This window comes from Hydrogenovibrio sp. 3SP14C1, assembly GCF_029625905.1.
Lineage (GTDB): Bacteria > Pseudomonadota > Gammaproteobacteria > Thiomicrospirales > Thiomicrospiraceae > Hydrogenovibrio.
Genome location: NZ_JARTLM010000003.1, coordinates 57,672 through 115,342, shown reverse-complemented (window position 1 = coordinate 115,342; position 57,671 = coordinate 57,672). Strand labels below are relative to the sequence as shown.

54 protein-coding genes and 2 tRNA genes (2 of these 56 cut by a window edge) are annotated in these 57,671 nt (G+C 41.9%); 34 read left to right on the top strand and 22 right to left on the bottom strand.

Translation table 11 applies throughout. The annotated features are described in order from the left end of the window. Both prfA and hemA read right to left on the bottom strand, forming a co-directional pair. Positions 1–245: the 5' portion of a peptide chain release factor 1 gene (gene prfA / locus P8629_RS03385; RefSeq protein WP_278164457.1), read on the bottom strand. Its footprint begins 847 nt before the window's first position; 245 of the gene's 1,092 nt are visible here — the first part of the coding sequence; it begins with the start codon at positions 243–245; the stop codon falls past the left edge of the window. 29 nt (positions 246–274) lie between these two features. Further along, positions 275–1,579, bottom strand: a complete 1,305-nt coding sequence (hemA, locus tag P8629_RS03380) for a glutamyl-tRNA reductase (protein ID WP_278164455.1) — start codon at positions 1,577–1,579, stop codon at positions 275–277. 127 nt (positions 1,580–1,706) lie between these two features. Here hemA and P8629_RS03375 point away from each other — a divergent pair, with 127 nt between their 5' ends. The 8 genes from P8629_RS03375 (at position 1,707) to P8629_RS03340 (ending at position 9,023) form a co-directional block, all read left to right on the top strand. Then, positions 1,707–3,515, top strand: a complete 1,809-nt coding sequence (locus P8629_RS03375) for a tetratricopeptide repeat protein (RefSeq protein WP_278164453.1) — start codon at positions 1,707–1,709, stop codon at positions 3,513–3,515. Positions 3,516–3,646: 131 nt separating this feature from the next. Continuing rightward, positions 3,647–3,721: transfer RNA gene (locus P8629_RS03370), tRNA-Gln, on the top strand. A gap of 62 nt (positions 3,722–3,783) precedes the next feature. Continuing rightward, positions 3,784–4,749 (top strand): ribose-phosphate pyrophosphokinase, encoded by a 966-nt coding sequence (locus P8629_RS03365; protein WP_278164451.1) that lies wholly within the window; start codon positions 3,784–3,786, stop codon positions 4,747–4,749. 253 nt (positions 4,750–5,002) lie between these two features. Next, positions 5,003–5,584 carry a 50S ribosomal protein L25/general stress protein Ctc gene (locus P8629_RS03360; protein WP_278164449.1) on the top strand — a complete coding sequence of 194 codons (582 nt, stop codon included), beginning with the start codon at positions 5,003–5,005 and terminating at the stop codon, positions 5,582–5,584. Between the two features lie 33 nt (positions 5,585–5,617). After that, on the top strand, positions 5,618–6,196 hold the full coding sequence (pth, locus tag P8629_RS03355; RefSeq protein ID WP_278164447.1) for an aminoacyl-tRNA hydrolase: 579 nt from the start codon (positions 5,618–5,620) through the stop codon (positions 6,194–6,196). A gap of 83 nt (positions 6,197–6,279) precedes the next feature. Then, complete coding sequence (gene ychF / locus P8629_RS03350; RefSeq protein WP_278164445.1) at positions 6,280–7,371, top strand: redox-regulated ATPase YchF; 1,092 nt, start codon at positions 6,280–6,282, stop codon at positions 7,369–7,371. 118 nt (positions 7,372–7,489) lie between these two features. After that, a tRNA-Met gene (locus tag P8629_RS03345) sits at positions 7,490–7,566 on the top strand. Positions 7,567–7,787: 221 nt separating this feature from the next. Continuing rightward, a complete protein-coding gene (locus P8629_RS03340) occupies positions 7,788–9,023 on the top strand; it encodes a tyrosine-type recombinase/integrase (RefSeq protein WP_278164443.1) in 1,236 nt (411 codons plus the stop codon). 81 nt (positions 9,024–9,104) lie between these two features. On the opposite strand, the gene P8629_RS03335 is transcribed toward P8629_RS03340, so the two are convergent. From P8629_RS03335 to P8629_RS03315, 5 genes are all read right to left on the bottom strand, one after another. Beyond that, positions 9,105–9,368, bottom strand: a complete 264-nt coding sequence (locus P8629_RS03335; RefSeq protein WP_278164441.1) for a helix-turn-helix transcriptional regulator — start codon at positions 9,366–9,368, stop codon at positions 9,105–9,107. 84 nt (positions 9,369–9,452) lie between these two features. Then, positions 9,453–10,256, bottom strand: a complete 804-nt coding sequence (locus P8629_RS03330; protein WP_278164439.1) for a DUF932 domain-containing protein — start codon at positions 10,254–10,256, stop codon at positions 9,453–9,455. 16 nt (positions 10,257–10,272) lie between these two features. Continuing rightward, positions 10,273–11,184, bottom strand: coding sequence for a recombination directionality factor (locus tag P8629_RS03325; protein ID WP_278164437.1), 912 nt, complete (start codon positions 11,182–11,184; stop codon positions 10,273–10,275). A 106-nt stretch (positions 11,185–11,290) separates the two neighbouring features. Next, positions 11,291–12,289: a YqaJ viral recombinase family nuclease gene (locus P8629_RS03320; protein ID WP_278164435.1), complete on the bottom strand. Its 999-nt coding sequence runs from the start codon at positions 12,287–12,289 to the stop codon at positions 11,291–11,293. A 1-nt stretch (position 12,290) separates the two neighbouring features. Further along, the gene (locus P8629_RS03315) at positions 12,291–12,641 is read right to left on the bottom strand and encodes a hypothetical protein (protein WP_278164434.1); all 351 of its coding nucleotides are present in this window, start codon (positions 12,639–12,641) and stop codon (positions 12,291–12,293) included. Between the two features lie 343 nt (positions 12,642–12,984). Between P8629_RS03315 and P8629_RS03310 the strand changes: the two genes are divergently transcribed. Then, positions 12,985–13,725: an inovirus Gp2 family protein gene (locus P8629_RS03310; protein WP_278164432.1), complete on the top strand. Its 741-nt coding sequence runs from the start codon at positions 12,985–12,987 to the stop codon at positions 13,723–13,725. Between the two features lie 296 nt (positions 13,726–14,021). Here the strand turns inward: P8629_RS03310 and P8629_RS03305 are convergent, their stop codons facing one another. The 6 genes from P8629_RS03305 to P8629_RS03280 all read right to left on the bottom strand — a co-directional run bounded on the left by P8629_RS03305 (position 14,022) and on the right by P8629_RS03280 (position 26,219). Further along, on the bottom strand, positions 14,022–16,064 hold the full coding sequence (locus P8629_RS03305) for a hypothetical protein (RefSeq protein WP_278164430.1): 2,043 nt from the start codon (positions 16,062–16,064) through the stop codon (positions 14,022–14,024). Positions 16,065–16,100: 36 nt separating this feature from the next. Next, positions 16,101–19,109, bottom strand: coding sequence for a type III restriction-modification system endonuclease (locus P8629_RS03300; RefSeq protein WP_278164428.1), 3,009 nt, complete (start codon positions 19,107–19,109; stop codon positions 16,101–16,103). A gap of 10 nt (positions 19,110–19,119) precedes the next feature. After that, on the bottom strand, positions 19,120–20,121 hold the full coding sequence (locus P8629_RS03295) for a virulence RhuM family protein (RefSeq protein ID WP_278164426.1): 1,002 nt from the start codon (positions 20,119–20,121) through the stop codon (positions 19,120–19,122). Positions 20,122–20,132: 11 nt separating this feature from the next. Then, positions 20,133–22,070: a site-specific DNA-methyltransferase gene (locus P8629_RS03290; RefSeq protein ID WP_278164424.1), complete on the bottom strand. Its 1,938-nt coding sequence runs from the start codon at positions 22,068–22,070 to the stop codon at positions 20,133–20,135. A gap of 169 nt (positions 22,071–22,239) precedes the next feature. Next, a complete protein-coding gene (locus P8629_RS03285; protein ID WP_278164423.1) occupies positions 22,240–23,028 on the bottom strand; it encodes a DUF4391 domain-containing protein in 789 nt (262 codons plus the stop codon). Continuing rightward, positions 23,028–26,219, bottom strand: a complete 3,192-nt coding sequence (locus P8629_RS03280) for a helicase-related protein (protein ID WP_278164421.1) — start codon at positions 26,217–26,219, stop codon at positions 23,028–23,030. Before P8629_RS03280 ends, P8629_RS03285 begins: the two co-directional genes overlap by 1 nt. Before the next feature lie 318 nt (positions 26,220–26,537). On the opposite strand from P8629_RS03280, the gene P8629_RS03275 reads away from it, so the two are divergent. From P8629_RS03275 to P8629_RS03260, 4 genes are all read left to right on the top strand, one after another. Then, positions 26,538–26,786, top strand: coding sequence for a DUF2188 domain-containing protein (locus tag P8629_RS03275; protein ID WP_278164419.1), 249 nt, complete (start codon positions 26,538–26,540; stop codon positions 26,784–26,786). A gap of 196 nt (positions 26,787–26,982) precedes the next feature. Continuing rightward, on the top strand, positions 26,983–27,162 hold the full coding sequence (locus P8629_RS03270) for a hypothetical protein (RefSeq protein WP_278164417.1): 180 nt from the start codon (positions 26,983–26,985) through the stop codon (positions 27,160–27,162). Between the two features lie 154 nt (positions 27,163–27,316). Next, positions 27,317–28,051, top strand: coding sequence for a HipA family kinase (locus P8629_RS03265; RefSeq protein ID WP_278164415.1), 735 nt, complete (start codon positions 27,317–27,319; stop codon positions 28,049–28,051). After that, positions 28,048–28,857 (top strand): DUF3037 domain-containing protein, encoded by an 810-nt coding sequence (locus P8629_RS03260; protein WP_278164413.1) that lies wholly within the window; start codon positions 28,048–28,050, stop codon positions 28,855–28,857. The genes P8629_RS03265 and P8629_RS03260 overlap by 4 nt, the downstream gene beginning before the upstream one ends. Positions 28,858–29,261: 404 nt before the next feature. Here the strand turns inward: P8629_RS03260 and P8629_RS03255 are convergent, their stop codons facing one another. Beyond that, positions 29,262–29,948 carry an endonuclease/exonuclease/phosphatase family protein gene (locus tag P8629_RS03255; RefSeq protein WP_278164411.1) on the bottom strand — a complete coding sequence of 229 codons (687 nt, stop codon included), beginning with the start codon at positions 29,946–29,948 and terminating at the stop codon, positions 29,262–29,264. Next, entirely contained in the window at positions 29,945–32,107 is a 2,163-nt protein-coding gene (locus P8629_RS03250) for a VTT domain-containing protein (protein WP_278164409.1), read from the bottom strand. The genes P8629_RS03255 and P8629_RS03250 overlap by 4 nt, the downstream gene beginning before the upstream one ends. 569 nt (positions 32,108–32,676) lie before the next feature. Between P8629_RS03250 and P8629_RS03245 the strand changes: the two genes are divergently transcribed. The 18 genes from P8629_RS03245 to P8629_RS03160 all read left to right on the top strand — a co-directional run bounded on the left by P8629_RS03245 (position 32,677) and on the right by P8629_RS03160 (position 48,568). Beyond that, the gene (locus P8629_RS03245; protein ID WP_278164407.1) at positions 32,677–34,092 is read left to right on the top strand and encodes a form I ribulose bisphosphate carboxylase large subunit; all 1,416 of its coding nucleotides are present in this window, start codon (positions 32,677–32,679) and stop codon (positions 34,090–34,092) included. Between the two features lie 45 nt (positions 34,093–34,137). Further along, positions 34,138–34,482 carry a ribulose bisphosphate carboxylase small subunit gene (locus tag P8629_RS03240; RefSeq protein WP_278164405.1) on the top strand — a complete coding sequence of 115 codons (345 nt, stop codon included), beginning with the start codon at positions 34,138–34,140 and terminating at the stop codon, positions 34,480–34,482. Between the two features lie 59 nt (positions 34,483–34,541). Further along, entirely contained in the window at positions 34,542–36,518 is a 1,977-nt protein-coding gene (csoS2, locus tag P8629_RS03235) for a carboxysome assembly protein CsoS2 (RefSeq protein WP_278164403.1), read from the top strand. Between the two features lie 26 nt (positions 36,519–36,544). Continuing rightward, complete coding sequence (locus tag P8629_RS03230; protein WP_278164401.1) at positions 36,545–38,134, top strand: carboxysome shell carbonic anhydrase; 1,590 nt, start codon at positions 36,545–36,547, stop codon at positions 38,132–38,134. A gap of 14 nt (positions 38,135–38,148) precedes the next feature. After that, a complete protein-coding gene (locus P8629_RS03225) occupies positions 38,149–38,421 on the top strand; it encodes a carboxysome peptide A (protein ID WP_135795532.1) in 273 nt (90 codons plus the stop codon). Next, complete coding sequence (locus P8629_RS03220) at positions 38,402–38,656, top strand: carboxysome peptide B (RefSeq protein ID WP_278164397.1); 255 nt, start codon at positions 38,402–38,404, stop codon at positions 38,654–38,656. The genes P8629_RS03225 and P8629_RS03220 overlap by 20 nt, the downstream gene beginning before the upstream one ends. A gap of 37 nt (positions 38,657–38,693) precedes the next feature. After that, entirely contained in the window at positions 38,694–38,984 is a 291-nt protein-coding gene (locus tag P8629_RS03215) for a BMC domain-containing protein (protein ID WP_011370267.1), read from the top strand. 25 nt (positions 38,985–39,009) lie between these two features. Beyond that, on the top strand, positions 39,010–39,303 hold the full coding sequence (locus P8629_RS03210; RefSeq protein ID WP_011370268.1) for a BMC domain-containing protein: 294 nt from the start codon (positions 39,010–39,012) through the stop codon (positions 39,301–39,303). A gap of 25 nt (positions 39,304–39,328) precedes the next feature. Beyond that, positions 39,329–39,637 (top strand): BMC domain-containing protein, encoded by a 309-nt coding sequence (locus tag P8629_RS03205; protein WP_011370269.1) that lies wholly within the window; start codon positions 39,329–39,331, stop codon positions 39,635–39,637. Positions 39,638–39,695: 58 nt separating this feature from the next. Then, on the top strand, positions 39,696–40,244 hold the full coding sequence (locus P8629_RS03200) for a ferritin-like domain-containing protein (protein ID WP_278164393.1): 549 nt from the start codon (positions 39,696–39,698) through the stop codon (positions 40,242–40,244). Next, on the top strand, positions 40,241–40,516 hold the full coding sequence (locus tag P8629_RS03195) for a 4a-hydroxytetrahydrobiopterin dehydratase (RefSeq protein WP_278164391.1): 276 nt from the start codon (positions 40,241–40,243) through the stop codon (positions 40,514–40,516). The genes P8629_RS03200 and P8629_RS03195 overlap by 4 nt, the downstream gene beginning before the upstream one ends. Continuing rightward, a complete protein-coding gene (locus P8629_RS03190; protein WP_278164389.1) occupies positions 40,513–40,779 on the top strand; it encodes a hypothetical protein in 267 nt (88 codons plus the stop codon). The genes P8629_RS03195 and P8629_RS03190 overlap by 4 nt, the downstream gene beginning before the upstream one ends. 445 nt (positions 40,780–41,224) lie before the next feature. Further along, positions 41,225–41,626: a hypothetical protein gene (locus P8629_RS03185; RefSeq protein WP_278164387.1), complete on the top strand. Its 402-nt coding sequence runs from the start codon at positions 41,225–41,227 to the stop codon at positions 41,624–41,626. 6 nt (positions 41,627–41,632) lie between these two features. After that, positions 41,633–42,244, top strand: coding sequence for an RdgB/HAM1 family non-canonical purine NTP pyrophosphatase (gene rdgB / locus P8629_RS03180; RefSeq protein ID WP_278164385.1), 612 nt, complete (start codon positions 41,633–41,635; stop codon positions 42,242–42,244). Then, complete coding sequence (locus tag P8629_RS03175) at positions 42,241–42,861, top strand: BMC domain-containing protein (protein WP_278164383.1); 621 nt, start codon at positions 42,241–42,243, stop codon at positions 42,859–42,861. Before rdgB ends, P8629_RS03175 begins: the two co-directional genes overlap by 4 nt. A gap of 123 nt (positions 42,862–42,984) precedes the next feature. Further along, entirely contained in the window at positions 42,985–43,929 is a 945-nt protein-coding gene (locus P8629_RS03170) for a LysR family transcriptional regulator (protein WP_278164381.1), read from the top strand. 619 nt (positions 43,930–44,548) lie between these two features. Next, positions 44,549–46,102, top strand: a complete 1,554-nt coding sequence (locus tag P8629_RS03165) for an NADH-quinone oxidoreductase subunit L (protein WP_278164379.1) — start codon at positions 44,549–44,551, stop codon at positions 46,100–46,102. A 12-nt stretch (positions 46,103–46,114) separates the two neighbouring features. After that, positions 46,115–48,568 carry a YbcC family protein gene (locus tag P8629_RS03160; protein ID WP_278164376.1) on the top strand — a complete coding sequence of 818 codons (2,454 nt, stop codon included), beginning with the start codon at positions 46,115–46,117 and terminating at the stop codon, positions 48,566–48,568. Between the two features lie 82 nt (positions 48,569–48,650). On the opposite strand, the gene P8629_RS03155 is transcribed toward P8629_RS03160, so the two are convergent. Next, the gene (locus P8629_RS03155; RefSeq protein WP_278164374.1) at positions 48,651–49,040 is read right to left on the bottom strand and encodes a Gfo/Idh/MocA family oxidoreductase; all 390 of its coding nucleotides are present in this window, start codon (positions 49,038–49,040) and stop codon (positions 48,651–48,653) included. A gap of 303 nt (positions 49,041–49,343) precedes the next feature. Between P8629_RS03155 and P8629_RS03150 the strand changes: the two genes are divergently transcribed. Then, positions 49,344–49,901 (top strand): hypothetical protein, encoded by a 558-nt coding sequence (locus tag P8629_RS03150; protein WP_278164372.1) that lies wholly within the window; start codon positions 49,344–49,346, stop codon positions 49,899–49,901. A 74-nt stretch (positions 49,902–49,975) separates the two neighbouring features. Here P8629_RS03150 and P8629_RS03145 read toward each other — a convergent pair whose 3' ends face one another. Genes P8629_RS03145 through hslU form a run of 6 tightly spaced genes read right to left on the bottom strand, consistent with a single transcriptional unit; the run spans position 49,976 to position 56,109 of the window. Beyond that, the gene (locus P8629_RS03145) at positions 49,976–51,262 is read right to left on the bottom strand and encodes an NCS2 family permease (RefSeq protein ID WP_278164370.1); all 1,287 of its coding nucleotides are present in this window, start codon (positions 51,260–51,262) and stop codon (positions 49,976–49,978) included. Positions 51,263–51,285: 23 nt separating this feature from the next. After that, the gene (gene ubiB, locus P8629_RS03140; RefSeq protein WP_278164368.1) at positions 51,286–52,926 is read right to left on the bottom strand and encodes a ubiquinone biosynthesis regulatory protein kinase UbiB; all 1,641 of its coding nucleotides are present in this window, start codon (positions 52,924–52,926) and stop codon (positions 51,286–51,288) included. 13 nt (positions 52,927–52,939) lie between these two features. Next, on the bottom strand, positions 52,940–53,560 hold the full coding sequence (locus P8629_RS03135) for a ubiquinone biosynthesis accessory factor UbiJ (RefSeq protein WP_278164366.1): 621 nt from the start codon (positions 53,558–53,560) through the stop codon (positions 52,940–52,942). An 11-nt stretch (positions 53,561–53,571) separates the two neighbouring features. Continuing rightward, entirely contained in the window at positions 53,572–54,336 is a 765-nt protein-coding gene (gene ubiE, locus P8629_RS03130) for a bifunctional demethylmenaquinone methyltransferase/2-methoxy-6-polyprenyl-1,4-benzoquinol methylase UbiE (protein ID WP_278164364.1), read from the bottom strand. A 45-nt stretch (positions 54,337–54,381) separates the two neighbouring features. Beyond that, complete coding sequence (locus P8629_RS03125) at positions 54,382–54,774, bottom strand: DUF971 domain-containing protein (RefSeq protein ID WP_278164362.1); 393 nt, start codon at positions 54,772–54,774, stop codon at positions 54,382–54,384. A 15-nt stretch (positions 54,775–54,789) separates the two neighbouring features. Then, positions 54,790–56,109, bottom strand: a complete 1,320-nt coding sequence (gene hslU / locus P8629_RS03120) for an ATP-dependent protease ATPase subunit HslU (protein ID WP_278164360.1) — start codon at positions 56,107–56,109, stop codon at positions 54,790–54,792. Positions 56,110–56,210: 101 nt separating this feature from the next. Between hslU and dapF the strand changes: the two genes are divergently transcribed. Together dapF and P8629_RS03110 are read left to right on the top strand one after the other, a co-directional pair. Next, the gene (gene dapF, locus P8629_RS03115; protein ID WP_278164359.1) at positions 56,211–57,062 is read left to right on the top strand and encodes a diaminopimelate epimerase; all 852 of its coding nucleotides are present in this window, start codon (positions 56,211–56,213) and stop codon (positions 57,060–57,062) included. Continuing rightward, positions 57,062–57,671, top strand: partial view of a DUF484 family protein gene (locus tag P8629_RS03110; protein ID WP_278164357.1) — the 5' portion only. Its footprint extends 62 nt past the window's final position; only the first 610 of its 672 coding nucleotides appear in the window; it begins with the start codon at positions 57,062–57,064; the stop codon falls past the right edge of the window. Before dapF ends, P8629_RS03110 begins: the two co-directional genes overlap by 1 nt.

The following is a 57,671-nucleotide window of genomic DNA, read 5'->3' as shown; positions in this document are numbered from 1 at the left end:
TCTTGTCCCATTTCTTTCAGGTCGGGGTCGCCAGATTTAATCATCTCTTTCGCTTCTTGCAAGTCAGCCTGGTTTTGAATGAATTGATTGAATGCTTCCACAACCGGTGTCAGTTGAGCATGCTCTTTGGTTAAGCTGCGAAATTTGTTTTGATTGTTGATGATTTCAGGGTCAGAAATAAGATGGTTTATTTCATCTAGGCGTTCGACCAGGTTTTCAAGTTTGCTGCGAATGGATTCTTTCATAGAAATTCTTTTTTGGAAATCGGTTAAAGTTAAGACGTTGAGTGTGTGTTTTCGTTCTCTGAAGAATCACCGGCGTCTGACTGTTGGGTCAATAAAATTTTCTCTGCCGCTTGAACCACTTCTTTTTGTCCGCTTAAACCCGCATGATGCAGATTTGTGGTCGGCGTATGTAGAATTTTATTGGTCAGTTGGTTAGCGAGCTTGGTCAAAAGTTCTTTAGGATTGCCGCCATTGTCTAAGTGGTGCAAAGCATCTTGTAATGCATGGTCTTTCAGCGCGTAAGCCTGTTGGCGATACTGTTGAATGATTGGGCCGATTTGTTGTGTGGCTTGATATTGCGCCATAAAACTTTCTGCTTGAAGGTCTACAATTTCTTCAGCTTCTAAGGCGGCATCCTTGCGTGAACGTTTATTCTCTTCAATGATTTCTTGTAGATCATCAACGGTATATAAATACGTGTCGCTAAACTCGCCTATAGCCGGCTCAATATCACGCGGAACCGCAATATCAATCATAAACATCGGTTTGTTACGACGTTTTTTCAATGCGTTTGCGACCATATCGGTTTTCAATATTGGCGTTGGACTAGCGGTTGAAGCGATAATGATGTCTGCTTCATGCAGATGGTCATCAATCTCATGTAAGCTGATGGCGTATCCACCTAAACTCTCAGTTAGCTGGTGTGCCTTGGATAAGGTTCGGTTGGCAATGATCAATTTACCGATATGGCTTTCTTTGAGGTGACGGGCCACTAGTTCAACGGTTTCACCTGCACCGAGCAGTAAAGCAGTTTGATTTTCAAGCTTACCAAAGAATTGTTTTGAAAGCGCAACTGCAGAAAAAGCGACGGATACAGGACTGGAACCAATCGCCGTATCCGTACGTACTTGTTTAGCCGTTTTAAAGATGTACTGAAATAATGAGTCTAGCGTTTGATGAACGTTGTCTGATTTGTGCGCTAAGTTATAAGCGTCTTTAATTTGTCCAAGGATTTGCGGCTCACCTAAAACCAACGAGTTAAGGCCGCTGGAGACACGCATCATGTGCTTGATTGCTTCGATATCGCCATACTCATACAAAAAGTCATTGATGCTGCTTTCTTCTAGCTCAAAGTAATTATGCAGCCATGTACGGATCTTTTCAGGCGATTGAGATTTTAATGTGGCGTAAATTTCAGTACGATTGCACGTTGAAAGAATAACGCTTTCATTGGCAAGTCCTTGCGATTTAAGCTCAGACAGTGCTTCTTGCACTTGTGTTGGTGAAAAAGAAACTTTTTCACGGATATCAACAGGTGCTGTTTCATGGTTAACACCCAGAACTAATAGTTTCATAAGGAATCGATTTTGCCAAAAAAGGGAAAAATAATGCAATCAAAGAGGCGTAATTTTGCTAAATTATGTGTCTAATTGCAAGTTTTGAAAGACTTTTTCATCACTTTAATCAGGAATGGGGAAAAATTTGATACAGAAAAAAAGACAATGGCCCGCTGTTTTTGTCATCTGTTTGGGGGTGTTTTTAAACTTAACAGCCTGTAGTCAGTTAACAGAAAAACCAGAAGAACCAGCCTTGTCGCCGGATTCCGAGGCGGCTGAACGTTCACCAGAAACGATCAAAGAAAATCAAGCAGACATGCCGACCGCAAAAATGTCGCCGCAAACAATGTATCAAATATTATTAGCGGAAATGTTAGTGCAAAAAGGTGAAAACAGTGCGGCTTTTGGTGTGTTGTATCCCGTTGCAGCTGAAACACGAGACCCTAAGCTGGTAGAGCGCGTATTTCAACTGTCGATGTCGACCTATGATTTAAGCGCGATAAAAGAATCGGCCAAGCTCTGGCGAGATGTTTCTCCTGACGAAGCCGTTGCTTGGAAAGCGTCATATTTAATGTCAGTAAGAGAAGGGAATGTTCAGCAAGGCATTACCTTCTGGAAGCGTTATCAGGCGCTTTCAACGAATACTTTAGCGCAAGATTTAATCGCTTCCTCCATTCGTGTGCCACAAACGGCTCCGGCAGAATACGGATTGTCTTTTTTAACCGCTTTGCAAAAACTCTATCCAAATGAACCTGCCGGTATTTATGGTTTGGGAGCTGCAGCAGAAACCTATGGTGATTATCCAACTGCTATTCAATATTTAGAACAGGCGGCCTCTTTATATAAAAAAGAAGTGGAAAAAGATGAGGAAGCTTTTGTGGCGGCTAAAGTTTACCGTGAAACCAATCGACTGCTTGCCAATGCTTATTTGAAATCGAATCAAGCGACTTTAGGTATGAAACGCTTGGAAGACTATGTTGATGATCATGGCGATGATTGGTTGATGCAAGAACGGTATGCGCGCTTAGAAGTAAAGGCGGGCTTTTATCAAAAAGCTGAAAAACGCTATCTTCGAATTATTAAGAATGAACCCAAAGCATATACCTCAAAGCTTTCTGTGGCGTTATTGCGGTTAGAGCGAGATGAATTTGCCAGTGCGGAAAAGCTCTTAAAAGAGTTGAAAGGGGTTCCGCAGTATCGTTCTAGCGCACTTTACTATTTAGGGGTGTCTGCACAAGAACAAAATCACCTGAAACAATCTAAAGAATATTATGAGATGATCAAGTCGAATGATTATTTGGTCGATGCCAAGCTGCATATTGCTGAAATTGAATTTTCTTCGATTGGGCTGAAAAAAACGATTGAAAACTTGAATGCCGTGAAGGCGATTTCTCCTGAAGATCAGATAAAACTGTACCGCGGAAAGGCTATCTTTTATAACTTGTCTGGTGAAAAAGAAAAAGCGATTGAAGAGTACGACCAAGCGTTGAAGATCGACAAGAATCAGGTTGAATTGTATTTGATGCAGGCGATGTTGTTCTATGACTTGGAGCTGTTTGATCGTTATGAGGCGAACTTAAAGCAAGCCTTGACGATTGATCCGAATGATGTCGATGTCTTAAACGCACTAGGTTATTTCTATGCTGAACAAAAGCGTGAGTTGGAATTGGCGACCAAGTTGTTGGATAGAGCTTTGTCTTTAGCGCCTAATCGTTTTTATGTGTTAGACAGCCGAGGTTGGTTGGCTTATCAGAAAGGACAGTATCAAGAAGCAGAATCTTATTTAAAACGTGCCTTGAAAATACAACTGGATGATGAGGTTTTGATTCATTTAATTCATACCCAGTGGCGCTTGAATAAAAAAGAAGCTGCAACGCGTTTATGGAAAAAATATCATTCAAAGTTTCCAGATAACCAACGTCTGCAAAGAATTTTGTTAGACTTGTCTTCGTGAAAGCTCTATTAAGATCTTTTAAATTTCAGAAATGTTTTTAACTTTTTATAAAACTTTTTCCGAAAAAGGCTTGATTTGAAGCGTGGAACATGGATAATACGCACCTGTCTTAAATGACAGCGATAAAAAGTTGGGCTATAGCCAAGCGGTAAGGCAACTGGTTTTGATCCAGTCATGCGCAGGTTCGAATCCTGCTAGCCCAGCCATTATCCTACCCTAATTCTTCAAATCATTTTTTCCCTGGTATTCGCCATAGGAGTTGCCTTAAATGGCTTACAAAAATGTCCGATTATTTGCCGGAAACGCAAATGTCAGCCTGGCTGAAAGTATCTCCTCCTCAATTGAAATCCCTCTTGGTAAAGCAGATGTAGGTCGCTTTAGTGATGGCGAGATTATGGTTCAAATTAATGAATCCGTCCGAGGAAAAGATGTTTACGTTTTGCAACCGACATGTACCCCTGAACCTGCCGTTAATTTAATGGAATTATTGGTGATGATTGACGCATTAAAGCGTGCATCCGCCAAACGTATTACGGCAGTTGTCCCTTATTATGGCTTTGCACGACAAGATCGTCGTCCGCATTCAGCCCGTGTACCCATTACAGCGCGTTTAGCTGCTGATATGATTACGGTTGCAGGTGCTGACCGTGTGATTACGGTTGATTTGCATGCTGATCAAATCCAAGGCTTCTTTGATATTCCGGTTGACAATATTTATGGGTCGCCAACGTTGGTTGAGGATATGCGTGCCTCAGGCCATATCGCCGAAGATAACATGATGGTGGTGTCACCTGATATGGGTGGTGTTGTGCGAGCTCGAGCGGTTGCGAAAGCCTTAGGCTGCGAAATGGCGATTATTGATAAGCGTCGTCCAAAAGCCAACGTGGCTCAGATTATGAATATCATCGGTGACGTTTCAGGGCGAGACTGTATTTTGGTCGATGATATGGTCGATACAGCTGGGACATTGTGTAAAGCGGCAGAAGCTTTAAAAGAACATGGCGCTAATAGTGTCACTGCTTATGTCGTGCATGCTGTTTTATCGGGTCCAGCGGTCGATAATATTAATAAATCTTGTTTAACCGAGTTGGTTGTAACCGACACGATTCCATTATCTGAAGCCGGTTTGGCATCGGATAAAATCCGTCGTGTTTCAGTTGCTTCTGTCTTGGGTGAAACCATCCGACGTGTTCACCAAGAAGAGTCGGTTTCTGAGTTAATGCCGATTCGTTAATCACGATTTGTCTTTTAAAAAACCACCATGCCTGGTGGTTTTTGCGTTTTAGGGGGCGCTTTTTGGTTTCTCACGCTCTCCGTATCACGATAAAACCTTGTTTTTTCTAACAATCCCTCTTTAAGTTTGGTCAAAATTCAGTATAATACCGCTCTTTGTTTCCGTGCTTGGTCGCGAGCATGGAGTAGTTGGGGCTAAAATCCCGTTAATTATGGCAGACAACGAACACGTCTGGCTTTATGGAGTAAGAAAAATGAGTCAAGAATGGACTGCAGAACTTCGTACTGAAGAAGGGAAAGGTGCGAGCCGCCGCCTTCGTCATGCGGGGAAAGTACCTGCGATCATCTATGGTGGTGACGTAGAGGCAAAATCAATCGCATTAAAAAGTAATGAAATCGAGCGTGCACTTAAATTAGACGCTGATTTGTATAACACTGTTTTGACACTGAAAGGTGCAGGCGATGCAGAAAATTGCATCATCAAAGATCTACAGCGTCATCCAGCGAGTGGTTTTATCACGCACATCGATTTCCAACGTGCTTCTGATAAAGCAATCGTTGTTAAGCGTGTACCACTTAAGTTCAAAGGTAAGGAAGCTTCACCTGGTGTTAAAATTGGTGGCTTGATGTCATTCATGCAAACAACAGTTGAAGTAAGCTGTTTAGCGAAAGATTTACCAACAGCAATCGAAGTAGACGTTTCTGGATTAGAAGCGGGTACAAACCTACGTTTGTCACAGTTAACATTGCCTAAAGGTGTTCAGCTAACTGCTCTAACACACGGTAATACTGACTATGACCAAGCGGTTGTTGGTATCAATAAAGTTAAACGTTAATTATTAACGTTTACAGCATAAGAAAGCCCGCATATGTCATCTGTTAAACTCATTGTTGGTCTTGGTAACCCAGGCGGACAATATGAACAGACCCGACATAATGCGGGTTTTTGGTTTGTGGAGGAAGTTGCGCGCCAGTTCAATGTTCAATTTCGTCCAGAAACCAAATTCTTAGGGGAAGCGGCTCGAGTTCAATCTAACGGTCTGGATGTCTGGTTGCTTAAACCGATGACCTTTATGAATCGGAGTGGGCAATCCATTCAAGCGATCGCTAAATTTTATAAAATCGCCCCAGAAGAAATTTTGGTGGTGCATGATGAATTGGATTTAGACCCTGGCGTCGCCAAGCTCAAAACGGGCGGCGGTCATGGTGGGCATAATGGGTTAAGAGACACTATTGCCGCTTTAGGCACGAAAGAGTTTAAACGACTCCGGTTAGGGATCGGTCATCCAGGTGACCGCAATCAAGTAGTGGATTATGTTCTTAAAGCGTCATCAAAAACGGATAGAACCTTAATTGATGATGCAATTTATGACGCCACTCGCGTATTGCCTGACCTGCTCAATGATGATATGGCTCGTGCCATGAACCAGTTGCACACCAAGGCGTAATCATTTGCGCATTGGTCGTGTCAGGTTTCCACAAAACAAACAACGAAATATCAAATTAATTTTCACTGATTTAGGAGTTCAAAATGGCAATTAAGTGCGGCATCGTTGGCTTACCAAATGTCGGTAAGTCGACCTTATTTAATGCATTAACCAATGCAGGGATCGAATCTGCCAACTATCCATTTTGTACCATTGAGCCGAATGTCGGTGTTGTTCCTGTTCCCGATCCTCGTGAGCAAGCGCTCGCAGAAATTGTTAAGCCAGAGCGCATCCTATCGGCTACGGTCGATTTTATGGATATCGCAGGTTTGGTTGAAGGGGCTTCCAAAGGAGAAGGGCTTGGTAATAAGTTCTTAGCGAACATCCGTGAAACCGATGCCATTGTTCAAGTGGTACGTTGTTTTGAAAATGATGATATCGTTCACGTTGCCGGTAAGGTCGATCCGCTATCCGATATTGAAATTATCAATATGGAACTGATTTTGGCCGATATGGAATCACTAGAAAAAGCCGTTCAAAAAGTGATTCGTGTCGCCAAAAGTGGCGACAAAGAAGCGCTCGCTAAGCAAGCTTTGTATGAAAAAGTTCTTAAAGAAGTTGAAGGCGGCAAGCTGGTTCGCTTGGTTGAGTTGACTGATGACGAGCGTAAAATGCTACACGACCTGCATTTACTGACCATCAAACCGATGATGTATATCGCCAATGTTAATGAAGATGGATTTGAAAATAACCCATATTTAGACGCCGTTCAAAAAGTGGCAGAAGAGCAAGGGGCTGTCGTGGTGCCAATCAGTGCTGAGATTGAAGAGCAAGTGGCAGAACTGGATGAAGAAGACAAAGCAGAGTTCCTAGCTGAAATGGGTCAGGAAGAACCTGGGCTAAATCGTCTGATTCGTGCCGCTTACGAGCTCTTAGGCTTGCAAACCTATTTTACCGCAGGTGTGAAAGAAGTCCGTGCCTGGACCGTTAAAAAAGGCGCGACAGCGCCTCAAGCGGCAGGGGTTATTCATACCGACTTTGAAAAAGGTTTCATCCGTGCCGAAGTTACCGCCTATGATGACTTTATTGAGCACCAAGGGGATTCAGGTGCTAAGGCGGCCGGTAAACAACGTTTAGAAGGGAAAGAATACATCGTCAAAGACGGCGATGTTATGCACTTCCGTTTCAACGTGTAAATCACCCGCTATTAAAAAAACAGCCAGGCCTGGCTGTTTTTTAACAAAATTATTCATAAATTTGTTAACTCTAGGTTGACAAGGCGTTCAAAAATTCTATAATACGCCAATCTTTTTTGGCTACATAGCTCAGTTGGTTAGAGCACATCACTCATAATGATGGGGTCCCAGGTTCAAATCCCGGTGTAGCCACCATATTCCTAAAAGCTCACTTGATCAAGTGGGCTTTTTTTATGTCTGAAACCCTTGTTTATAGGGGGTTTAGGTTCTTGTTACGCTTTTCATCTGTCTCTATTGATTTCAGTTAATTCCAATAAATTGATGTCACAGTGGTATGCAAAATGGTATGTAAACCTTTAGGTGTTCACTTAATGGTATGCAAAAAGCCGTCTTGCATACCACTAAGGAGAAAAGAAATGTTAACAGCCTTACAAATAAAGAATTTGAAGCCAGAAACACGTGTTTATCGTAAACCCGATTACAATGGTCTTTATTTAACCGTTTATCCTAATAGCAATAAAAAGTGGGAGTATCGTTATACGTCACCAATCACAAATAAACGACGTACTTATCGAATTGGTGATCAAGCTATTGTAAGCTTATCGCAAGCACGCAATGAATCGATTCGTTTAAAGCAATTGATTAGCCAAGGAATTGACCCCGTTGATCAAAAAAGAGAAGCAGAGTTCCAGAAGCAGCAAGAAGCGCAGATTCAGCAACAATTGGATAACCGAAAAACATTTGTTCATCTGTACGAAGAGTTTGCAAATTTTTGTACGACTTCATTTGGTGGATCTAGTGCTCGATGGACTGATTACACTAGACAAAAACATGATGAGAGATTTGCAAATCATGTTCTGCCTGAAATTGGTGAAATACCAGTAGAGGACGTGACCGAGGAACATATTGTTTCGATTCTATTAGCTATTCAGGAACGAGGTACCTTGTCAATCCGAGATAAGGTCAAACAAGTGCTTAATGCTTTGTTTCAGTATGCTTTTGATAAAAAATACTGTAATAAGAATGTGATGAAGTTTTTGCCGGAATCTATATTTGTTAAACCGGAAGTTAATCATTTTAAACACCTCACCACGGATAAAGAGCTGAGTCAATTTTTGCGACAGCTTTCATCCGCCCAAGCTTCCTTTGAAGTTTTGTGTGCAATTCGGTTGGGTGTTATGTTTTTTTTGCGACCAGGTGAGCTGGTTGGTATGCGCTGGGACGAGGTGGACTTCACTGAGGGAGTTGTTACTGTATTTTCATCGAAAATAAAAAAAGATCATATCGTTCCCTTGTCTGATCAGGCAAAGCAGTTATTAATGAATCTAAATCACTTTACCGGTCATTCTCCTTACGTGTTTTTGTCTTCATATGGCAGTGGCCGTTATCGTCATATCAGCCGTGACAGTCTTGGTAATACTTTAAGACGAAGTGGTATTGATTATATTCAGCCACACGGATTTAGGCATACGGCAAGTACCATGTTAAATGAGATGGGATTTGATTCGGATGTGATAGAGCTTCAATTAAGCCATAAAATCTCTGGGGTAAGAGGTGTTTATAACAAGGCTCAAAAGTTAAGAGAACGAAAGGCATTGATGCAAGCATGGTCAGATCATCTGCAAAAGTTAGGAATGAATGGTTCAGCTTAGCCGGGTTTATAATAAATTTTCAGAAAAAATAAAGAATGAGGTATAAGTCAGTACCGCTATTGCGGTACTGACTTTGCTTATTCATTGGATAAGAGTTCGACGATTACGCTCGATTACCTGGTTCATCCAATCAATAATTTCGCTTTCTATCCAGCGAGAACTTGTGCCGGAAATTTTGATTGGAAGAGGGAAGGTCGGGTCATACAGTTCATGTTTTGAATCCATGCGACGGTAAATCGCACTTCTGGATATAGACAGAATCTTAATGACTTCTTGAAGCGTCAGGAAGCGATTTAATGTATGCGAGACGTTCTCTTGATTAGGTATTGTTGTTCGTGGTTGCATTTTTTATCCTCATTATTCAATTAATATCAAACGAAACCGTTTTGGTTCAGAAGATGTAGTTAGATGTAAAAATTTACAGGTAACTTAACGCTGCTTTAAATGCGAAAACTCCTCTGCTAATTGCCAAAGCGCTCTATTTAAACGCACGTCTTCTGCGACAGAGTGAATGGCTCGGGTTCTGGTTGAGCGACCAGTAGATGATCGACCAATCAATCCTCCTTTCATAAAGTTTTCTTGAACTCGATTGAACGTTTTCCAAAGACTGGGTTCTTTATCTTCAATTCGTCTGGCTTGAAGAAGTGATTCAGCGTCGATGGGGCTTTGGTTTTCCCAGTCTTCACCGTAACGTAATGCTAAGGATGCTCTAGCGAACAATAGCGATTCTTCTTTAGAGACCAGCGTGGACTGAAAATCCTCAACGGATTCTGAGATATACGGAATTTCATTGGCAAGTGATAAAGAGCCTTCAATGATGTTTTCCACAATGTTTTTGCCGTGTTTAACACGAATGCATCCGAGATCCCCCGCGGGGGTGACCATTCCGTTGGAACACACCAGACGAAACAACCCTAGATCGAGTTGATAGGCCGCACTTCTATCATGTGAATTGGTAAGAACTAATTCGCTGATTGAATCACCGACTTTGATTTGGCTGTCTGGGTCTTGTCTAAAACGCACCATATGACGAGATAACAATTGTTTGGCCGGATCGCGTGTTTTGGTTTGTTGTGCTCTGACGGGATACCAGCCTTCTTCTTGCAGTGCATCAACCACATCAATGGTTGGTACAAAGCCATATCGGTTTGATACTTCTCTGTCCGGTGCATCGGCAAAGATAGCCGGTGCGTTTTTATGTAATTGCTGTGGTGTTAAAATATTCATAGCCATGTTATTGCTCCTTAATTTAATGAGAGACGGTTGGGTTGTTTTGATTTAAGTGTTGGATGCCTTGCTCTAAAGCTGAATTTAAAGTTTGAGCATTTGTATCGTGTTGAACTTGAGAGGGCTCTGGGTAGAACTCATCTAATACCGAATCAACGGTGTCGGAATCGTCCTCAAAGAATCCATTGCTAAAGCCTTGAATGGCGGCAGCGTCCAAAGCGTTTTGTAAAAAGCCCATATCCAACCTATGTTGGTGCGTGCTTTGCGCTTGCGCCAACGCTTGCTCTAAACTCATACCTTCTCGTAACGTCAAATCCACGTAATAGATTGGATGGCCAAAGCTTTGGCGGGTGGATTTAGCGCGAATCCTTAATGCTAAAGGCAGGCATGCCAGTCGGTTTTGAGAAATTGCTTGGAAATAGCTAAGCCGAGAGGCGAGAGTACGAATACTGTTAAAGCCTGATGTGCGAAACACAAAACTGCCTAGTGGGTCGATGGAGTCATCACCCTCGGGGGTGATTGCCACATTTAACCGACCATAAGGTTTACATTGACCTTGGGCATAGTCACAGGTATCCGGTCCTGGACAAGGTTGAGGCTCAAGGGTATTTTGATGGCGTCTTTGACAGGTTTCACCATTGCCAACACAAAGTGGACGCGCGGTTTGTCGATCAAATAAACAGTAATCGGCTCTGAGATTTAAATCGGGCTGGTTGAACAGCATTTTTACCGGGATTTCTCTAAGCTTTTGATTGGCCTGTTTCCTGAGTTTTTCGTCGAAAGGGTGCTTTTTCCAGCCTTCTCGTGTTTGTATTTGAGTGGTAATGGTAAATTGATTATCCTTCTGTGGCAGACGTTTACCATCTTTTTCCATTACTTGACCAATTGAAATTCGGCCTAGTATGGGTGGGGTTAAAACGAGTCCTTTTAACATGGTATTTCTCCTGAATTATTGAAGTGGTTTATATGAATTTTGGGCATAAAAAAGCCCCGCACAGAGGCAGGGCGTGGTTGAATGTTTATGTTCAGTAATTTGTAGTTTAGCTGGGTTGGATTAAGAACCGTCTGGAGCCGGGTTTCTCCTTTAAATAGGCTTCATGCAGTTCCGGTTGTTCAGATTTAAAACGTTTAGCATCAAAAGTGGTCGACGACTTAGACAGTTTCCAAGAGATGCGACCATTATTAAACTCCACCACACCGAAGTCTCCCATGCGTTCTTGCAGCTGATGTTTAATTAATGTTTCTTGTTCAGACAATTCAGAAATTTGATCTTTCAAAGCAATCAGCTCAGAGAACATGGCATTCGCTTGCTTGTCTTCACTTAGGTCTAACGTTTGATGGTTATCGTTTGGATAAAGCTGTCTCAATGCACGAGCAGAGGACGCGCTGGCATCTGCCGGTGGTGGTGTATCGGTTTCCACTCGATGCCAAAAGGCTTTTTCCAATTTGATTAACCGTTCAATCAAGTCTTCATCCCTTTCAATTCGAAAGATTTCTAATCGTTGACCCGCAATCAATACAGCTACATCTGCGGCTTGTTGACCGGTAACCGCTAGCTGGTGCATGACTTGCAATTGAATGTAGTCTGGTACACCGTTGTCCCAAAATTTAGCGGAATGCATACCTGCAGTCTTACATTCCAAAATCTGAACATCGTCATCTCCGACAATCTCTCGATCCAAGTTTGCCAGCATCCACGGGTGGTCTTGATGTTGCAGGATGGCATTCACCTTTCGAACTTTTCGATCAGTGCGCTTCGCATAGTGTTCCGCCACAATCGGTTCTAGGATGGTTCCCCATAACAAAGGACTGTCTTCCGTCATTTTGGGTTGAGAGGGTGTAATTCTTCCTGTCTTTTCCATCCATAGCTCTAGTTGCGATTTAAACGGGTTTAATCCAGCCGCTGTAGCCGCATCACTTGAGCCAATTCCTTTATTACGATACTGAAGCCACAGATCAGTATTAAGGTTTTGAGTGCTGATCATACGTTTTGCTTGGGCATGGTGACGTTGTGGTTTTACTGTTTGCATCGATTCCATTTTATTTGTCCTCCGTATTTGAAATATCAGAATCAGAAAAGCTGTGACAACAGTCATGGCATTGGTAATTCAATAGCACCTTTTTATCAATCTTTTCCCCCAGTTTTGATCCTGCTATACCGCCACTTGTCGCACCGGCCAGTCCTCCCAAAATAGCACCGCCAATACTTCCAAGGGATACGCCTACAGGTCCAGCAAACGAACCTATTAAAGCACCACTACGAGCACCCGATGCGGCACTCACTAATCCTGCGCTTGCGCCTGCTAATAAACCAACGCTACCTCCTAACTTTTTTGCAGTGTTTTTTGTATGAATGCGTTTAGACCCACAGCGAGGGCATTCTAGTTTCATATCAATCTCCCATAAGTTAATGAATCAAAAGCCAATGGGGCTTTTACTCAAGGTAGTGATATAGGTTTGAAATTTTTTTAAATCGAATATCCAGATGTCATGATGTATTTTTTTACGTTGTAGGAATATGTAGTGAACACGAATTTAACTTTCCTGGATTTTTTATAAAGAAAATAGGGTCTTTAGTTCAGTTTTTAATTAAAAATCAGTATTTTTTAGGGAGGTTGGTTTGTCGGTATAGATATTAAATTAAGTAATTAATCTCAGAATTAAATTAAGTAATTAATCTCAGAATAGTTTGAACCCTGGTAAGGGATAAAAGAAAAGATAAGGATTATTTAAAATGGAAACGAAAAACAAAACAGATATTTCACAATCAATGAAGCTAAAGTCTAATAAAAACTTAGAGGTAACGTTGGATCCAAGCTATGCTGGTCACAACATCAAAACAGCATATAAGAATAAAAAAAATAACAAGTTGTTTCAAGGGCTTTTAATAAAACCTTATCTCGGTAAGCTGATTAAATTAATCTATGCCCACACTTGGAAATACCCAAGAACATTAGCTGTAAGGTTTGAGCTTTTATATCCTAAGGAGTATTCCAAAATGCCTACAAATGAGCACATTACGCAATTCTTTAAAAGCTTGAATTATCGAATCGATAAGCAACAAGAAACTAAGCGAAAGGCAGGAAAGCGAATTCACCAAACAGATGTTAATTATTGTTGGGTAAAAGAGCAGGATAGCAGCAAAAATCCACATTACCATGTGTTGTTATTGCTGAATAAAGATTCTTACCAGGGGTTAGGTCTCTATTCTGATCCAGATAGTTTAAAAGGGTTGATGAGACAATCTTGGGGTGCAGCGCTTGGTTTAAGTTTTGAAGAAACAAAAGGGATAGTCAGTTCTTCAGCTAGTAAATATGATAAATCAGTTAAACCGCTTCATTACGTTAATCGAAACTCTAAAGACTTTGATGGGCAATTAGATGATTTAATTTTTAGGAGCAGTTATTTGTGTAAGGTTAAATCTAAAAATTTTTTACAAAATCGTTCAAGAAATTTTGGGTGTAGTTTGTTCTAAATGGTTAATTTCATACTAATCCCCTTTGTTTTTGTGATCTTATTGTAGGTTGCTTTATATCCGTATTTTTTGATGTTTCTTTAAGACATTAAGACTTAAAATAATAAAAATATAAAAAATAATTAAGCCAAAATCTCGTTTATTGTTATTTATTTTTAATAAAGTCAATATAAATGTCTTAATGTCTAAAGTTAAATAAGATTAAAAATAGTAATTCTTTTCAGAACTGTAGCAAAATAATGTAGTTGGTTAATGAATTACTAGGGTACAGATTAACGGAGATTAGGATGGTTACATTAGCTGCCGAAAAGGGGAGTAGAAATTTTCCAAATACGATGTGTTGACTTGCGGACAGGTTCACAATAAATGCCAAGAGGGGCTAAAATATCGGAGGCAGTAGCAAATTCTGATCCTATTTTTCGTTCTGTAAAATTGGAGAACTCACTTTGCGATTCTTTATCAAGTTCTGACAAGGTAATTTTCCAATCTTTGATCGATTGTTCTTTTTCAGTATTTGGGTTTAGCTTTGCCCATTCATATATCAAACTTGCGGTTGCCATTTTCCTAGCTTCAAATAATTGTTTTTCTTTTAAAGTGCTTTCAAGGCTTCGTATGAAAGCCCCCTTCTCTTGCCCTAAAATTTTTTCAATAACTATACCCGTCTCAACAAAGTTTGTTAGTTTGTTTGGAATCGTGCTTCCTATATCAGTAAGCGTTTGCATCCCCTTTGTTTGTAAGTCTCTATATGACAGTATGGCTAGCCTTAAAAGCTCAATCCGAGCTAGGTTAATGTGTTCATCTAATATTGGTTGGTTGTCTTGAGGATGCTTTGTGATAAATATGGAAAGGGAGCTTTTTAATATCCCCAATTCAGTTGCAACTGGAAATGCTGCATTAATGATAATAGGTCTACGAATAAACCATTCATTTTTTACGTTTCTTTTGGTGGATAAGTTAGCTCTCAAGCCTCGCGAACTTAAAATCTTTTCTATCTCGAGTTGTAATTGAGGAGTAATTGAATCGACTCGGTCAAAACTTAAAAGATAGTGCTCCAAGCTAGCTTCTATTAAATCCTGAGTTTTTTTAGGGGGCTGCCTTAACGGTTCCCAGCTAGGGTCAATGATTGATTTTAATCTCTCCTGGGTCTGAGATATACCGCTTGACTCACTACCAATTAGTTCTAAAAGCGAATATTCTTCAGAAATTAGGCTGTAAACCATCCATGTGATTATTAGGTTATATTGCTCTTTTCTAAAGCAAGAAAGTTTTAGTTGATTGTAGAGGTTTCCACAGGATCCTTTACTTCCACCTCTCAGTGCTTGAAGAGCTTTAGGGTCAGAGATATTCAATGGAAGAGGGGCAGGCTTTAATGAAATAGGTTTCAAAACTTCATAAGGGAATAATATTCGGCTAGGCTGATTAGTTATTGAGCTAATGAGTGAAATGCTTAAGCTAATTTGTGAAGTTTGATCATTCTGATAAACAATTTCGTCTGAGCCATTATTAAAGATTCTGATGTGGAGTAAGCCAGGGTTTTCAGAATCTTCCGTCCATAGTTGCTTTCTCCCTTTGAGTATCATCAATGCTTTCTTGTATGCACTGTCACTAAGCTCGATTCCAAGCGCATCATTAGCAAAGGCATATACTTGCTCTTTATATTCCTCACTATCAAAGAAAATGATTTCGTTTTCATAAGTTATATATCTGGTTCCTAGGATGTTAGTTTTTAGACTAAAAGGAGAGTGGGAATAGTCGTGTAGCTGAGGTAAGCCATAAGAAGGAGTGAGTGCATTAAGTAATAATTGTACTTGGCTTTGTACTATTTCTGGGCGGCCTCTTACTGGATTGTTTGGTTTAGTTTGCAGTTTAGAAGAGTTAATAGTGGCAAGTTTTGTTTTTTCACGTTGTTTACTTAATTCCTTTATTTCACCCGTAATGCTTAGTGGTTTAATCGTGATTTCGATGAATTTTTCAAAAACACTTTTGGGCTCATCTTCAATGTACACTCGCTTTAATTTAACGTCGAGCACGAGAGTTTCAAAATCTAAATGGCGAACATTCTCAATTAGGGGGATGAGCTCGTGTAGCTTTTTATGCTGTTGAGGAATATTGTTTTCTGCTAGTGACTTTGGAAACACTTCTTCGATATCAGGAAAATCTGGAGATTGAACGGTTGTGTTTTTTAAAGTAAAAGGGAATGATTCATTCGCTTTGTTGGCAATAGGTTGATTAAAATCAAAATTTGATATCCGACGCGTTTTGTTATTTTCAAACTGAGGAAGGATGAAAGTAATTTCTTCAATAGTAGGAAGCTCATCAGTTATATTTGTGTTTAGCATGGGGGATCTCAATGATTCATTCTAATGTTGATTATATTAAGCAATCCGATCAGTTAAATCATCAATAGATGAGGCTTTGATAAAATCAACATCGTTATCCAGCGCTTCAAAATGGGCGGTGCCACATTTAATTTTATCATTTTCTGTTTGACGTAAATCTTCGGGAAGCAAGCTGCTTTTGGTTTCAACGACAAAATACAGTCTTTCGGTACCGTCCTTTTCAATCAGCACCGCCCAGTCGGGGTTATAAGAACCCAGCGGCGTGTCAATTTTGAACCAACTTGGTAGTTTGGTATAAAGCTTTACATCGCCGTTTTGTTCAAGTCCGGTTGCAAAGGCAGATTCTGTATTGGAGTCATAAACAATATGGCTGTACACACTTTTATCGACCGCCATCATGTTCTGCTCTAAATAGCCCTTCAACTCTTCTTCTATAAACAGTTCCTGGGCATAAAAGCTCTGATCACCGATTTTCTGGTACTTAATACCATCCACCAGCGCGTGCATCTTCTTGCGCTGAATAATTTCCAGTGTTTTCTCGACAAACTTTTGCGGGTTCTTGGCAAGGTCTTTCAGTTTGCCACTTTCGATTAAGATATTAGCAAGCGTTTTACGGGTGAGTTGTGTTTTGTTTTGTAAATAAGTCAGCACATCCGGCAGTGTTTGGTAGTGAGCATTATAAGTTTGAGTGTTTTCTTGAATCTGATCGACGCCCACGCCTTCGTAATGATCCATCGTAACGTTTGCCAACCCCGTTTTAAACTTAGGTTTAGCAATAACCATATTGACCTTCATTTCGTGAACACAGTCTGTAATCAATTTTGTCAGATCAAAATTAACTTGGTACACCGTTTTGTATTTAATTCGCTCCCAAAGTGCCTTAAAGTCATCACCCATAATCACTTCCTTTTTGGGTGTTGCCAAGTGAGTTTTGCTGGCATCTTTAACGTCTAAGCCCCCAGCTACTTTTTTCAGAATACGCTCTATTTGCATTTTGTAAGGCGCGAAGGCTTCCGGCAAGGTAAGCGTGTCGTGTTTTAAAGCAATTTTTAAACTGTCTTGCACCTTACCGTTTTTATCAATCAATTGTTCAGACTTGAGATGGTTCCAGAGTTTTTCTGAGTCTTCCGTTCCCAAGTAAACGACGTTATTTCCATCTCTCTGGATAACTAAGTTGGCAAAGGCGTGGTCTTCCACCACACCAAATTTAATGCCGTCTTCATCTTCAATCTCTTTTTGAAGCGTGGCAGTAAAATCATTGTAAGACTCGTTTGCGATAACCGTTAAGGTATTGATTGAAAAACCAGTATCTGTCACGCGGTTACCGGTACTGTCCACAGCTAAACGTAACCCACGACCAATTTCTTGGCGTTTTTTAATGGTAGAAGCCGTTTCGTTTAGCGTGCAAATTTGGAAGACATTTGGGTTATCCCAACCCTCCCGTAAAGCAGAGTGTGAAAAGATAAAGCGCAGCGGCGTTTTCATATCCAGCAAGCGTTCTTTATCTTTCATAATCAAGTCATAGGCGGATTCGTCTGCCAACGTTTTACCACTGGTATCTTTTACAATGCCCTTATTGTCAGCTGAAAAGTACCCATCGTGAATTTTTGAAACTTCCACATCTAGATTGATTTGATTAAACAATGATTGATATTTAGGGTGCTTGGCTAGCCGTAAAAACTCTTCTTCAAACATTTGCCCATACACGCCCAGGCCTGGTTGATTTTGCTCATCATAAACTCGGTAGTTCGCTACCTTATCAATAAAAAATAAACTCAAGACTTTAATGCCTTTCGGATTCAGCACCATTTCACGTTCAAGATGCTTTTCAATGGTTTTGGCAATTTGCAGGCGTTTTAACGCCAAATCATCTACTCCACCAATGCTTTGGCCTAGTTGTAAAATGTCTTCTTGAGAAGTGAAATCAATCCATTCACTACCTGGTACGGCTGAAATATCCTTAATAATGTAACCTTCGTAAGGGTCACGGCCTTTGGTTAATTCGTATAGGTCGGCGCCTTGTTTTAACCATTTCTTATCCCGTTTAATCGTGCCTTTGGATGTTAGCGCATCAAATTCTACCTGCGCCTCACACACACCGTTTTTATTACGCACATTTAGCAGCTTGATAAAGGCATTGTTATTATCGTCTTCCGGTAGTACTGGTAGTACGGCAATCTGTTTGACTAACTTAGCATTGTAAGCATCCACCGCATCTAATTTGTAAATCGGTAAATGCTTATCTCGATGAGTTGCCGAATAACGGAGAGTAAAGAGTGGGTTTAATGATTTAATAGCTTCTGCAGATTTTGCAGTTGTGTCGACTGATTGAGGCTCGTCAATAATGACCACTGGATTGGTCTTGGCAATCAGTTCAATTGGGCGCATACCCTCTAATCGATCATTCATTCGGTGAATGATATTGGCTTTGGTTTCTTTGTTTGGGTCGGTAAAACTTTTACGGAAGGCATCAATATTGATGACCATAATTTGAATATGACTGGATTCAGCAAAGTTCCGAACCTGTTCTAGGTTACTGGAGTCATAAACAAATGTTTCTGCATTCACGCCTTTGTAAATTTGAGATAAATGGTCTTTGGTGATTTCAATCGCTTTTTTAACGCCTTCTTTGATGGCAATGGATGGAACCACGATAATAAATTTGGTCATGCCATAAGCTTGGTTTAATTCATAAATGGAGCGCAAATACACATAGGTTTTACCTGTACCAGTTTCCATTTCCACCGTGTAATTCAAGTCATCTTTATCAAGAGTTTTGGCAGGTTTTAGACCATGCTTCAGTTGAACTCGAACAAGGTTGTCTAATAATTCTTCTTCGCCCAAAACCAAACGATTAGCGGTTCCCTGGTCAGCTTCATTGCCATAATCCATCGTCATCATGCTTTCAGCACCTTGCTGAACGGGAATATTTAACTGCGGCATGGTAAAAGGCGCATAGCAACTTTCTTGGCCTTCAAACAAGCTAACAACGGCATCCCATGCGGATTTTTGATGCGGAAGGTTTTGGTCGAATTGGAGTTTCATTTGTACTAGCTCATTTCTTCTTTGTTATGTGTTTAACGGTTTTATCAAAGTCGGATTCAAAGTTTCTATCTTGTTCAACTCTAAAAATTTCGTAATGCTGCTCTGCCAATTTATCCGCAACTTTTCGTTGAATTTTTCCCGCACTTTGTAAAATGTTATATCCATTAAATTCTAAAAAGGCATCTAGCTTTTCTACCCAGTCTTGCATTTTCATCGGAATTTGGCGTTCTGCTTGGTTTTCTGCAAAATCTAAATACATTGTTACGATGCGCTCTAATTGTTTGAGCTCTGTTTCTGTTAGATAGTTCTTGGCAACAGTGATGTCTGTTTTCAAAATTTTGCCATTAGGTGCATTTTTCCATGTTTGCAATCCCATATTGGTGTTTTCGGCATTGGCTCGATTATGAATGATTTCGGGGGCTGTCATTCCAGTAATTGCAAACTCAAGTTTATTTTGTACGGTTTTAAAGAATTTTTGAGTAATGGGAGAGTTCGGGCTATAGTCAGAACTACATTGAGAATAGATATCGGTAATTTTTTGATAAAAACGTCTTTCGCTCGCTCTAATTTCACGAATTTTGGCGATTAACTCATCAAAGTAATCTTTGCCAAAATGCGTTCCATTCTTCAAGCGTTCATCATCTAACACAAAGCCCTTAATAATGAACTCTTTTAAGGTTTGGGTTGCCCAGATTCTAAACTGGGTTGCTTGTTGGGAATTCACCCTATAACCAACCGCAATAATCATATCTAAATTATAAAAATCAACCTTTCGTTTTACGCTTCTCGTGCCTTCCTGTTGAACTATTTCCTTTTTGGAAATAGTTGATTCATCCAGTTCGTCCTCAGCCAGAATATTGGCAATATGCTTATTAATCGCAGGCGTATTCACACCAAAGAGTTTCGCCATACGCTTTTGAGTTAACCAAAACGTTTCGTCTTCAAAAAAAACTTCTAACTTTACGGAATTATTAGGGGTTGTATAAAATAGAATACTGGCGGTTTTTTCCATGGTTTTAACCTCTAAATACTCAGTACGTCTTCAATGCCGGCTTGTTTTAGGCGTTGGATAGCGTTGGTTTTGGTGATGTCGTCGGTGAAACTGGTGTCTCTGAAGACGACTCTTAGCACTGGGTTTTCTGGTGTGCTTAGGCCGGCGATGGCTTGGACGGTCTCTAGGGTGATGTTTTCGTCAAAGCAGGCGACAAGTGAGTTGTTGGCGACTGACCAGGCCTGGTAAATTCCGACTTTTATGCTTGCGATTGGCAAGGTTAAAGGCAAACCGTATTTAATCAGCACTTCGTAGAGTAAGTCTTCCGCTGTGCGGTCGGGCAGGATATTGTCCACCGCATCTAGTAGGTCGTTTTCCAAATCATCTAGATTTGGTTGCCATTTTTTGATATTGGAAGTGTCAAGTTTGAAGGCTTTAAAGCCTAAATCAGCTTGGGTGTCAGGATGCTCTTCTTTGATTTTCTTAGCGGCACGGCGGATGCGTTCTTTACCGATTTCAGGAATGGTTTCATAATTAGCTTTTCTCGCTTCTGATTTTTCAGAAGTCGGTTCAGGTATTTGAACCATTATAAATTTACGATTTCCTTTATCTTCTGTATTAAGTTTCATTACAGTGTGGGCAGTCGTGGCTGAGCCAGAGAAAAAGTCTAATATTATGGAATTATTACGACTTCCACTTTTGATAAGCTTTTCAATTAATGCTATTGATTTAGGGAAATCCATTACAGAGTTTCCTTCAAATAAACTTTTTATCTCCTTTCTACCATAGTCATTATTTATTTCTTTATCTATCCATAATGACTTAGGGAGTGTTGTAGCAGACTTTCCGGATTCATCATATAAATAGTCTTTTCTATAAACTCTCCACTCGTTTCCTGTTTTTTCAGCAGTCAATAAAATATTTTCATTAACGAACTTTTCTTTTCCCCAAGTCCAACAAGTTTTAATCCCATCTGGAGTATCAGGAAAAACTTCATCTGTATGAATTGCATCAACATCGAGAGAGACATCTCCTGTTTGTGGGTTTACGTAAACTGGGTAGTAAAGTTTAGGTCTTGTCTGAGGATTGAAAGCTTGGTTTCTGTTTCTAAGACCTAAAAGTCTATACTTCCCACGGCTATCTTCTCGGTTGTATTCTTCAACCATACTGCCTTCTTTTTCAACTCCAAATATTGTCGAAGCTAAGTTGATGTTTTTTCCGTAAACTAAAATAGATTCGTGTGTTTTGGCAATGAATTTGTCTAAATGACGACCACGAGGGTTTAGCTGGACAGCGAGTTGTGCAATAAAATTTCCTTCTCCAAAAATTTCATCGCATATTTTTTTTAAGTTGTGAGCTTCATTGTCATCAATGGAGATAAAAATCACGCCATCGTCCTTTAAGAGATTTCGGGCGAGCTTAAGGCGTGGGTACATCATATTGAGCCAGTTTGAGTGATAGCGTCCTGAGCTGTCGGTGTTGGTGGTGAGAGGGTTGCCTTCGTCGTCTTTTTGAACTGTAAGGCGCTGATAGTTGGCTAGGTTGTCTTTAAAATCATCTTTGTAAACAAAATCGTTACCCGTGTTGTAAGGCGGGTCGATATAGATCATTTTGATTTTGCCAAAATAGCTTTTTTGCAGGAGCTTTAAGACTTCTAGGTTATCCCCTTCAATATACATATTTTCGGTGGTGTCCCAGTTCACTGATTCTTCTGGTGCTGGACGTAAGGTCCCCAAAGTAGGCGTGGTGGCAATGCGTTTGGCTTGTTCTTTACCTGCCCAGGTAAACTGATAACGTTCGTTTGACTCTTCAACCGCTTCACCCAATTCCGACTTTAACGCCTCAAAATCAATCTTGCCTTCACTAAATACATTTGGAAACAACAGCTTGAGTTGCTCGGTATTGTGTTCGGTTAAGTCCATGCTTTTGCCTGGGAGCTGTTGTAAGTAGTCGTTTTGGGTATCCGTCATGTTGTTCTCTGTTTTTTATATTTGCGTCTATTTAATCAGTTTTTACTTTTTGGTGGCTATGAATGAGTAAATAAATTTTTGCCGTTACTTCAATGTGGGTTGAAAATATGTATGCTTATTGTACATTCTGAAAAATGCGTAACAACGTTTAAATTGCGAGGTTTTTAATCTATTTTTTGATGTCTGCTAATTGATTGGTTAAATTTTGCAGTTGCATATTTAGTTCAACCTTTTCGTTAAACTGGTGGCAGTCTTTTATTTTGTTTTTTATTTCTGTAATTTCTCTGTTCAACTTGATTAGAGTTTTGAGTTTTTGGCGTTGTTGATCTATTTCCAGCTGAGTAATGTTTTTGCTTTCGTCTGATACGGTGTAAGTGCCTGTTTGTTCTGCGACCAAGAGTGCTGTAAATCGATGCATTAAGCTTTGATAGACTGTATAGAGGTTTTGTTTGTTTAACTTGTCATAACTCAATGATTTTAAAAATTGTTGTTGAATGCTTGAGAACTCTTCTGAGTTTAACCAGTTTGTTTGAATTAAGTCATTCATGATAAGTTTTTCACTGGATGTATCTGCTTGGTTGATTAGCTTTTCAGCAAGAGATAGTTGTGTGTCTTGAGCCGAATGAATCAATAGTATTAATGGGTACGGGATGGCTTTGTGAAAAATTTCATGGAGAGTTGAGAGTTGCTTGCCGGGTAGATCTGACCAGGCCTGGGAATTCTTTAGATCAGCTTCTATGATGAATATTTCAAGGTATTCGTGTTTGTCAGTTTGATAAATAGGGATGTTAGTTTTGTCGGCTGTCAGGTGTGCCGTAATTTTAACGGAGTCGATTTGTTCTTGTAGTAGCTTTTGTTGGGCATTACTGAGGTTGCCCATTTCATAAAAACTCTTTTTGGTGAGTCTTTGCTGAATGATTAGTGTTGAAGGCAGTTTGAATGACTCAATAACTGTCATTAACTTTCCCCAACCAGTATTAAGTAGCTAATCACTTCAAAGTCTGTAGTGCTGCTGAAGGCATCAAGCTGTGTGCCGCCACGAGTAAACAAGCTGTTAATGCCTTCTTCTGCTTTTTTGCCTTGGATGTGTTCGATGGCAGATTTTAGGTGTGCCTGGTACTCAGTAGAGTTTTGAATTTTCTGATAGCATTCGTCATTTGGATAGGTATTGCCTAAGCTGTGTTTTTTAAGAATATCCAATATTTTCTTGGCTTGGGTATATGACAAGTTAATGGTTTGGTCTTTTGCTACAAAGACTAAAAAGTATGGGTAGAGCGCATAAGGTTCATTGCTTTGATGGGTTTTGGAGTAGTCGCCACTCAGGCTTTTTAGACAAAAGATAACGCCTGGCTTAAGCCCTGTGTTTTTAAGGTGATCATCAAGATTCACAACTGAATATAACCCGTTAGGTGTGGCATCAAGAGATTCGCTATGTTCTTTTAATTGGTTGGATAAGTCCATTTTAAAATCATTTAGCGTCAAATCAGTAATCGAAAGCCCACCAGAAATGTCTTCTAAGTCTAAAACAGTTTCCTGTAGTTCTTTTAATTGTTTTCGACGGTAATCCAAGTCTCTCATTCTGCCGGCATTATTGGCATCTATAATGTTTTCTTCACCGGTTGCTGAAACATCCAATAACACCATTCGACCGGAAACTCGTGCTTCCAGATCAATGTATTCATCTAATTCCATATTAGGCCAGAAGTTGACTAGTTGGATTTGGGTGTTTTTCGATCCAAGGCGATCGATACGGCCAAAGCGCTGGATAATTCGTACTGGATTCCAGTGGATGTCGTAGTTGATTAAGTAATCACCATCTTGCAGGTTTTGCCCCTCTGAAATGCAGTCAGTTGCTATCAGAAGATCAATTTCTGCTTCTTCTTGCATGCCTGTTTTATCGCGTTCTTTTGAAACAGGGGAGAAGGCGGTGAGGATTTCATTCAGTTCTGAACCAACAAGCGGGTTGGTTGTTTTGTTGGTGCCCGAGCCAATGACCAGACCAGAATGAATGTCGTGTTGCTGGTGAGCCCAGTTAGATAGATGTTGATAGAGGTATTGAGCTGTATCAGCAAAAGCCGTAAAGACAATAACTTTTTTGTTGTTGGAGTTCAGTGGGTTTTGAAGTTTGTTGCTTATGTGTTGTTTGAGTAATTGGAGTTTTTCATCTCTTTCTGCATTAATGGCTTTTGCTGCATTGACGATTTCGGTGAGGTAACGTTGGTCTTCTTGTAAGTCATACATCCATTGAGCTTGGTCCATGTCCTGGATCAGTACTTTGACTTTATTCCCCACCATTAATGCTTCTAGCTCAACGGAGTCAATGTCCGTTTCAAGAATGTTGCGCTCTGCTATTTCATCCTCAGCATGCTTCTCCAATTGATCAATGCGTTTGTTAACATCATTTAACAGTCTTTCTGCTGTTAGAAGGAAGGAATGTATAGAGCTTTCCAAGCGCTTGAGCATGTTGATTTTGATGAGGCCGATTAAGCTTTTTTCGCGGTCGAGTTGTGAGAAAACCGACTGACCATCTTTGAGTTTGGTGTCGTATTTTTGTTCGTATGCTTTGCGTTTGTGGACTTCGACATATTTGAGTGGTGCAAAGGTACTCAGATTCAATCGGCTAATGGTTTTGTTAATTTCTCTTAAAGAAGGGAATTCTGCTTGGGTATCAAAGTCTGCCTGAATGTTAAGAGGTTTCAAGCGCGTTGGAAATTGCCCAATTTCATCTAGATTGTAGTACTTCTCAATATGTTTGCGGGAACGGGCAATGGTGAGCAAATCGAGTAATTTGAAATAATCAAAATTTACTGTATTTAATAGATTTTCAGTAGTTCGACTATTATCCGGTAATTTGAGCCATTCGTTGAATTTACTCTGAGTGCGTTTGAGGGTTTGTGAAATATTTAATACCCCGAAATCAGACATTGCGTAGTCATTTCCTTCCGTGGCAAAGGCAATTTGGTTTTTGAGATCGTTTAAGCGATTATTGACCGGTGTGGCTGAAAGCATAAGGACTTTAGTTTTTACACCAGTGGAGATAACCTCTTCCATTAATTTGGAATAACGCGTATGGCGGTCATCAGACGTGCTGGCATTACGGAAATTATGAGACTCATCAATTACAATTAGGTCGTAGTTGCCCCAGTTTACTGTTTCAAGGTTTATGTCTCCAGAGAAGCCCTTTTCACGAGTCAGGTCGGTATGGTTTAGAACATCGTAGCTGAAGCGATCCTGAGCCAGTAAGTTGCGTTTGTCGTTTTGGGTGTAGAGAGTCCAGTTGTCTCGGAGTTTTTTTGGGGCTAAAACGAGTACACGGTCATTTCTGAGTTCATAGTACTTGATCACTGCCAGAGCTTCGAATGTTTTACCCAGCCCGACCGAATCAGCAAGTATGCAGCCATTGTGGCGTTCGAGCTTGTCGATCACCCCCAGTACGCCGTCTTTTTGAAATTGATACAGCTTATTCCACACTGCCGTTTCTTTGAATCCAGTTTTGGTCTTTACAATGGATTCTTCGTCAATCTCTTCAAGTAGATCGTTGAATATACGATAAAGGGTTAAAAGGTAAATAATTTCTGGAGCTTGGTTTTTAGCTAGTTCGTTTGCGGCTTGTTTGATTTGTTCCAGGATGTTTTCTGATGTGGTATTGTCGTTCCAAAGTGAGTTAAACCAGTGGATTAAGGTTTCAGCCTGTTGAGGATCATCACTGCCCATGTTCATTTCGAGTCGATCTGTTTGAATTAACCCTAAGCCAGAAGAGGTGAGGGGGGAGGTGCCTTGAATAAAGGTTTGTTTATCACTGGATTGAATATGAAATAAATTTTGTTGAATGCGGTTTTCTGGAATCCCTTTAACTTCAACTTTATTTTCGAGCCATTTAACTAATCGTTGAGCGAGTTCTTTTTGGTTGAGTTTATTTAATAGTTTTTCTTCACCTTTTTCACACGCTATTCTTGGGGCGAGCGGACTATTATTAGTTGCAAGGATAAGCCTGGTTTTGGATTTTAGAAGTTGTTTCTCGAGTGTTTCAAATCCTGATAAGGAGAAGGTTTTAAGTAATAAGGAAACGTTTGAGCCAGGCTCAATTTGACTGGTCAGATGCTGATAAAGCTTTTCTGTGCTCTTGTTGTCGATTATGAAATTTGACATTGATCTTTTTTGTTCATAAGTAAAATTCGAAATTAAAAGTTATAAATCCTATTGTTACTAAGGTATTTTACGGATTCCAGTCCCTAGGGTAATAGAATAATTACCAAAATTCTAGATACTTTTTAGTGGACAACAGGAAGAGCGCTAATTTGATGGTCACTATTTTATGGTGTAATTTGTACGTAAACTATCTAGTAAATATGGTTTTTTTTGATATAGTCATCATGTAAAAGGGATTTGACTTTTTTCATTGAAAATTTTTCTAAGCGAATATACAAAGATTGTTGTAACCCTCCTTAAATAGAATGAGGAAGTAGTATGAGCAAAGGTAGAGATAGAGTTATATCAAGGCGTTCGGATGGTACATGGGAAAATAAACGTAATGATGCAGATAAAGCCTCTAGCTTACACAGAACACAAAAAGAAGCTGAACAGGCAGCAAGGGGTATGCTAAAAAACCAGGGTGGTGGTGAGCTTATCACTAAAGGTAGAGATGGAAAAATTAGGAGTAAAGACACTATACCGCCTGGGAATGACCCACACCCGCCGAAAGACAAAGAACACTGAAGAGTGTAAGCATGTAAAAATGGAGCACATTTATTTAAATGACAATACTTAAAACACTGCTGAGCAAGAACCATTTACTCAAATGTAGGTGGTTGTAAAACTTGTTCAAGTGCATGACATACTTAGTCAGTATGAATAATGTTTTTCAGTGGATGTTCCTTTGAAATCTACGTTATGTATAAAAAGGTGAGACGCCATGCTTGACGATATTAAGCTTAAGGAAACTTTATCAGTAAACGAATTGCTAATTATTGGAACCGCGCTAAAATCTTCCAAAGCAATCATCAATGAAGAAACAGCTCGAAACAGCACTGAAGAAGGAATTGATGAGGCGCTAAAGATAGTCGAAAAAATTATTGGTAAAGGGAGTGAGTAATGGTTCCTAGTATATCGCACCTCATTGATCTTTATTCGCAAATAAAATCGACTTTTCTTATTCATTTTTAACTGTTTATTAAGAATGCAAAGACGTTAAAAAAACTGAGTTGGAGCAAAATTAAAAAGCTTATAAGGTGTTTTTTAGGAAACCTATGTTAGAAATTATTTCTATTGAATCTATTACTCAGCAAGGCCAGACGCAACCGTTATTCTGTAAAGCGGATGATGATTGCTTTTATTTTGTTAAGTATCTTGAAGGAGCTACCGCAAACGGGCTTGTTAAAGAGTGGATTTGTGGAAAGATGGCACAAGAGTTTGGTTTTAATGTTCCCTATTTTCAACCTGCTTACATCGTTCAAAGTTTAATTAACTCTTACCCTGGTTTTGCTAAATCTAATGTTATTAATTTGCCAAAAGAAGGTGTGGTTTTTGCTTCTCAAAAAGTGGATTTTGCTCAGGATTTTAGTGTCAGTAATATCAATTTAGTGCCTGTTGAAAAACAGCAGGATTTATTGGTTTTTGATTTGTGGATTCGTAATGATGATCGTAACTTAACGTCACAAGGCGGTAATGTTAATTTATTGTGGTCAGTAGAAAATTCTGACTTTTATGTTTTTGACCATAATCTTGCCTTTGATGAGTGCGACGATGGTTTTTTAAGAACGCATGTGTTTAGAAAATCCACTGGTGAAGTTTATGATCTGGATTTATGTATGCGTAATGACTATGAGTTAAAGCTACAAAAATTAGTACAAAAATGGGATAATTATGTATCTAGCTGTCCTAAAGAATGGTTAGAAGCAGATGATTTCAGCTTAAATTTAGAAAAAATGTACAATGACTTATTAGAAGATGCTAATGGTGCTATTTGGAAACGACTTTTATGAAAAAACATGTGATTCAGTACAGCATTGTTCAGTTTTTACCTTATCCTGATCGAAGGGAAGCAGTGAATATAGGTGTGGTTTGTTTTTGCACTAAAACATCTAGGTTTAAGTTTAAGCTTTTGGCTGTTAATAAGACAGGGAGGGTAAACCACTTCTTTAAGACACTCCCGAAAAATATTTTTAAGCATACGATTCAAACGTTAAGCGAAGAGTTGAATCGTTTAACTCTGATGGAGAATGATAAAGTATTATCAAACAGTATTTTTCAAGAGTTAATTAGACCAAGAGATTCTTTGATTCGGTACACAGATATTAGTGTATTGATGACTGATGATTATCAAAAATCAGTTGAGGATTTGTTTAATGATTTAGTGGCTTTTGAATCAAATACCTATAAAAAGAATCATGATGCTGTTTTGGCGGGAAAATTTAAGAATTTTCTTAAACAACACCATATTGAAACTCTATTTAAGGAAGTTCACTTAGAAAAGCAGAGCATTGGCCTGAGCGTGGCGATGCCTTTCTTTAATGAAGAAAATAGTAAAAGTGTTAAACCGTTAAGTTTTATGAAGCAAAAAGATGCCAATAGTTTAATCATGCACGCTGTTAACTGGGCTGCAAAAATTGAAGTATTAGAGCAAGCGGAGTTGTTAGAAGCTAATAAGCACTTAGTGACTTATGAAAAGCCTGAAAGCAATTATGAATCAGCGTTTGAATTTGCTTTAGAAGCACTTGATAAAACCGATATACAACTTGCTTCAATTGAATCAGAAGCTCAAATTAACGGCTTTTTGAATTTTCATTGACATCTTTAATCATGAATATGCTTGTTAAGGGCTACTATTTTGGTGGCCTTTTTTATAAGAATAAGTGGAACATACACTGGTAAGGTTCTAAAACAAACTGTACTTTTCTTGTGTGAGGAAAGGAACATTGGATGCTGTGTTAATTGGTATATTCCGCCAATTCTTTTTAATTTAAGTTTGGTATGCAAATTGGTATGCAAAATTTAGTTGTGTTAATATAACTCTGAAATCATAGGAGTCGCCGGTGTTCGGTGTAGCCACCATATTCTTAAAAAGCCCGTCTCGTACGGGTTTTTTTATGTCTGAAAATCTTGTTTTGTCATCCCTACCGCAAAGCAAAAGCGATGATCTTTCTCTAGTTTCCCCCAATGGTTTCGTGGCAGCTAATTAAGGCTTACATTGGTTTAGAATTGCAATTCAGCCACGAGAGGTAAGTGATCAGAGGCTTGTCTGGCCAGTGAGCTTCGGTGGGTTTTTAAGCTTTTTAGGACGGGACGTGGGGCTACCCATATACGATCCAACGACAAAATAGGTAGTTTCGTTGGCCAGGTTCGCCTAACAGGGGTGTCGGGAAATAGGCAATGTAAAGCCTTTAACGGCCGTCCCCATAACCACCACTCATTGAGATCACCGGCCAGTAATACGATGTCATGCGCGTCATAATCAAATGCTGTTAATAAACGCTTTACCTGTTCCCTGCGTTCTGATGGACGCAGGCCAAGATGGGTTGCTACCAGCTGCAGTCGAACACCGCTAAGCGTAAAAGAGATATCCATGGCTTTTCTCGGTTCACGATCAGCCACACTGAGATCGTGGGATTTGATCTCTTGGTATGGGAATCGCGTGAGCACCGCATTACCGTAATCACTTTCACCCAATTTCATGGTGTTGCCAGCAAGGGCGGTACATTGGGTGGCTTGCGCCAAGTGGTTCAGTGCATCAAACTCATGGCCCGGACACGATTCAACTTCCTGCAATACAACCAGGTCGGCGTTAATTTCCTGAAGAACTGCCGCGCAACGTTCGACGGATTGTATACCATCACCACCGATGCAGCGATGCAGGTTCCAACTGACTAATTTGATGTTCATGTACCACCGTTAGTGTCATTGCTCGTTTGTCTGGATTTATTTAACAGCCACTTACGAAGGCCAAATATGACGACCACAATCATCACTAGCCAAAAGACTAACCAAATGAAATTGTTTTGGTTGGGCTCTTGTATTGAGCGTAACACGCTGTCGGTAAAAAGCGCAATGGCGACCATGCCTGGCAAAAAACCAATGAATGATCCCAGCACAAAATCACGTAAACGGATATGGGATGCACCCGCCACAACGTTAATAACGGCAAAAGGCGCGATCGGAATAATACGCATCGTGATAACCGTTAAAACTCCTCGGTTTGATAACTTCTGACTGATTCGGTGTAATCGATTGCCCGAATAGCGTTTCAATAGGCCATGTCCGGCCCACTGACCTATCCAATACGACAGAACGGCACTGACTAGCGCACCTGACAATGCATAGGCAAACCCCAATGAAGACCCGAAGGCTAGCACTGCAGTAATCACTAATAGCGTTAAAGGTACAGCAAGTGTGGCGGCCACTGCAAACACAGGAATTACAAGCCAAGGCGTCATTGATTGTGAATGAAGTAACTGGATATAGCGTGCCATCTCATCAATATTCAGCCAGTCGCCTAACGGTGTCCAGCGCCATGCCGCGACTAAAGCCAATAACGTCGTTAATAGTAAAGTCACTTTTAGAAAATGCCGAGCGGTAGGCGGTTTATCTTTATTCGGCACAAAATGATTCACAAGGTGATTTGGATGGTAGGGTTGCTCTGGGTCGATCAATGCAGATTCCGGTACAAGCTGGTCAATCTCGGGATCAACCTCCGTATGCAAGTGCTTTAAAGTACGTTCCCCGCCTTGGTGTGACTCAATTGCGCGGATTAAGGAATGATGTTCGGCTTCACTGTCACGCAACTGCTCGATTCTGATGCCTAAATGTTCACAGATCAAAGAGCGCCGAATTGTTTGAATGGCATTATGAGCTTCAGATCCCCTTTCAGCCTCGATGGCGAGGTCACATTCACTGTCCAGTCCCATGGAACGATTGCTTAAGTTCGATGATGCGACTCGAATCAAGCAATCATCCACCACCATGAACTTGGCATGTACCATTAAAGAAACATCCGTGTCAGCTGCGAGTTTCGGATAGTAAATCCGCAAGCGGCTCGCATGGTCGGCTTCCTGCAATTTTTTTACCAAGCGTGCGCGTAACACATCCATCGTGTGCTGTTCAAGCCAGCCCCCAGTTTTTTCAGGCATGACGATGATAATTTCAGGCCCGTTTTCACGCTGTAAACTGGCAACGAGTGCCTGCTGAATCACATGAGCTGTTAAATACTGGTTTTCGATATAAATAAAATGCTGAGCCGCTGAAATAGTGTCCAAATAAAGCTGCTTAACTTCTTGAACAGAAGGTTGTCCACGATACTCGGCTTGTGTTCGCGCGATACCGACCGATACATCCCGCATTAACGGCGTTAAAGAATTAGGCCACGGGTCATAATGTGAATTTCGCTGAACGGTTGTTATGTCGTTTCCGGTCGCATGATGCCAGCGTTCACGCGCCAGCTCACCCAAAACTTTAGCCGCATCACCATCAACCAGCATCTGAATGTCGTGGTAAGGGGGATATGTCTTTCCGTCAGGATCCTGCCGTCTTGAATCTTCAATGGCATGTTCGCGGGTATCCCAGCGCCATTTACTGAGGTCGAACCCGCCAGAAAAGGCAATGCAATCGTCCACGACCACGACTTTTTGATGGTGAGATGCTCCGAACGGGTGTTGGTTGTCTAAATGAAAATGAACACGGGGATGGGTTTGTTTATTAAACACATATGATGGCCGCCTTTCTCGCTCTAGTGTGTAGATCGAAGCAAAGTTCCAAGTTAGTACGAAAACGTCCACATGATGTTCTCGTGCGACAAAATCGAGTAATTTTGCCAACTTAACCGGATGTTTGTGATCAGCCTGGTCTTGCACCAGCTTTAAACGGCTGTGTAGATCCCAACCCAGAATAAACACCGAATGACGAGCTGAAAGAATCGCTTCACGGACCGCGCGGAAATAGTTTTCTCCATCAATGGCCACCGCGACACGGTTCGCATCGGCTGTTTGCCAACAATTTTTACCGGGGGTCAAGATAGACATGTGCTTACCACTTGTTATGTCATGCATAAAAAATCCTAGAGAACCCAATAATCCAAAAGCTGGCAGTTATTGATTCAGTTTAGTTGGCTGAGCCATTTCATATTAACATTTGTATGTTCGGCCTAACTCAATTTCGGAACCTTGGCAGGCGCCCTCTTTTAAACTTTTTAGATAACAACTGAATCTGTTTTTTATCATACGACTATCTTATATAATTTTTATTATCTTGGACAGTTCCAAAAATATTGTTTCAGAACGGTTTCTTACTTCAAAGAACCAAACTATTGATGAATTGATCCGTTCGTTTTTTCATCTCTATTTTGTGTTTTTTTTCACATAAAACTTTTTTTTATAAAAAAAAGATATTTTTTCCCCGCTTTTTTTTCAAAAAAACGCTTTTTTTTAATACTTTTAAATATGGCATTAAACCCTTTGTTTAAAAGAGGTTCAAGTGAAAAGCATAGGGTTTGAAAATACTTTTCCATAGAGAGTATTCAATCTTTTCTATCGTTTCTTTCAATTAGTCAATAGGTCACTTTATTTTTTAAGATTGCTCCCGAATTCAATTCAACTCCCAAATTAAGGAGAGCATTTTTATGGCAAGTAAAACATTTGATGCTGGTGTACAAGATTACCAGCTGACTTATTGGACACCGGATTACACTCCGTTAGATACCGATTTATTGGCTTGTTTCAAAGTCGTACCTCAGGATGGGGTTCCACGCGAAGAAGCAGCCGCCGCGGTAGCAGCAGAAAGTTCAACCGGTACTTGGACAACAGTATGGACAGATTTGTTGACCGATATGGAATTCTACAAAGGTCGTTGTTACCGCATTGAAGATGTTCCGGGTGACAAGAACGCTTTTTATGCGTTTATCGCTTACCCACTAGACCTGTTTGAAGAAGGGTCTGTGGTTAACGTTCTAACGTCTTTGGTTGGTAACGTATTCGGTTTTAAAGCGGTTCGTTCATTGCGTCTGGAAGATCTTCGTTTCCCAATCGCATACATCAAAACGTGTGGTGGACCTCCAGCGGGTATCCAGGTAGAGCGTGATAAGTTGAACAAGTATGGTCGTCCTATGTTGGGTTGTACCATCAAGCCAAAACTTGGTTTGTCTGCTAAAAACTATGGTCGTGCGGTTTATGAGTGTCTTCGTGGTGGTCTAGATTTGACTAAAGATGATGAGAATATTAACTCTCAGCCATTCCAGCGTTGGCAGAACCGTTTTGAGTTTGTTGCAGATGCCGTTGATAAAGCAGCAGAAGAGACAGGTGAGCGTAAAGGTCACTACTTGAACGTAACTGCCGGTACTGTTGAAGAAATGATGAAACGTGCAGAGTTCGCTAAAGAACTTGGTCAACCAATCATAATGCATGACTTCTTAACAGCTGGTTTCACTGCGAATACAACACTTGCAAACTGGTGTCGTGATAACGGTATGTTGTTACACATTCACCGTGCAATGCATGCGGTAATCGACCGTAACCCTAACCATGGTATTCACTTCCGTGTATTGGCTAAGTGTCTACGTTTGTCAGGTGGTGATCACCTTCATACCGGTACTGTTGTTGGTAAGTTGGAAGGGGATCGTGCATCGACACTTGGTTTTGTTGATCAACTTCGTGAAGCATTTGTTCCTGAAGATCGTTCACGTGGTGTGTTCTTTGACCAAGATTGGGGTTCAATGCCAGGTGTAATGGCTGTTGCTTCTGGTGGTATCCATGTTTGGCATATGCCGGCGTTGGTTAACATCTTTGGTGATGATTCAGTTCTTCAGTTTGGTGGTGGTACGCAAGGTCACCCAGGTGGTAACGCAGCAGGTGCGGCGGCTAACCGTGTAGCGCTTGAAGCATGTGTTAAAGCTCGTAACGAAGGACGCGATTTGGAAAGAGAAGGTGGAGACATCTTAAGAGATGCTGCTCGTAACAGTAAAGAATTGGCAGTCGCTCTAGAAACTTGGAAAGAAATCAAGTTTGAGTTCGATACCGTTGACAAACTGGATGTGAGCTAAGCTTCGTCTTAGTTAACTTATCCTCTATAAAACAAGGAGTTAAATATGTCAATCTTGCAAACAGATGATTACCGTACAGAGTACACATTAGAAACCTTCTCGTTTCTTCCAGAACTGACTGCTGATGAAATTTACGATCAAATCGTTTACATCATCAACCAGGGTTGGACGCCTTCGCTTGAGCATGAAAATCCAGCTAAAGCGTCAGCTCATTACTGGGGTATGTGGAAGTTACCAATGTTTGGTACACGTGATCCAAATGAAGTTTTGGCTGAGTTAGATGCTTGTCGTCAAGCTTATCCAAATCACTTGATCCGTTTGGTTGGGTATGACAACTATACCCAGTGTCAAGGGCACAGCTTTGTGGTTTACCGTCCTCGTGGCATGTAAATCCAAAACGTGAATCCTAAGGATTAACGAGTGATTAACGAGTTTAAGGAGGCTTTAGCATGAGTGTAAATAATGCTCAAAGCGGTCGAGCCGCAGCCATTGCGCGCCGTAAAGCACAGGTAAATGGAAAAGGACAAACAGCTTCAGCTGCTCCGGCAGCTTCTCGTAAGCCAGAGCCAGCTCCAGAACCTGTGGTTGCTGCCGCACCTGCTCCTTCTCAGCCGTCTCGTAATCGTCGTCCAGTGCCTGCTGCTACCCCTCCGGTAGCATCATCAGCAGGTCGTGAAGCGGCAAAGTTAAAGAGACAGCAGCAGAAGAACGGAAAAAGTTCAGCTGGTGCAGCAAGCGCAATGCCTCACCCTAAGGCAAAAGCGAAACAAAAACCTGCCGAGCCGATTGTCGAGCCTCGTCAGGCAAAGGCGGAAAAGCCTGCTAAGCGTTCAGAACGTCGCACAGGTGTTAAGCCTCAAGCTGCTTCGCAACCAAGCGGTCGTCTACAATCGAAGGCGTATCGTAAGGCTCAAGCAAAAGGGAAAGTTGGACAAGAGGCATTTAAGTCAAAAGGGAGTAGTCAATCTGGCGCTAAAGCTAAGTTGGCGAACCCAGACGCTTCTACACGAGAGATTGCTCAGCAAGTTCGTGCAGAAAGATGTGCGCATGGAAAAACCTGTTCTACAGGTGGTTCAAGACGTATGCGTAAACCGAGAAAAGCTCAGGATGCACCGCCAAAAGTGGGTGAGTCTGAAACCCTTCATGGGCAAAGTGTTTCCGGTACTCAAGTTGGACAAGGCGAAAAGAAAATGACAGGTGCTGAATATGGTGCATGTCAATTGGTCAGCGGAACTGAATATTTAGGTGTGGAAGAGTTTAGCTCTAATTGCGATGCTCAACCAACGCCGCAACCGGCAAAAGTGACGCAGACTCAGACCACTCGTGGTCAGGTTGTAAGCGGTTCAACGAATGTTGGTCGTGGTGGGAAGATGACGGGTAATGAGACGGGCACATGCTCAGCGATTACTGGTACAGAATATCTTCCAGCTGATCAAAGCCAAATGTTTTGCGGTGCGACACCTGCTAAGACAACAGCAACCGGTTTTTCGGTGATGTCTCAGGCTACGCAGAAAAATGAAAACAAGGTCACAGGTGGAGATAGTCGTAAGTCTCAATCGACGACGATTAACGCCAAAAACCCTGCAAAAGCACCACGAAAAGTGATGCCTTCGCAAACCTCCAAAGGAAATACCACAACGGGCAGCCAAGTAGGTCGTTTGGAATCGGTAACTGGGGGCGATAAAGGGAACTGCCAATCTGTAACAGGAACGGGGTACCAAGGTGTTGAAGAAGTCCAAGCATGTGATATGCCTGTGGCGGAAACAGCAAATAAGGTAACGGCTTCAGGTACGAGTGGTGGCCAGAAAGTGACCGGTGATCGAAGCGGGGCATACTATGGTATGACCGGTGCGGAAGCTGGTGATTGTCAGGCAGTAACAGGCACAGCTTACACGGGTTCTGAACAATCTCAATTTTGTTCAGTTGATAGACAAAATGAGATGAAAGTGCGTCAACGTCAAGGGAAGAACTCTTCAATTTCTGGAGTTCAACCAGGTCCGCAAGGATTGACAGGTGCACAGAAAGGAGCTTGTGAATTAGTCACTGGAGCGCACTATCAAGGCGGTGATCAAACTGCAATGGTATGTGATTCAACTAACGCAGCAGCGTCTGGTGAGTCGGATTTTCCAGCAATGATTGGACAAGCTCAGCCGGCTGTTCCAATGAATGAAGTAGAACCAATGGTTGACGATGGTTCAAGAATTACCGGTGATGGATGGGATAGAGGTTCCAAAGTCACAGGTACGGATGGACCTTGGGCAGCACAACGTAATGCTTCAATTCGTGGAGTGGCAGGACAGTCACCAATGGGTGCAAGTCAATTTAGACCTGCTGACAATGAAATTCCAATGAGTCCAATTACTGGTTCATCGGGTAATACTGACACAGGTGCAAAAGTGACCTTGTCAGGTGGTGCAAGAGCGTAATAAGTAACTGAATATTGGGTGTTTTGATGAAACGTTTGAAAAAAAATCATCGTCAAAAGTCATTGTTTTGGAAGCCAATAGCGCCAAATCCTCAGTGGCAGCAGCAAAATCCTACAGATAATGGGTCTTATGCTGAAACTGATAACGTTGGCACAATTGGTGGAAATGTAGAGGTTGTAAAGCCTTTGGCAATGACTGCTGGCATCCATGCTTTGGTTAATGAAAGGCAAAATCAATGGCTACGTGAGTATGAAGTGGATATCAAAGCTCGTTTTGATGATATCGAAACGGTTTTGAAAGACATTTTAACTCAGCAAGGCCAACCAAATTTTGTCAGTTGGGCGAACCAACAGCTATTTGCAAAGTTGGGTGTCTTCTTAACTGAGCAGGATTGGCAATCTGGGGTGCAATTGCATTCCCAGAAAGGCTTTCAGGCTTTGTATGGGAAAACCCTCTTTGCCCAATTTATGAGAATGTCAGAAGACTTCTTTTTAAGAGATCCTTTATCGGGTCGTAATAAACAAGAAGCTGAGCGTATTTTTAGAGAAGCCGGTTTCCATGCAGTGGGTATAGCACCTTGTGCAGATGGACGTTTGGCTCACATTTTAAGTTACGTACTCCGCTTACCCTATGCCTTAGCAAGACGTAAGGCACATGCAGGCGTCATGTTTGATGTCAGCGAAAGTGTTCGAAACTGGGTATTTATTGAACACACGAGATTTCGTGAAGGTCAGCCAAATTCGGCAGATGAGCCTACACGTTACTTAAAGATTGCGGTATATCACTTTTCTAAAGCAGACCCAACACATCAAGGGTGTGCAGCACATGGAAGTGATGACCATAAAGCAGCGCAAGCAGCTTTACAAAAATTAAAAGATTTTAAACAAGCGATTGAAAACCGTTTTGGTTGTGGATCGACAGTTCAAACTTTATTACTCGGTTTGAACACCGATGACGATAGCATGAAGGTACACGTACCTAATGCTAGTGGTGAGGCCTGTTTGAACCGTTATGTTGAAACAGGTCAGCTCTATCAGGCAACAATGAATATGTCTGATCGTGACGCCAAGCAAACTCTGGAAACAGCTATTGTAGCTTGTAACCAGTCTCTTGGCTCAACGGCTCCGCAACCAGAATTAATCAAGCTCGTAAGCTGGTTGATTGGCAATAACTTTTCACAGATTGCTTATGTCAATCAGTATGAAAACGGTTGTTACAGCGACTTAGGTCATGCCGAAAGATTTATCGGTATCGGTAATGGGTTTGAAGAGGTGCAATTACGTAACCTGAGTTATTACAGCTTTCTCGAAACGGTTGAGGAAGGGGTGAATGATGTGGATGTCGGAATCAAGATTTTTAAAGGCTTGAATGTCAAAAAAGGCTTGCCGATTCCAGTCATTATCCGCTGTGATTATGACGGTCGCGTACCGGAATCAAAAGACAGAGCAGAAGCTAAGGCTTTACGTATTGAGAAGGCTTTGCACAATCGCTATCAAGAATTGTCGGCACCGGGGTTATTACAAACCTTACCGACCTTGAGAGATTTTACCAGCTGTAAACCAGCTGAAAAATTACCAGGCCTGGCAGATTTATCGGCCAAGCAAAGAACCGCATAGAACGGAGGTGAAGCTTGAAAATTTATAAAGTTGATAAGACCCTCGTTTCAACAAATCGTATTTCGATGATGGAGCATAAGCCTCTGTTAGTTGTGCGAGAAAAGGATGGCGGCACGCCTCAAGTTGCGGTGGATCCGGTAGGGTGTAAACCCGGTGATTGGGTCATATGTTGTGGTAGTTCGGCGGCACGTGATGCAACCGGCGTTAAAGGTTACCCTAGCGATCTCACCATAGTGGGTATTATCGATAAATGGGAAGTACCACAAGATGCAGATACTACAAGTTAAAAAACAGTTGGTTCTGACGAGCCGTTTAGAGGACTTGGGACACCTTCCTTTAAAGGCGCTGAGATCAGAAACGGGTGAATTATTTGTAGCGATGGATCCGGTAGGCACAAAAGATGGTGACTGGGTTTTTACCATCGCTAATTCTGCGGCAAGAGATGCGGCAGGAGATAAAAGATTATTAACAGATTTAACGGTTGGCGGCATCATCGATGGCTGGCAGCCTGAGCAAAAGTAAGTTTTAAATTAAAGTGAGCAACTCGAAGGAGAAAGTTATGAGTGATTACGGTATTGCGCTAGGCATGATTGAAACCCGTGGTTTGGTTCCGGCAATTGAAGCAGCAGATGCAATGACTAAGGCAGCTGAAGTTCGCTTGGTTAGCCGTGAATTTGTTGGTGGTGGTTACGTCACTGTATTGGTTCGTGGTGAAACAGGTGCGGTAAACGCAGCAGTACGTGCCGGTGCAGACGCTTGTGAACGTGTTGGTGACGGTCTGGTAGCAGCGCACATCATTGCTCGCCCACACAAAGAAGTTGAACCCGTTTTAACAATGGAACAGAAATAATTAATTTTCTTTAAAGGAGAAGGTGATGAGTACAGAATATGGAATTGCATTAGGGATGATCGAAACTCGTGGTTTAGTACCTGCAATTGAAGCGGCAGATGCGATGACAAAAGCAGCTGAAGTTCGTTTAGTAAGTCGTGAGTTTGTTGGTGGCGGATACGTTACCGTTTTGGTTCGTGGTGAAACAGGTGCGGTAAACGCAGCGGTTCGTGCCGGTGCAGACGCTTGTGAACGTGTTGGTGACGGTCTGGTTGCAGCGCACATTATTGCTCGCCCACACAAAGAAGTTGAGCCAGTTTTAACAATGGAAAAGAAATAAGACTTTTTCAAAAGGAGAAAAAATCATGAGTACAGAATACGGAATTGCTTTAGGTATGATCGAAACACGCGGTTTGGTTCCAGCGATTGAAGCGGCGGATGCAATGACTAAAGCAGCTGAAGTTCGCTTGGTTAGCCGTGAGTTTGTTGGTGGCGGTTATGTTACCGTTTTGGTTCGTGGTGAAACAGGTGCGGTAAACGCAGCGGTTCGTGCCGGTGCAGACGCTTGTGAACGTGTAGGTGACGGTCTGGTTGCAGCGCACATCATTGCTCGCCCACACAAAGAAGTTGAGCCTGTTTTAGCGCTTGGCAACAGTTCACCTGATAGAAGCTAATCTATTTTAAGGAGGTTATGAATTTTCTAACCTCCAATTTAAGTGTCAGGAGAGGGACATGCGTTATTCATCAAGAATGCCAGGAAGTGTCATGCCAGGTGCGGGTGCTCATCCAAAAATACCTCAAGCTCAAACGTCTGTAGCAAACAGTCAGATTTTGGGGTATTTAGGACGTGCACTTAGCTTGGAATTCACTGCAGGTCAGCATTATCTCGCACAAGCTTCGTTGGCAAAGTTCCGCCAAGAAATTTCGTATGCAGAAGGCTTTGTTACATTAGCGAATGAAGAATTTCAGCATGCAAATTTGATTACCGATCGTATGGTAGCACAAGGTGCTTTGCCGGCAGGTAGTGTGTTAAGACCCGCTGGTAGTGCCAATAATATTGCCGAAGCACTGAAAAGTTGTGAAGAGCGTGAAATTGCGTTGATACAACTTTATACAGAAGCCACTCAATATTGTGCCAATATGGGCGCTCAGGAAGACCATGCTTTGTTCAGCCGATTATTAGAGGAAGAACAATCTCAGTTAACGAGAGTTCAGGCTTGGCTGCAAGACTACTTTCAAATGATGGCAAATACTTATCAACCAGGTAGGAGCTTTTTATGAACGAGAAATGGAAGTTAAAAAAACAACCAGCTAGTTTAGAAGCTCGTTTCGAGTTCAGTTCTTTTGATGATTTAAGAACGTTTTTAGATGAAATGGCTGAACAGGCTGATTTATTGGATCATCATCCAAATATCAGTTTTGGTAGAAGTCATGCTGCAGTGATTATTTATTCCAAAACGGAAGAGCTGAATGACGTTGATTTTGAACTAGTAAAAGGAATCGATGAAGCGTTTTTACGTGTCAGTAATTCTTCACAAGGAGCTTTGGTATGACCACTTCACAAGATTCGAAAAAAACAACAGGCAGCACAGCAAGTAATGCTCAGGCGCAATCGGTGAAGTCAAATGCCCAAAAGGCAACTCAGACTTCAACACCTGCTAAAAAAACGCCTCAGAAACAAGTTTCTGTTAAAAGCGGGCAGCCTGTTAAGCAGAGTGCGTCGGACTCGTCGAATAAAAAGGATAACTCATCGGCATCGCAACATATTGCCGATCAGATTAAGACCTTTTCCCGAAGAAGAGTCTGGCCTGATTAATCGGATAACAATATAAAAAATAAGTCTTAGCCAACTTATCGGGCAGATTAATTCTGCCCTTTTTTTTAGGCAATAATCACACAACTATTCAGCTTGAATGATAGAAAGAGATTTGATCATTATGATTCATTGATTCTAGTCTATTGGTCCAAGTTAATATTTCAATTTCTATTATGTATTAAGTTTGAATAATATGAAAGCTGTCTAACTTTGGGCGCTTTTGAAATGACCAAAGGCACTTGAAGTTAACGAAATAGGTTAAGGTCGTTTTGCTGTTTTGAGAGAGCCACAATTAATTTTTTGTTGATTTCTCATAAGGGTGCACAAATGACGAGGTATAGGTGCTAAAGCGAATTGATGGGTTATTCGACATTGTCGTTAGCATGGGCTTCCTGTTTAAACATAAAAATCGGTATTCCGGTTTATTGATAAATGGAAACAAATGATGCAATGGATTGAAGAAGAGCAAGAAGTTGAAACTTGGACTGTAAACCCAGAGGTGCCAGCGTCTACTTTATCAAAAGAAGACAAAGAGCCAGCAATAGATAGTTCTGCCGAGAAAATGGTGCACATTGTTACGCTTGCTGAACAAGAAAGTGCATTAAGCGAAACGCTTAACCAAATAGGCGTAAGCGGTTATATGCTTTGTGATGTTCGAGTTGATAAGTGTTACAGCCTTGAGGATGAACAGCTAAGAGGGCAAAAAAGCATCATGTTTAGAGTCGTTGTTCCAAAAGATATGTTTGGTTACCTATTAAAACAACTGAATCAATACATAGAGAATGGAAATCAATTAATTGTTATTTCTTCAGATGTAGAAGTAATGATTCCATCTAATCTTGGATAAAAAAGCATGTCATTAATGGTCTTAGCAACAGGAAACCCATACAAGGCAACAGAAATCATTCCGCTATTAAATGAGGCCGGGTTTAAAGTGAAGCTCCAAACAGATTTCTTCCAAGAAGAAGTGGTTGAGGATGGCTTGAGCTTTGTGGAAAACGCTATAAAAAAAGCCCGGTTTGCGAGTGCAAAAACAGGCTTGCCCGCAATTGCTGATGACTCTGGTATAGAGGTGGCAGCTTTGGGAGGGAAGCCCGGAATTTTTTCAGCCCGTTATGATACCGACGCAACTGGAAAAGCGTCTGATGAAAATAACTTACAAAAATTGCTAGAGAATTTAAAAGGATTGCCTTATCCACAGCGTCAGGCGCGTTATTCATGTGCGGTGGTGTATGTTGATCACGCGGAAGATGCGATGCCATTGATTGGCCTTGGGTATTGGAATGGCGAAATCCTTATGGAAAGAAGAACGGGTCAAGGTATTGGGTATGACGATATTATGTGGATTCCCAAATTAGTTAAAACCGTGTCTGAAATTCCGTTTGATCTAAAAAATAAAATCAGTCATCGAGCACAGGCCGTTCAATCTGTGCTGGATCAGTTAAAGCAAAGGAACGAAATATGATTGAGTTGCGGACGTATGTGTTTTTGGATTCTCTCCAACCTCAACTCGCATCCTATATGGGAACCGCGTCAATGGGATTCTTGCCCGTACCCGGAGATTCTTGTTTATGGATAGAAGTAGCGCCAGGTATGGCGGTTCATCGTCTTTCAGACATCGCGCTAAAGGCATCAAATGTGCGCTTGGGTCAACAGATTGTTGAAAGGGCATATGGATCGATGGTTATTCACCACCGTGATCAAAGTGATGTATTAGAGGCTGGAGACAAAATTTTAAACCACCTCAATACGCGCGAATATGATCGACAGCAATGTGTCGTGATGTGGAATGAGATTATTCGAGGCATTACTCCTGATCATGCAACTTTGATTAACCGTGATAACCGAAAAGGGTCAATGATTCTGCCAGGGCAAAGTATGTTCATAATGGAAACGGAACCGGCGGGTTATATTGTTTATGCAGCAAATGAAGCAGAAAAAGCGGCCGATGTCACGTTGGTTGAGGCACGAGCAGTAGGTGCATATGGTCGTTTGTTGATGTGTGGAAATGAAGGCGATATTAATGAAGCAGCAAGAGCTGCCACAGCTGCACTTGGCAAATTGACGTGTCGAAAAGTTTAAAAATATGCTCGTTGTTGCATATTTTTAGTATATTTTATGATTTATAGAACGAATTTTTTATATGGAACCTACCGTGTTTTATTAAGAATTTTCTTTAAGATGCAAGGTTATTAGGTGTTGAAAATGGATGAGACAACCGAAACAAAGCAAAGTAATTTTTTGATCAGGCACGCGACCTTACGTCAAATACAGGTGTTTGAATCCGTTGCACGCAATTTGAGTTTTACGCGAGCAGCAGAAGAGTTGCATTTGACCCAACCGACCGTGTCTGCTCAGGTAAAGAGTTTGGTTGAAGCGATCAATATGCCTTTGTATGAGCAAATTGGTCGTAATATCTATTTGACAGAAGTCGGTGAAGAAGTGGCATCTAGCTGCCGCGAGGTGATTAATCACTTTTCAAATTTAGAAATCTTGTTAGATGATTTCAGAGGGGTAAAAAGAGGTCGCTTAAGGGTTGCTGTCATGACGACTGCAAAATATTTTCTACCTGTCGCCTTGGGAGAGTTTTGTAAAAAGTATCCCGACATTGATTTAGACCTGACGATTAAGAATCGTGAAGCGTTATTGAAGCGCATTTATCAAAACATGGATGATATTTATATCTTGGGGCAAATCCCTCCTAGTAACCTGGAACTGGAAGTTATTCCTTTTGTGCCGAACCCTTTGGTCATGATTGCGAATAAAAACCACCCTCTTGCTGGAAAAAAAGTGACGCTTAAACGCTTATCAAAAGAACCGTTTATCATGCGTGAACAAGGTTCAGGCATCAGGCAGGCCGTAGAAAAATTATTTACTGATAAAGGGTTAAAAGTTAATGAACGGTTAACCATGACCACTAATGAAGCCATAAAGCACTGTGTTGTTGGAGAGCTTGGTGTTGCTTGTGTTTCTAAGCATGCATTGTCTCTTTCAAAGTCAAAGGGCCCGATTGTGGAGTTGGATGTGGAAGGTTTTCCGGTTGAAAAACAGTGGAATATTGTTTACCCCGCTGGAAAAGAACTCTCTTTATTGGCGCAAGAATTCCTTGAGTTTTTACAAGAAAAGGGTACGGAATTTGTTCGCTTATAGTCGGCGGCACTTTCTAAAATAACCGTATTTTAATTCTTAAAGTTATCAGCTCTCAGTCAGAGTTTGACTTGATATTTATTTGTTATTCAAAAAAAATATTTTGTTGATTTTCTTTCAGTTCACCAAGATCGTTGCTTTATAAAAGCTGGCTTGGTGCACTCTTTCTATTATTCCAATCAATATTCAACCTTATCTGATAAATCCCGCATTAAGGTGACTTAAGGTTACGGGTGTCTTCACGAGTGATTTATTTACTTTGCTATATTTTATTTTTTAAATTGAGTTTATTTTCTGACAAATGGCGAGTCCATTTTCGGGTCATTTTATTTAAATTTAGACAATGTTGACTTTCTTAAAGTGCTATCAGATGCCTTTTATTTAAAGGGATCAGCATTTTTTTAAAGGAAATAATTGGATTAAGAAGATTTCTTAACCGTTCTGTTTTCTTTTAGTTATGTCCTAGAGTCTATAGGTCTTATTCGATTTCCCAATTTTTATTTACCCTCCACATCTCCTAATATTTAAAACGCATTCAATCACTTGGATAGTGGCGTACAACAGTCAGAGTGCCAATAGAAAGAATTTGATTAGAAGTTTGCAATGTTTTTAGGAGTTAACGATGAGTATGCAATGGATTGGGTCAGTAATGATGTTGTTTGTACCAGTGAGTTTTTTTATTGGCGCTCTAGCTAACGAAAAACGTGCAAATTGGTCATTGGCTGCCAATATTAGTTTGCTCGGGTTAGCTTTGACCTTGTTTTTGGGGGTTGCCGTTTATTTTGGTTGGGTGACGTTAGCAGGAGCGCATCAGTGGTTTGGTGCTTCTGCAATGAGTTTAGTGATGCTCGGCATGGTGAGTTTTATCGCATTTGTCAATATTCGTTATTCCAGTAGTTATATGTCTGGAAACGTAGAAGAAGAAAAGCGCTACCTTCGATGGTTGCTGGTGACGTTAGGAAGTGTCGCAACCGTGGTTGTCAGTAATCATATGCTCGTACTAATGGTTGCATGGGTGTCAATCAGTTTAAGCCTGCACAGACTGCTTATCTTTTTCCCAAACCGTCAACGTGCGGTGTTAGCCGCGCATAAGAAATTTATTTTTGCCAGAGTGGCTGAAGCCTGTTTATTGGCTGCCATTCTCATTCTTTATTATGAACATGGCACTTGGTTCATTAGTGAAATTTACCGAAATGTGAAAGCATCGGGTGACTTAAGTGGAATCGATCAAGTTGCTGCTGTATTTCTAGCATTAGCCGCATTGGTCAAGTGTGCGCAATTACCATTGCATGGCTGGCTGATTCAGGTAGTCGAAGCCCCAACGCCAGTGTCGGCGTTGTTGCACGCCGGAATTATTAATTTAGGCGGGTATCTAATGATTTTATTCGCCCCATTAATTATGTTGTCTGATATTGCTCAATGGCTGTTGTTGGTCGTCGGAGGAATTACCACTGTGTTGGCTGCGCTCGTCATGATGACCCGTGTTTCCGTAAAGGTTCGTCTGGCTTGGTCCACCATGTCCCAAATGGGGCTAATGCTGGTTGAATGTGCTTTAGGTCTCTTTGAGTTAGCGTTGCTACATTTGGTCGCTCACTCATGTTACAAAGCCTATGCCTTCTTGAACTCTGGTTCAGAGGTGGAATCAAGTATCAAACGACACCTTGCAGCGGCTCAGCCACCAAAGCGTAAGGAATGGTTTATTGCAGGCCTGGCTGCTTTTGTCATGGTGGGCGGGTTGATTTGGTCAGCTGACTTATCGGCACCGTATAGTCCTTGGCTTTTGTTTGCCATTGCAATCACGTTACTGATTGCCGAGAGACGAAGCCGACTGACATCTGCCTCCATTGTCAGCATGGTCGCTTTAGGAGCTGTGCTTTTATTGGTTTACAGCTTACAAAAAAGTGGCGCGAGCTTGATTGTGCCGTCGATGACGACAAGTGTAGGTTGGCAAGGTGACTTATGGATTGGCTTGCTTCTGGTGCTATTTATGGCGGGGTATATTTTATTGCGTTATCACAATGATACGCCTTGGATGATTAAAACCAGAAGAGCTTTCTATGCCGGGTTTTATTTGGATGAATGGGTAACGCGTTTGAATTTGAGAATCTATCCAACGCGTTTACCCGTTAGGTTTAAACCTAAAAAATTACAGATTCCAAAAGAAGAGTCAGTTTAAAGGTAATAAAAAATGCAAAAAGTAACTGAATATATCAAAACCGATCAGGTAACCGCGTTGGTAGCACATTTGTCTGAGAAGCAAAAAGACGAATTGAATAAGGCTTGTAACAAGATTGCCCCGACTTGGTCCTTGGATGAATTGATCGCGGTAAATCCATGGTGGGAAATGCGCGATGAGCATTTCACGAAAGTTTCAGCCAAGTTGACTGCTCTGAGTCAGGCGCATTGTCTGATGTCCAAGTCTTATTTTCAGGAAGTTTGGATGGAGAGTTTACTCCCGCATCATTTGCAGCAGGCATCGGAAGACCTCGGTCAAGAGTATACAGTTGAAAACTTAGAGCGATATCTCCTGGAAGATGACGAACATACGCACTGGCATAACATTAGTGATTTAGTTGACAGTGGGCGTGACCGTAAATACAAGATGGCTTGGCGGGATGAGATTACGCATCAAATTAGCCAGTTTTGTGCGGACTTTTTCCGACATAAAGAAAGTCAGGGCGCTTTTGCTGAAACCTATAAAGGATTATACAAAGAGTGGTTAGAAACCACTCGCCAAGATAAGGGCATTGAAATTTTAATGGCTGAAGATGGTCTAACCGAACAGTTTTTGGATTTACCTGAAACGCCTGAAGACCTTTTGGCTGAAGTATTGGTTGGCTTGAGTGTTGCAGATAACCAGATAGCAGACTATGCCCATGCTTTGTTATTGGATGTTAATGGTTGGGCATCTTGGGTGGCCTATTTACGGTGGCAGGATCGTCTCAGCAATGAAGAAAATGGATTAATGCTGGATTTCTTAGCTATTCGCGTTGCATGGGAATGGGTTCTTTGGCGACACCAAAAAGAAAGTGATCGTGCTGTCTTTAATGAGCTTAAGGTGATGTGGCGTCATCAAATGAATATTTTACCTGAGTTAGCCGAAATTCATGAAGCAGCACAGGCAAAATTGTGGGTTTGGCAACGCGCTTCAGAAATTGCTTATCAATCTAGTTTGCATCAACAACTACAGCATGTCAGCAAAACATCGGATAAGGTTGAACAGCAACCTCCTGTACTGCAAGCCGCTTTTTGTATTGATGTGCGTTCTGAAGTGATTAGGCGTGCTTTGGAATCACAAGATGCTGGGATTGAAACTATCGGGTTTGCCGGTTTTTTTGGGCTTCCGATAGAATATCAACCCGTTGGAACCGATGTGTCTCGTCCGCAGTTGCCAGGGTTATTAAAATCCGGCATCAAAGTCACGCCTATATTGCCTGAGACGGTTAAAAACAATACCAAACACACGCTAAACAAAAAAGCACGTTGGATAGAATGGGGAAATGCGCCACCTGCTACGTTTAGTATGGTTGAAGCAACGGGGCTTATCTATGCCTTTAAACTATTGAGAAATACGTTATTTCCAGAAAATCACCCGAACCCAGTGAATCATTTACCGACAACGGATGAATTCGAGTTAACCCAAGAGGGAGCTCAATTAACGGTTGGGCAAAAAGTGGATTTAGCAGCCGGTATTTTGCATGCGATGGGATTGGATCATGATCTGGCTGAAACCGTCATGTTGGTAGGTCATGGAAGTAGCAGCTGTAACAATCCTCATGCCGCAGGATTAGACTGTGGTGCTTGCGGTGGGCAGACTGGTGAAATCAATGTGCGTGTTTTGGCCTTTTTATTGAATGATATGTCAGTACGTAAAGGGCTAGAACAGAAAGGCATTGAAATTCCTGACCATACACGCTTTATTGCGGTGATGCACAATACGACGACCGATGAATTTACCTGTTTTGGGCCTCAGGGGGTTAATGAAAAAATTAAAAACTGGTTATGGCGCGCAACAGAATTAGCCAGGCAAGAACGTGCAACCCGTTTAGGGTTAAGTCATTTGCAAGGTCAGGATTTGCAGGAATCGGTTCAGCGCCGCGCACAAGATTGGTCTCAAGTTCGCCCGGAATGGGGCTTGTCAAATAATGCTGCTTTTATTGTCGCGCCTCGATACCGAACCAAAGGACTTGATCTGGATGGTCGTGCTTTTTTACATGATTATGATTGGGCGCAAGATGAAGACTTGTCCCTTTTGACGTTGATTATGACGGCACCTATGGTGGTCGCTAACTGGATTAATCTGCAATACTATGCGTCAGTGTGTGATAACCATGTCTATGGCAGTGGTAACAAAGTGTTACATAATGTGGTTGATGGCTGTATTGGCGTGTTTGAAGGCAATGGTGGCGATTTGAGAATCGGATTGCCGATGCAGTCTCTTCATAACGGTGAGAAATGGATGCATGAACCGTTGCGTTTAAGTGTTTATATTGATGCACCGAAAGAAGCGATAGCTAAAGTCGTCGCAGAAAATGAGGTGGTTCGTCAATTAATAGATAACGAATGGCTTTACTGCTTTCAATGGGATCGCAGCGGGACGATTGAACGTTATTTAAATCAAAAATGGTTGTCCAAAAATTAAGGCTATGGTGCTTTTGGACGCATTCTTTTTCGATAAAAAAACCCGCATAACGCGGGCTTTTTAGTTTTTGTATAGAGCTGATTTAATAGCCAATATTTTCATGGTGCGATTGAGGAATGGCTTCTGAGCCAGGCAATAAATACCACATCAAATAGTCCACTACCATCGGAACCAAAACAGTATGTTGATTCTTTCGTTCTTGTAGCGCTTGACGAATCGCTTGCTTCAACTCAGCGCGGTTAGAGGTATCCATAATGATATCGATTTCAGTACCAAACTGATCTAATGCTTCTTCAAAATCGGGAAAGTTTGGAATACCACGATCTTGAGCATCGTCTAGCAGAGGGTTGTCTTGATTGGGTTCGCTGATGCCGATAATTTCGATGTTCTCAGAATTCATCTGGGTAAATTGTTCATAAAACTTCCCACCGATACGTCCTAGGCCAATCATCAGAATGGTGATTTTTCTCATGTTTCATAATCCTCAAAGTTTGTTTGTATTTAAAATACATATTATTTCGTATGATTTAATTCACTGCACAGTATAGGGTAATTGAACAGGCTCTTCCATAGACGCATTATGATTTTGGAATGAAAGTTTTTATGAGGTGACGAGAAATACTTATTTATGCGTTCGTAACAAGGTTGGTGGGTCATGTGGCTCAGGATAAAATATTAATCGCGATTACAGATTGATTCATGTCGTTATCACTCATGCATTAAAATAAAACTTTAATTCCGAGCGTAAAGCGCTCTCCTTTATAAAAGGTTGAACATGACAAAACAAATGTTTGTGTTAGTGCTACTGGCCTGGGTCAGCTTTCCTATCTATGCTTTTACCGAAGCCTGCCAACTGGTGGCGCAAATGGCTGGACCCAGTTACGAAAATAAGCCTAATCGGTTTGGAAGTATGCGTTCCCCAAGCGAAATGCCGAGCGAGTTAGGCGCGCAATTCATTGGTCGCAATGGCGGCTGGTTCATTTATCAAGGAAAAACGGCTTGGTTTGATGTCGATCATTGTGCGCCTATTGTTAGCGCTTCAGTAGAGATGGTGCCGGTTTTACTCAATAAAAAAACCGGTCACAATGCCGTGATTAATGGCATTTTCTTGATTAAAACGTATCGGCAGGAACATATTGATCTCATTGCTGCTCGATACGGGTTTCAAAAAGTGTCACCGTTACCGAACCGGTTTACAGCTGTGTTTGATGTCAAGCCACAAACCTCTTACGACCATTTGATTGAAACATTGGACCTGGATCGGGATATTGAATTTGCCGCGCCTTTATTGAGCGAACCCCGTTACCGCCCTGACAAACGCCCAAAGCCTTAATTATGGTTGAAATTGAGGATAAAAAAATGCCCAGGCCTGGGCATTTTTCAATGTTTAACGATGTATGCGAGTGGTTAAAGAACAAAGACCAATCCACTGATTAATGCGATTACGATAATGCCCGGATTCAGTGCCTTAAATTCTTTTTTAATCAGTTTTAATGCCACATAAACCACAAACCCTGCAGCAACCCCTGTGGTAATGGAATAAGTGAGTGGCATGAGTAACACAATCAAAAAAACCGCGGCATTGGTTGCTAAGTCACTTTCTTTAAACGTGACATTGCCCAGTTCGCTGAACATTAAGATGCCCACGATGACCAAAATTGGGTAAATGGCATTTTGAGGTAACGCTTGGAACAGCGGCAGCATAAACAAAGTGCTGATAAACAAAAGCCCAGTGAAAACCGCCGTTAAACCGGTGCGACCGCCTTGTTCGATCCCCGTTGCTGATTCAATGAATGCCGTTACCGACGTGACACCAACGGTACTGCCGGCAACGGTGGATAGTGCATCCGTTTTCAATGTGTTTTCCAGCGAGTAATCTTTTTTATCCGACGTTTGAAACAATTGCGCACGCATCCCAATCCCTGTGATACTGCCGAGCGTATCGAACATATCTGTAATTAAAAAAATCAATATGACTGGTAACAAAGATAAGGTGAATGCCGAAACAATATCCAGCTGAAAGGCAATTGGCGTAATCGATGCCGGCAGGCTGAAAAAGGATTGGGGCGTGTCAGCAATGCCAAATACCCAGCCGATGATGGCAGTCACAGCAATGGAGAGCACGAAAGCGCCTTTCATTTTATAAGCGTAGGCGATGAGCGCTAGGAAAAAACCAGCGATGCCCAATAACACTTCCGGTGAGGAAAAATCGCCTAAGGTTACAAGCGTGGCATCGCTGTGAGTAATGATGCCAATTTTCTCCAAACCGATAAAGGCAATAAAAGCGCCAATCCCCGCACTAATCGCACGGCGTAAATCAATCGGAATAGAGGACATTATCCAAGATCGGAAAGACGTGAAAGAGAGAATGACAAATAAAACACCGGAGAGAAAAACAACGCCTAAAGCGGTTTGCCAAGGAATCTGCATGCCGAGCACTAAACCGTAGGTAAAGTAGGCGTTTAACCCCATGCCGACGCTCATCGCAATCGGTGTGTTGGACCAAAAGCCATTCAGCAGCGTTGAAAAAATGGTAATCAAGGCGGTTGCGGTAATCACCGCCGCCATCGGCATGCCGGCATCACTGAGAATGAAGCCATTGACCGGTACGATATACAGCATGGTTAAGAAAGTCGTCAAGCCTGCGATAAACTCGGTTTTGACCGTTGTGCCATGTTGCTGTAAGTTAAACATCGCTTGCCTTTCTTACCTGGGGGTTAAGGTTTTTTAAAGAGGAAATAAAGCCCTAACACGGCTATAACACCTTGTAACCAAACTTGTTGCATTAAGTAAGGCACGTGAGTCAGCTCTGGAATGGCGGCGATAACAAACAACAGCACGGCAATGGCGCGATTGCGATCCGCTTTTTGCTGTTTGGCCAATTGTTGCTCTAAGCGGGCAATCTGTTCAGATTGCTGGTCAAAATTAGCATGTGACAGCTTCTGTAAACTGGTGTGCAATAAACCCGGTAAGCTGGGTGCCTGTTCAATCCAGAAGGGCAGATTGGCTTTGGTGTTTTTCACCAGGCTTTTTAGCCCGACGCGTTCTTGCATCCAATCTTCCAAAAAGGGTTTGGCGGTATCCCATAAATCGAGTTCGTCATCCAGTTGGCGTCCAAGCCCTTCAATGTTAAGCAGTGTTTTTTGCAGCAACACCAGCTGTGGTTGAACTTCCATGCCAAAACGACGCGCGGTTTGGAATAAGCGCATCAGGAACAAACCGAACGAAATTTCTTTTAACGGGCGATCCCAAATCGGTTCGCAGACGGAACGAATCGCCGATTCCAATTCGTTGACTCGGGTGTCGGCCGGCACCCAGCCGGATTCAATGTGGAGCTCGGACACACGTAAATAATCACGATTGAAAAAGGCCAGGAAGTTTTCCGCCAGATAGCGTTGGTCTTCTGGGTTAAGGGTGCCCATAATGCCGAAATCAATGGCGGCATAACGTCCATCCGGCAACACAAAAATATTACCCGGGTGCATGTCGGCATGGAAGAAATTGTGTTTGAACACCTGGGTAAAAAAGATGGTGACGCCTTTTGCCGACAGATCCGTCAAATCAATGTTAGCGGCTTTTAATTTATCGACTTCAGAAATACGGATGCCGTAAATACGCTCCATCGTCATCACATTGTCATTGGTGTGAGACCAATAAATATCAGGCACGTATAGTAAGTCAGAATTTTCAAAATTACGGCGCAATTGCGAGGCATTGGAGGCTTCTCGCATCATATCCAGTTCATCGAGAATGGTTTTTTCAAACTCTTCCACCACTTCGGTCGGGTGTAGGCGCTTCGATTCTTTCACTGCTGCTTCGAGTAATTGCGCCAGTGATTTCATGATGGCAACATCTTGCTCAATTACCGGTTTGATGTTAGGACGAACCACTTTGACGACTACTTCTGAACCGTCATAAAGGGTAGCGGCATGAACTTGTGCAATGGAAGCCGAGGCCATTGGTGTGGGGTCAAAGCTGGCATATGCTTCTTCGATAGGGCGTTTCAGGCCTTTTTCGATGATACTGATAGAATGCTGCTCGTCAAACGGTGGACAATCGTCTTGCAGTTTTCGTAATTCAACCGAGATGTCTTCCGGCAGCAAATCCTTTCGCGTGGAAAGCGCCTGGCCCAGTTTGATGAAGATTGGACCAAGTTCTTCCAAAGCTAGCCGAATGCGTTCACCACGGTTGCCTTTGGATTGAAAGCGCCAGTTCCACGGCAACAGCAAGTTGGCAACAATCAGCCATGCATATTTGGTGTCACTGAGGACCAATTTGTCGATTTGATAATGGGTGAGAACGCGATTGATTTTAATGATGCGAGTCAGTTGTCGAAAAGATTTACTAATGATATTCATGTGCTGTCGTCAATTAAGTGGAAGAGGTGTTTTGCAGGCGTTGAATGCGTTCAGCCAGTTGGTCCACCGCTTGGGTGGTTTGCTGTACATTGTGCGCAAATCGGTTGATTTGTGAGTGGGTCGGCAGAACTTCTATTTCAAACTGTAAGTATTCTTTGAGCGTTTCGCCGATTTTCTGTTTGGCTTCCCGCGATGTTTTTTGACCTTGTCGAACCGTAGAGCCGACTTTGAAGGCGATTAAATCGCCGGTTACTTTAGACAGTTGTTCTTCCCAATCGATTTCTAAGGTTTTCACGGCTTCAATAAATGCTTCGGCTACCGTTTCATCGCCGGAAATGTTGTAAGCTGGTTGGTTTTGAATCCAATCGTTACAAGAAAACTTGAGGTGGCAGTCCGGACTGCCCATTAAATGGTTCTGTACACTGAAAATACCGTGACCGTCCGGCTGAATTTGATAAATCAGAAAAAAGGTTTGTGCAAAATCGGTCAACGTTAGTTGAATGACTTTTTCATCACAAGCGGCAAAGGCTTGACCTTGTTGGTCGTCCAGTTGAATCGCTTGATTAAGCAAGGTTTCAAACAGCTTAGATAACGATGTATTAACCAGGCCTGGTGAGTTTTCTGACGTGTCCATACCGATTCCTTTTAGTATTTCCAACCACGATGCAAAGCGACAATCCCTTCAGACATGTTGAGGTACTCGGCTTTATCAAAGCCTGCCTCCAACATCATCTGTTTCAGGGTCTCTTGATCGGGGTGCATGCGAATGGATTCTGCTAAGTATTGATAGCTGTCTTCGTCATCGGCGATGAGTTTGCCCATTTTAGGCAAGATATTGAATGAATAAAAGTCGTACGCCTTGGCTAACAGTGGCTGAGTGACTTTTGAAAATTCTAACACCATCAGTTGTCCACCCGGTTTCAACACGCGATAAATTTCTGCTAGGGCTTTGTCTTTATTGGTGACGTTGCGTAATCCGAAAGAAATGGTGACCAAATCAAAGGTATTGTCGGGATAGGTCAACGCTTCGGCATTGGTAATGGTGTAATTTACATTGCCGATGATGCCTTCATTGGTCAAACGATCTCGCCCGACGCGAACCATACTTTCATTAATGTCTGCCAATACCACACGACCGGTTTTACCGACTCGTTTGGCAAAGGCTTTCGTTAAATCACCCGTGCCACCCGCCAGATCCAATACCACGTTGCCTGGGCGGATGCCGCTGAGTTCAATCGCGTGGCGTTTCCATAAACGATGAATACCGAACGACATGACATCGTTCATAATGTCGTAATTGCCGGCGACCGAATCAAACACCCCTTTGACCTTTTTAACTTTCTCTTCTAGCGGGACTTCGCTGAAACCAAAATCAATGGTTTTTTTGGATTGTGTCTGTTCGGTTGTCATAAAAACGTCCTAGTTGAAATGGATTCACTTAATTTTTAAGCGAAACTACAGTAATTGCGTTAAGTCTGTTGGCTCAATATCCGGGTGTTTATGTCCCGCGAGCTGCAGACGTTTTAAATAGTCTTGCCAATAAGCTGTTTGATGTTTGCCTAGTTTGTATAGCCATTCCCAGGTATAAATACCCGAGTCATGTCCGTCATCAAAATGCAGTTTGATCGCATAGTTGCCGACGGGGGTGATGGCATCAATATTAACGGCACGTTTACCCACCTGCAACACTTCTTGTCCGGGGGTGTGTCCGGTGACTTCAGCTGATTGTGAATAAACTCGTAGGTACTCACAAGGCAATTCAAATGTTTCGCCTGTGTCAAACGTCACCACCAACTGACGTGAGGCTTGTTTGAGCTTGATGTCAGTGGGTTGTGGAGTGGGTGCCATAAATGCCTCTTTACGTTATAGGATGTATTGAGAAAGGTCTTGATCTTGTGATAAATCACCCAGACGGTCATTCACAAAGGCCTCGTCAACCACTACTGTGTCGCTGCCAAAATCCGGCGCATTGAAAGAGACTTCTTCCAGTAAATGTTCCATGACCGTGTGCAGTCTTCTGGCACCGATATTCTCGGTGGTTTCATTCACGTGATAAGCAATTTCAGCCAAACGCTTAATACCCTCTTTGGTAAATTCGACTGAGACGCCTTCTGTTTTCAACAATTCAATCGCTTGTGTGGTTAACGCCGCTTTTGGCTCGGTGAGAATGCGGATAAAATCTTCTACTTTGAGCGACTTAAGCTCTACTCGAATTGGCAAGCGGCCTTGTAATTCTGGAATCAAATCCGACGGTTTGGCTAAGTGGAAAGCCCCCGACGCCACAAACAATATGTGGTCGGTTTTGATGGTGCCATATTTGGTTGCAACGGTAGAGCCTTCAATCAATGGCAGCAGGTCACGTTGAACCCCTTCACGGGACACATCCCCACCAGACGCCTCTTGGCGTTTGGCAACTTTATCGATTTCATCGATAAAGACGATACCATTTTGTTCAACGTTTTCAATCGCTTTATTTTTCAAATCTTCCTGATCAATAATGCGTTGTGCTTCTTCTTCGGTGAGTAATTTCATCGCCTGTTTGATTGGCAGTTTACGTTTGTTCTTTTTGCCTTGGTTCAACCCTTGAAACATGTCTTGAAGCTGGTTGGTCATTTCTTCCATACCCGGCGCACCCATTATTTCGACATTCGGTGGCGCAGCATTCAAGTCAATTTCGATTTCTTTGTCATCTAATTCACCTTCACGCAAACGCTTACGGAATTTCTGGCGGGTTTCAGACATGTGCTCATAGCTATCTTCTTCGCGACCACGCGCAGGCGGTAATAACACATCAAGAATTTTCTCTTCCGCAAGATCTTGGGCTTTGCTTTTAACGCCTGTCATCGCTTGTTCACGCTGCATTTTAATAGCGTTTTCGACTAAGTCTTTAATAATCGAGTCGACTTCTCGGCCAACGTATCCGACTTCGGTGTACTTGGTCGCTTCGACTTTAATAAAGGGGGCATTGGCTAATTTAGCTAAACGTCGCGCAATTTCAGTTTTCCCAACCCCGGTTGGTCCAATCATCAGAATATTTTTCGGGGTGACTTCTTGACGGAGCTCTTCAGGCAGCTGCATTCTGCGCCAACGGTTACGTAAAGCAATGGCAACGGATTTTTTCGCTTCTGCCTGACCAACGATATAGCTATCCAATTCGTGAACAATTTCCTTGGGTGTCATCATTTTAAGCGGGTTTCCTTCAATTCTGAGTTTTTGATTTTGGTGTAATTCGTTTATTATAAAGGAATTACTGTAATGAATGATATAAGGCACAGCAAAACACCATGACAAACTTATTAAAATTTTCCAAAATGCAGGGCTTAGGCAATGACTTTATGGTAATTGACGCCACGCAAGAAACGATTACGCTTTCGACAGAAGAAATTCGTTTTTGGGCGAACCGCTATTTTGGCGTGGGGTTTGATCAGCTGTTGATGGTAGAAAACTCGACACAGGCCGATGTGGATTTTCGCTATCGTATTTTTAATGCCGATGGATCGGAAGTGCAACAGTGCGGCAACGGTGCACGTTGTTTTGCCAAGTTTGTGTATGACAAAGGCTTAACCGATAAAACCGAGATACGAGTGGAAACGGCGTCAGGCATGGTTGTGCTGTACATTACCGAACAAGGTTGGGTGCGCGTGAATATGGGCGCGCCAAATTTTTTACCGCAAGCCTTGCCGTTTGATATGCCGTTGGAATCAGAGCAATATGAACTGGATGTGGACGGAGAGCGTTTTGAAATTGGTGCTGTGTCGATGGGGAATCCGCATGCGGTGTTACGGGTGTCTGATTTAGGTGCGGCGCCCGTCGCCGAAGTAGGCGAGAAAATTGAATCGCACCGCCTGTTTCCAGAAAGAGTGAATGTCGGGTTTGCCGAAACGTTGGATCGTCAACATATCAAGTTACGTGTTTATGAGCGCGGTGCGGCAGAAACCCTAGCCTGCGGTACTGGAGCTTGTGCAGCAATGGTGGTGTTAAGAAACCTCGGAGAGGTGGATGATGTGGTGACGGTTTCGTTGCCTGGTGGTGATTTAGAGATTGAATGGAATGGTGATAAAGAAAGTCCTGTCTGGATGACGGGGCCTGCCGTTCATGTGTTTGATGGGGAAATTGCAAGAGGAGTACCTGCTTAGTGTCCAGCTTGATTAATGATATTCATGCCGAAGATGTGGCGAACTATTTGAACCGAAACCGTGAATTCTTTCATGTATTTCCAAATTTATTGAATGAGTTGAGTATTCCGCATCCGAAAAGTGGCCATGAGGTTTCTTTATTGGAGCGCCAAGTGTTTCAGTTAAGAGAGCAGCGAGACAGTTTACAAGTTGAAGTGGATACGCTGAAAGACATTGCCGGTGAAAACGGTGCCTTGTTGCATAAGGTGTATGATCTCTCTTATGCCTTGCTGGCGGCAGAATCAGACCAGGACGCGGTCAATGTGGTTTATGATGCGATGCACGAGGTGTTTAATGTGGAAGAGGTCACGATCATTTCGTGGGAGGTACCGAAAAAATCAGTCCATGGCGTGAATCAGCTGGGGATTTCCCAAGCCTGGTCAAAAAGCTTAAAAGAAACCTTACAGCCGGGTAAACCGGTTTGTGGCTTATTGGAAGATAGTTGGCAGAAAGGGTTGTTTCATACGGATAAAGCCATGCAGTCCGTTTGCGTGATTCCTTTGGGACAGCAACGCGTGTGGGGTGCTTTGGCACTGGGGGCGACCACGGATCGTTTTAGCCCAGAGTTAG

Bases quoted from the DNA above. Each gene is read 5' to 3' on its own strand.
- hemA (WP_278164455.1), bottom strand. From the start codon at position 1,579: ATGAAACTATTAGTTCTGGGTGTTAACCATGAAACAGCACCTGTTGAT.
- P8629_RS03365 (WP_278164451.1), top strand. From the start codon at position 3,784: ATGGCTTACAAAAATGTCCGATTATTTGCCGGAAACGCAAATGTCAGC.
- P8629_RS03360 (WP_278164449.1), top strand. From the start codon at position 5,003: ATGAGTCAAGAATGGACTGCAGAACTTCGTACTGAAGAAGGGAAAGGT.
- pth (WP_278164447.1), top strand. From the start codon at position 5,618: ATGTCATCTGTTAAACTCATTGTTGGTCTTGGTAACCCAGGCGGACAA.
- ychF (WP_278164445.1), top strand. From the start codon at position 6,280: ATGGCAATTAAGTGCGGCATCGTTGGCTTACCAAATGTCGGTAAGTCG.
- P8629_RS03340 (WP_278164443.1), top strand. From the start codon at position 7,788: ATGTTAACAGCCTTACAAATAAAGAATTTGAAGCCAGAAACACGTGTT.
- P8629_RS03335 (WP_278164441.1), bottom strand. From the start codon at position 9,368: ATGCAACCACGAACAACAATACCTAATCAAGAGAACGTCTCGCATACA.
- P8629_RS03330 (WP_278164439.1), bottom strand. From the start codon at position 10,256: ATGGCTATGAATATTTTAACACCACAGCAATTACATAAAAACGCACCG.
- P8629_RS03325 (WP_278164437.1), bottom strand. From the start codon at position 11,184: ATGTTAAAAGGACTCGTTTTAACCCCACCCATACTAGGCCGAATTTCA.
- P8629_RS03320 (WP_278164435.1), bottom strand. From the start codon at position 12,289: ATGGAATCGATGCAAACAGTAAAACCACAACGTCACCATGCCCAAGCA.
- P8629_RS03315 (WP_278164434.1), bottom strand. From the start codon at position 12,641: ATGAAACTAGAATGCCCTCGCTGTGGGTCTAAACGCATTCATACAAAA.
- P8629_RS03310 (WP_278164432.1), top strand. From the start codon at position 12,985: ATGGAAACGAAAAACAAAACAGATATTTCACAATCAATGAAGCTAAAG.
- P8629_RS03305 (WP_278164430.1), bottom strand. From the start codon at position 16,064: ATGCTAAACACAAATATAACTGATGAGCTTCCTACTATTGAAGAAATT.
- P8629_RS03300 (WP_278164428.1), bottom strand. From the start codon at position 19,109: ATGAAACTCCAATTCGACCAAAACCTTCCGCATCAAAAATCCGCATGG.
- P8629_RS03295 (WP_278164426.1), bottom strand. From the start codon at position 20,121: ATGGAAAAAACCGCCAGTATTCTATTTTATACAACCCCTAATAATTCC.
- P8629_RS03290 (WP_278164424.1), bottom strand. From the start codon at position 22,070: ATGACGGATACCCAAAACGACTACTTACAACAGCTCCCAGGCAAAAGC.
- P8629_RS03285 (WP_278164423.1), bottom strand. From the start codon at position 23,028: ATGACAGTTATTGAGTCATTCAAACTGCCTTCAACACTAATCATTCAG.
- P8629_RS03280 (WP_278164421.1), bottom strand. From the start codon at position 26,219: ATGTCAAATTTCATAATCGACAACAAGAGCACAGAAAAGCTTTATCAG.
- P8629_RS03275 (WP_278164419.1), top strand. From the start codon at position 26,538: ATGAGCAAAGGTAGAGATAGAGTTATATCAAGGCGTTCGGATGGTACA.
- P8629_RS03270 (WP_278164417.1), top strand. From the start codon at position 26,983: ATGCTTGACGATATTAAGCTTAAGGAAACTTTATCAGTAAACGAATTG.
- P8629_RS03265 (WP_278164415.1), top strand. From the start codon at position 27,317: ATGTTAGAAATTATTTCTATTGAATCTATTACTCAGCAAGGCCAGACG.
- P8629_RS03260 (WP_278164413.1), top strand. From the start codon at position 28,048: ATGAAAAAACATGTGATTCAGTACAGCATTGTTCAGTTTTTACCTTAT.
- P8629_RS03255 (WP_278164411.1), bottom strand. From the start codon at position 29,948: ATGAACATCAAATTAGTCAGTTGGAACCTGCATCGCTGCATCGGTGGT.
- P8629_RS03250 (WP_278164409.1), bottom strand. From the start codon at position 32,107: ATGCATGACATAACAAGTGGTAAGCACATGTCTATCTTGACCCCCGGT.
- P8629_RS03245 (WP_278164407.1), top strand. From the start codon at position 32,677: ATGGCAAGTAAAACATTTGATGCTGGTGTACAAGATTACCAGCTGACT.
- P8629_RS03240 (WP_278164405.1), top strand. From the start codon at position 34,138: ATGTCAATCTTGCAAACAGATGATTACCGTACAGAGTACACATTAGAA.
- csoS2 (WP_278164403.1), top strand. From the start codon at position 34,542: ATGAGTGTAAATAATGCTCAAAGCGGTCGAGCCGCAGCCATTGCGCGC.
- P8629_RS03230 (WP_278164401.1), top strand. From the start codon at position 36,545: ATGAAACGTTTGAAAAAAAATCATCGTCAAAAGTCATTGTTTTGGAAG.
- P8629_RS03220 (WP_278164397.1), top strand. From the start codon at position 38,402: ATGCAGATACTACAAGTTAAAAAACAGTTGGTTCTGACGAGCCGTTTA.
- P8629_RS03215 (WP_011370267.1), top strand. From the start codon at position 38,694: ATGAGTGATTACGGTATTGCGCTAGGCATGATTGAAACCCGTGGTTTG.
- P8629_RS03210 (WP_011370268.1), top strand. From the start codon at position 39,010: ATGAGTACAGAATATGGAATTGCATTAGGGATGATCGAAACTCGTGGT.
- P8629_RS03205 (WP_011370269.1), top strand. From the start codon at position 39,329: ATGAGTACAGAATACGGAATTGCTTTAGGTATGATCGAAACACGCGGT.
- P8629_RS03200 (WP_278164393.1), top strand. From the start codon at position 39,696: ATGCGTTATTCATCAAGAATGCCAGGAAGTGTCATGCCAGGTGCGGGT.
- P8629_RS03195 (WP_278164391.1), top strand. From the start codon at position 40,241: ATGAACGAGAAATGGAAGTTAAAAAAACAACCAGCTAGTTTAGAAGCT.
- P8629_RS03190 (WP_278164389.1), top strand. From the start codon at position 40,513: ATGACCACTTCACAAGATTCGAAAAAAACAACAGGCAGCACAGCAAGT.
- P8629_RS03185 (WP_278164387.1), top strand. From the start codon at position 41,225: ATGCAATGGATTGAAGAAGAGCAAGAAGTTGAAACTTGGACTGTAAAC.
- rdgB (WP_278164385.1), top strand. From the start codon at position 41,633: ATGTCATTAATGGTCTTAGCAACAGGAAACCCATACAAGGCAACAGAA.
- P8629_RS03175 (WP_278164383.1), top strand. From the start codon at position 42,241: ATGATTGAGTTGCGGACGTATGTGTTTTTGGATTCTCTCCAACCTCAA.
- P8629_RS03170 (WP_278164381.1), top strand. From the start codon at position 42,985: ATGGATGAGACAACCGAAACAAAGCAAAGTAATTTTTTGATCAGGCAC.
- P8629_RS03165 (WP_278164379.1), top strand. From the start codon at position 44,549: ATGAGTATGCAATGGATTGGGTCAGTAATGATGTTGTTTGTACCAGTG.
- P8629_RS03160 (WP_278164376.1), top strand. From the start codon at position 46,115: ATGCAAAAAGTAACTGAATATATCAAAACCGATCAGGTAACCGCGTTG.
- P8629_RS03155 (WP_278164374.1), bottom strand. From the start codon at position 49,040: ATGAGAAAAATCACCATTCTGATGATTGGCCTAGGACGTATCGGTGGG.
- P8629_RS03150 (WP_278164372.1), top strand. From the start codon at position 49,344: ATGACAAAACAAATGTTTGTGTTAGTGCTACTGGCCTGGGTCAGCTTT.
- P8629_RS03145 (WP_278164370.1), bottom strand. From the start codon at position 51,262: ATGTTTAACTTACAGCAACATGGCACAACGGTCAAAACCGAGTTTATC.
- ubiB (WP_278164368.1), bottom strand. From the start codon at position 52,926: ATGAATATCATTAGTAAATCTTTTCGACAACTGACTCGCATCATTAAA.
- P8629_RS03135 (WP_278164366.1), bottom strand. From the start codon at position 53,560: ATGGACACGTCAGAAAACTCACCAGGCCTGGTTAATACATCGTTATCT.
- ubiE (WP_278164364.1), bottom strand. From the start codon at position 54,336: ATGACAACCGAACAGACACAATCCAAAAAAACCATTGATTTTGGTTTC.
- P8629_RS03125 (WP_278164362.1), bottom strand. From the start codon at position 54,774: ATGGCACCCACTCCACAACCCACTGACATCAAGCTCAAACAAGCCTCA.
- hslU (WP_278164360.1), bottom strand. From the start codon at position 56,109: ATGATGACACCCAAGGAAATTGTTCACGAATTGGATAGCTATATCGTT.
- dapF (WP_278164359.1), top strand. From the start codon at position 56,211: ATGACAAACTTATTAAAATTTTCCAAAATGCAGGGCTTAGGCAATGAC.